The organism is Paenibacillus sp. sgz302164, from assembly GCF_056120505.1.
This window is the reverse complement of the sequence record NZ_JBVYOL010000001.1, coordinates 612,018-669,688: the sequence shown is the minus strand read 5'-3', so window position 1 is coordinate 669,688 and position 57,671 is coordinate 612,018. Positions and strand designations below refer to the sequence as shown.

Sequence of the window (57,671 nt, the reverse complement as noted above, 5' to 3'; positions counted from 1 at the left end):
CGGCAAAGCGTGACGATACCGCAAAACGTTGCGGCGAGCGGAGCCAGCCACAAAGTGATTTTGACATGGAATCCGGCTACCGGTGTCGATTCTTACAATGTATACCGGAGCACGGTTTCCGGAGGTCCTTACAGCTTTATCGCCAATACCGCTTCTCCGGCTTATACGGATACGGGGCTTGAGAACGAAACGAATTACTATTATGTGATTACAGGTGTAAAAGCCGGCGGGGAGAGCGAAGCTTCACGTGCTGCCGTGGGATATCCGAACGATGTGCCGCCTCCGGCCGCACCGACGGCGCTGACGGCTGTCGCGAGAGACAGCGAGTTTACCTTAAATTGGAAGGCGTCCGAGGGGGCCGATTTTTATACGCTTCAAAGAAGCACGACACCGAACGGCCCGTTCCTTTCTTTATCGAATAAAACTACCGGCACGACTTATCACGACACAGGCTTGATAAACGGCATCACTTATTATTATCAGGTTGCCGCGGGCAATGTGGGCGGGACGAGCGCAGGCTCCGAGCTTGCGGCCGCGGTTTCCGGCCGTCCTTTGCAAATGCCGGCGATGCTGGGCGCCGTACCGGGCGATCAGAGGGTGGATCTCAGTTGGACGCCGGTGACACAGGCTGTTTATTATAATGTGAAAAGAAGTACGGCGAACGGCGGACCTTATACGACGATTGCCGAACATCTCAGCCAAACGACTTACAGCGATACGACTGCCGCCAACGGAATTACGTATTATTATGTGGCAACGGCGGCGAACGACAATGCGGAAAGCATGATTTCAAACCAGGTGAAAGTCTCGCCTTATGCGGCCGCGACCGGAGCTCCTGCAGTGCCCAACGGTTTGACGGCTATTGCCGGCGACGGAAGCGTTAGTTTATCCTGGAACGCCGTTCCCGATGCGGCTTCTTATGAGGTGAAGCGAAAAACAGCGGGTGGAGGCACTTATACTGTCATAGGGACGATCTCAGGCACATCGTATACGGACAACACCGCAGCGAATGTGATTAATGACAACAATTATTTTTATACTGTTGCGGCGGTGAATGCCAAAGGCAGCAGTCCCGATTCGGAGGAAATCGTCGCAGCCTCTTCGAAAGTGATAATGGTGGCGCAGGACGGCAGCGGCGATTATACGACCGTTCAGGGAGCCGTGAATGCCATTCCCGCATCCAATACGGCGCGAACGGTCATTTACGTCGGCCCTGGGACATATGTGGAAAAAGTATACATGGACCGCCCTTTCGTAAGCCTGATCGGCGCGGGGATCGATGTGACGACGATCGTATACGACGATTACGGCGGCACGAACGGCAATTCGGGCAGGCCGGGAGGCACGGCGCAAAGCTACACGTTCGGCGTTTTTGCGAACTATTTTACGGCTTCCCATTTGACGATCAGGAACAGCGCCGCACCCCGGTCGGAAAAAGGGACGGCTGTAGCTTTGCTTGTTCAAAGCGACCAATCCGTGTTTGACCATGTAAAATTGACCAGTTTCCAGGACACTTTGTACAACTATAAATCGGGGCGTCAATATTTCCGCGACAGTATCATCGAAGGCGATGTCGATTACATTTTCGGAGAGGCTCCGGCAATTGTATTTGACCGAGCGAAGCTTGTGCTTGTGAGCAATGCGGCGAGCGCAGGAACGGGCGGGGGCCATATTACGGCGGCAGGACAAAGCAATCCGGCGGATCCGGGTTACGTATTCATCAACTCGCAAATCATCGACGGCGCTTCGGCGCTGGGCACTTACGATCTTGGTCGCGCCTGGAAGGACTACGCTAACGTACGCTTCATCAATACGTTCATTAATTCCAAAAACTTCCTGGCCTCAGGCTGGGCCACTTCCTGCGCAGGCAGCTGTAAAGTGAGAAACTTCAGCGAATACAACAGCTACGGCATCGGCGCCAACCCGGCGTCCCGGGCGATTTCCACGCAAATGACGGGGACGGAAGCCAGCGTGACGATTCCGCAAATTTTTTCCGGCTGGGACCCGACGATTCCCGTTATCAGGCCGAAAATGACTTTGGAGCCATCGATATCGGTTGCGTCTGCGAATTTTGACAAAAATCCGCTCTATCAATCCGATATTCATGTGATAGCGCAAGCGGGCGGACACGCTTTGACGAAGCTTACGAATGGCGACAAGGTATTGGCTGAAGGGGATTATACGGCAGCAGGTAATGTAATTTCAATCAACAAAACGTATCTCGCTGGGCTGCCGTCAGGAACTGCAACGCTTTACGTTCATTTCGGCACCTATGCCGTGCCGTTAACCGTAAACGTGACGGATACGTCCGCTTCGGACATTGGCAGACAGGTGCTGGCCGCGAATGACGGTTGGGGAGCATTCCCGGCAGGCACCATTACAGGCGGATCGGCGGCCGCAGCCGGTACGGTAGTTACAAAACGGAGCGAGCTGATTCAGGCGCTGGGCGGCAGCAACAGCAGCAATGCAACAAATGCGACGCCGAAAATCATATATATTAGCGGGATGATCGATATGAACGTCGATGATCAGGACAATCCGTTGGGATTTGACGATTACAAGGACGAGGGCTACGATTTCCATGCATATTTGCGAGCCTACGATCCGGCAACCTGGGGCAAAACGTCTGTGCCTTCCGGCGCATTGGAGACGGCCCGGGCCAATTCGGAGAAAAAGCAAGGGGCGCAAATTCAAATCAATGTCGGTTCGAACACGACCATCGTCGGCTTGCCGGGCACCAATGCCACAATTGTGGGGGGCAATCTGCTGATCCAGAACGTAGACAACGTCATTATCCGGAATATCGAATTCCGGGATGCATTTGACTATTTCCCGCAATGGGACCCGACGGACGGCGACTCGGGCAACTGGAATTCCGCCTTTGACAGCATTACAGTCAAAGGGGCGACGCATGTCTGGATCGACCATAATACGTTCAGCGACGGCGACAATAAAGACGATTACAGCAAGCAATATTTTGGCCGCCAATACCAGCAGCATGACGGGTTGGTCGATATTACGAACGGCTCCGACCTTATAACGGTGTCTTACAACTATTTCCATGATCATGACAAAACGACGCTGATCGGCGGAAGCGACAGCTACACCGGGGACATCGGCAAAGAAAGAATTACGTTCCACCACAATTACTACAAAAATATCGTTCAGCGCGCGCCGCGCGTGCGGTATGGCCAAGTGCACATGTACAATAACTACTATGAAGGCACTTTGAATGATGCCAGTTATCCGTTCCTGTATACGATGGGAGTCGGGTATGCATCGCAAATTTACGCGCAAAACAATTACTTCAAGCAAGACACGGGCACGCAAGCGCCCGATTTAATCGGCGTATTTGCGGGAGGCACCGCATTTACGGATACAGGCTCGGTGCTGAACGGCGTCGATATGAATATTGCGCAGAGCAAAAGTTTAAGCCCTGTAAGCTGGACGCCGCTCCTGCACAACACGATCGATCCGACGCGCTCCGTGCCGGCCATTGTCTCGACAAGCGCCGGGGCTGAACGTACGACTATGGCTGCTCCGCCTGCGGCGCCGCAAGGGTTGACGGCCGCGGCAGGAGACGGGCAAGTCAGCCTGCAATGGAGCAGCGCGGCGGGAGCGGTCTCTTATCAGGTGAAACGCAGCACGGCGAACGGCGGACCTTATACGACGATCGCGGCGAACGTCGTGACCGCTTCGTATACGGATACCGGAGTCACGAACGGTACGACTTATTATTACGTCGTAACAGCGGTAAATGCCGACGGGGAAAGCGCCCTGTCCGGCGAGGCGTCGGCGGCTCCGAAGCAAGCATCCGGTTCGGGTTCCTCCGGCGGAAACGATAGTGGCAGTGGAAGCGGTAGCGGTAGTGGCAATGGCAGCGGCGGTGACACGGCGGCAGCAGGTCAGACCGTGGAAGCCAATTCGGCTGGAGCGCGAATCACGAATGTTGCTAGTGCGCTTGACACAACGGCGGATGGACGCAAGGTTGCGAGCGTAACCATTGAAGCTGCGGCTTTAACGAAAGCTGCGGCGGCTTTGCAGGGTTCGAGCCGAACGATCGCCGTGGAAGTGGCGGGCGGCGAGGCGGGAGCGAAGGTGCTGCTGCCGGCAGCGGCAGTGCAAGAAGCGCAGCGCATAGCGCCGAATGCGGTGTTTAGCGTGAAGCGGGACGGCTTGACGCTCAGCTTTCCGCTGCATTCGTTCGATATTGCGAAGCTGTCCGGCGAAATGAACGCTGATCCCGGCGGCGTCATGCTTCAGATTACGGTCGGGGATGTATCCGACGCGGCAGCGGACGCAATCGCCCGGCGTACCGGGCAAGCGGGCTTGAAGCTTCAGGCCGGCGCAACGGAAATCGCGATCGGCGCGGAAGCGGGAGGCCGGCAAGCAGCCGTAAGCAACTTTAACGGCGCTTACGCAGCGGCCGTACTCGATGTGCCGGGTAATCCCGACCCCGCCCGATTAACGGCGGTTTCGTACGATCCCGATTCCGGCGAACTGCGCTTCGTTCCGGCCGTGATCGACGTATCCGGCGGCGCGGCGCACATTACCGTCAAAATGCGTACGACGGGCATCATCACGCTTGTGGAATCAGTCAAATCTTTCCATGATATGAACGGTCATTGGGCGAAAGCGGATGTGGAGCTTCTGGCTTCGAAGCTCGTGATTCAAGGCGTGTCCGCGCAGGACTTTGCGCCGCAAGCGCCGGTCAGCCGCGCTGAATTTGCCGCCCTGCTGGCCCGGGCTCTCGGCTTGCCGCAGGAGCGTAAGGGGGTGGGGTACTCCGATGTAAAAGCAAGCGACTGGTATGCGGGCGCGGTAGCCGCCGCAGCCAAAGCGGGCATTGTAGAAGGCTTCGCAGACGGCAGCTTCCTGCCGAACGCCGGCATCACGCGGGAGCAAGCCGCGGTGATGATCGCCCGCGCCCTGGAAGCCGCAGGCAAAAAGCCGGCGGCGGAAGGCCAAGGAGCCGCGGCCTTTGCGGATGCGCAGGAGATCGCCGGCTATGCCAGGAACGCCGTCGCGGCGGCAGTGCGCGCAGGCATCGTGGACGGCGTAGCGGACCGCATGTTCATGCCTGGAGCAGGCACAACGCGCGCGGAAGCGGCCGTTATGCTGAGGCGCCTGCTTCAGTACGCAGAGCTGCTGAATTAAAGGTGCCCCCGCAGTACCGGCAGGCTATCCCCGCGGAGCGCATGTGGTCAAACCGCCCGCGTCTTGCAGCGAACCGCCGCGTGTTGGGTGCAGCGCGCGGTGCTGCAGGCTGCCAGAGAAAGGCCGGGTTCTCGGCTGACTTGCCGGAAGGTGCCGCCCTGCCCGGTCGCGCCGAGGACCGGCTCATCCGCGGTGAGGCGTCGCTGCGCACCCGCTGCGCACCCGCTGCGCACCCGCTGCGCACCCGCTGCGCACCCGCTGCGCACCCGCTGCGCACCCGCTGCGCACCCGCTGCGCACCCGCTGCGCACCCGCTGCGCACCCGCTGCGCACCCGCTGCGCACCCGCTGCGCACCCGCTGCGCACCCGCTGCGCACCCGCTGCGCACCCGCTGCGCACCCGCTGCGCACCCGCTGCGCACCCGCTGCGCACCCGCTGCGCACCCGCTGCGCACCCGCTGCGCACCCGCTGCGCACCCGCTGCGCACCCGCTGCGCACCCGCTGCGCACCCGCTGCGCACCCGCTGCGCACCCGCTGCGCACCCGCTGCGCACCCGCTGCGCACCCGCTGCGCACCCGCTGCGCACCCGCTGCGCACCCGCTGCGCACCCGCTGCGCACCCGCTGCGCACCCGCTGCGCACCCGCTGCGCACCCGCTGCGCACCCGCTGCGCACCCGCTGCGCACCCGCTGCGCACCCGCTGCGCACCCGCTGCGCACCCGCTGCGCACCCGCTGCGCACCCGCTGCGCACCCGCTGCGCACCCGCTGCGCACCCGCTGCGCACCCGCTGCGCACCCGCTGCGCACCCGCTGCGCACCCGCTGCGCACCCGCTGCGCACCCGCTGCGCACCCGCTGCGCACCCGCTGCGCACCCGCTGCGCACCCGCTGCGCACCCGCTGCGCACCCGCTGCGCACCCGCTGCGCACCCGCTGCGCACCCGCTGCGCACCCGCTGCGCACCCGCTGCGCACCCGCTGCGCACCCGCTGCGCACCCGCCGCGCACCCGCTGCGCACCCGCTGCGCACCCGCTGCGCACCCGCCTGCGCACTCGCTCGCGTACCCGCTAGCGCACTCGCTAGCGCACCCGCCTGCGCACTCGCTCGCGTACCCGCCTGCGCACTCGCTAGCGCACCCGCCTGCGCACTCGCTCGCGTACCCGCTAGCGCACTCGCTAGCGCACCCGCCTGCGCACTCGCTCGCGTACCCGCTAGCGCACTCGCTAGCGCACCCGCCTGCGCACTCGCTCGCGTACCCGCCTGCGCACTCGCTAGCGCACCCGCCTGCGCACTCGCTCGCGTACCCGCCTGCGCACCCGCTGCGCACCCGCTGCGCACCCGCTGCGCACCCGCTGCGCACCCGCCTGCGCACTCGCCTGCGCACTCGCTCGCGCACCCGCTGCGCACCCGCCTGCGCACCCGCCTGAGCACTCGCTCGCGTACCCGCCTGAGCACTCGCTCGCGCACTCGTTCGCGTACCCGCTAGCGCACTCGCATGCGCCCCCACATGCGTGGGTTACGTCGCTGTATGACGGAAGGTCATGCGACAGCTTGGCTTGGCAGGTCGGCCGATGGGAAAACCTGCAAAAGTGCAGGAATTTTCCGTGGAAATGGCTCATTTTGGCGAAAAGCCTGCAAAAGTGCAGCAATTTTTGACAACAATGAATGTTGAGCCCATATGTCGGGAAAAAGCCTGCACAATTGCAGGAATTGCGCGAAGTAAGCGCATGAAGGAGCAAAAACCTGTACTTTTGCAGGCATTTTCGCGAAAAGCTAAACAGTTTGCGTGGCCGGCTCTGGTGGAGGCTTTTCAACAGCTTGCGCTTGCATGACGGCGGTCGGCCGCCACCTAAGGGCCCTCACGCGGCACCCACTTGTGAAAATATCGTGAACTTGAGCGTGTACAGAGGCCAAAACGCAGGAACGCTTCCTTGTCCGTATCGTTTGAATTCGGTTATACTAAAGAAAACCATTTCAAAACGATGTGGAGGCGTCAAATGTTCAGCGTAATGATTTTTTTACACGTGATTAGTGCTTTGCTGTTGGGGGTTTATGTCGTGTTTCCTTTTGTAGCGGGACGCGCGGCGTCGTTGTCGGGAGCAGGACAGGAGAGCTTTGTCGGCTTGCTTTCTTTTTTTAACCGCATGGGCCAGTTTGCCTTGATCGTATCGTTTATTACCGGCGGTGCGATGATCCATTCGGCCGGCGTATCGGTGCCTTGGATGATCATTTCGGTCGTGCTTTTGCTGATCATCGGAGCCGTAACCGGCATGCTCGGTTCGAGAATGAAAAAGCTGGTCGCTGCAGCTAAGGCAGGAACCAGCGTAGTATCGGATGCGGCAAAAATCAGAGCATACAGCTGGATTGCGGCCATTGCCGTCATCGTTGCCGTATTTTTCATGCTCAACCGCAGCATCCTGTAGTTATTCGGATAGTTCGTCCAGCGTTTTTTCCAGGCTAGGGGCCATATACTGCAAAAAGTAATCGACTTCGGGCATGTCCATTCGTTGAATGGCTTGCTCGATTTGTTTTTTGGCGGTGCCGAATTCGCGGTTGCCGGCCGACAGCTCGGTGACGCATTTGAGGTAAGCGTCGAGCAAATCGGCGGCTTTGACGTAGCGGCTTAGCTCGGTGTTCTCGCCTTTCCCCGTTATAAGCGGCTTATACGCGGTTTTCAGCGCGTCGGGGATCGTCTGGAGCAGCTTGTCGGCGGCCAGCGCTTCGATTTGGCGGAAATTGCTCAGAATATCCGAGTTATGATGCTTGACCGGAGTCGGAATGTCGCCTGTGATCACTTCCGTCGCATCGTGGAACAAGGCGAGGGAAATAGCCTGACCGACCGGAATGTCCCGGCCGAACACTTCATTGGCGATAGTGCACAGCATATGGGTAAGAATGGAAACGTGATAAGAATGCTCCGCTACGTTTTCTTTGAGCGTATTGCGCATTAGACTCCATCGCTCGATATATCGCAGGCGGTATAAATAAGCAAAAAAATCGCTATTTGTCGTCATGCTTGCATGCTCCTCATTCTTGTTGTTTGACGCTCGGCGTCACCCGTTCGGCCACCTTGCCGGTGACGGGGGTGTAGACGAGCGGCAGCCCGATCAGCGCTTGCAGGTCGTCAAGCGCTATCGTGACCCGCCCGTGCTCGCGCAGCACGGGCTGGCGCAGCGGGACGCGCTCCTCGCCGCGCGCCGCTTCCGCGGCATTCACCCGCAGGGTGAATGCCTGATCGCGCAGGCGGAGCTGAAGCGCTCCGCCGTCAAGGACCGCGCTGCCGCCGAGCTGCTCGGCGGCGGCAGCCGCGTCCACGCGCAGCGGGGCTGTGCCCGGCTGCGCGACGATGCGCCGCTGGATCGAGCGGTGAAGCAGCTCCGGCGTAATGCCGGGGCTGCCCGCGTTGATCCGCGGGATGCGCAGCAGATCGGCGCTGCGCGTCGCCATATCGGGCGTAATCGTGAAGGCGTAGCGGATGCCCGCCTGCTGAACGAGCTGCACCGCCTGGTCGCTGTTGATGCCGAACGGATACGCCATCGTGTCGATCGGGGTATCGCTCAGCGCATCCAGCTTGCCCTTGCAGGCGGTCGTATCTTTGAGAATCCGCTGCTTGTAGGCTTCGTCGGATTCGGGCTGCCCGTCCGTATTCGTCCTTCCGACGAGTGCGGCTTGTCCGCTCGGCAGCTTGTTGTGAAGGTTGTCCGTATGACAGCCGACATTGATGAAATTCGTATCATGGACCATCTCGCGGATCTGATCCTTCGACATGGAAGGAATGTAGGAACCGAGCGGATTGGCCAAATCTGTCGTAATGACGAAGTTCACGGCGGGAATGCGCAAGCTTTTTAATAGAGGCAGAGCTGACGTGTAAAAGCTTTGGTAGCCGTCGTCGAAGGTGACGAGCACAGCGTTGGAAGGGACGCTGGCGCCTCCCATGTAAGCTTTGAATTCGCTTAGCGAAATAAAATGATACCCTTTGCTCAGCAAATATTGCAGCTGTTTCTGAAACAGCGCGGACGTAATCGTGCTGGAGCTTGTGTCCGTATCGTGAATATGATGATACATGAGTACGGCGACTTGGTCTTCATAATAGATTTGTCCGGCTCTGTCGGCGTGAAGCGGGCCAAGCAGCAGGCTGATGCCTATGATGCCTAGCAGAAAGGTAATTCCGATTTTTTTGAACATGCGGTGAATTCTCCTGTTTTCTCGGATTGAACGTCGAACTGTCCTATCGCGGTATGCTATAATAAATGATAATGATTATAATTTTGTTTTCAGAGAGGAGCCTTTCTTGTTATGCAGCATTTTTACCAGAGTGTCTATGATTTGATTGTCGAAACTTCCACGAACCTTCCAGGCGACGTGCGGCGTGCTGTTCAAGCGGCTCAGCAGCGCGAAGACGGCGGAACCCGTTCCGCGCTTTCATTGTCACGGATTGCGGATAACATTCATATGGCGGAATGCAACGTGTCCCCGATTTGCCAGGATACGGGCATGCCCACGTTTATTATACACTGTCCGGTTGGAGCAAACCAACTCGTCATGAAAAAGCACATTCTTGAAGCGGTGGCGCAGGCGACGAAAGACAGCAAGCTTCGCACGAACTCGGTGGATTCGCTTACGGGTGCGAATACGGGGGACAACCTCGGGCCCGGAACGCCGGTTATTCATTTTGAGCAATGGGAAAAAGACGACATTGAAGTGAAGCTCATCCTGAAAGGCGGCGGCTGCGAAAACAAAAACATTCAGTACAGCCTGCCCGCCGAGCTTGAAGGAGTGGGCAAAGCGGGACGCGACCTCGACGGTATCCGCAAATGCATTATGCACGCGGTCTACCAGGCGCAAGGCCAGGGCTGCAGCGCAGGCTTCATCGGCGTCGGCATCGGCGGCGACCGCACAAGCGGCTACGAATTGGCGAAGCATCAATTGTTCCGCCATGTGGATGACGTGAACCCGCATCCGGACCTGCGCAAGCTGGAAGAATACGTGATGGACAACGCCAACACGCTCGGCATCGGCACGATGGGCTTTGGCGGTCAAGTGACGCTGCTTGGCTGTAAGGTCGGAGTGGCGAACCGTCTGCCGGCGAGCTTCTTCGTATCCGTCGCGTACAACTGCTGGGCATTTCGCCGTCAAGGCGTCGTGCTTGATGCGGGCAGCGGCGAAATCAAAGGCTGGTCGTATCCGCGTGGAACGGAAGTATCCTTCAAGGAAGCGTTCGAAGCTGGTGCCAAGGAAGAGGACGACAGCGAGTCCGAGCGCCGCGAAATTGTGCTGACGACGCCGATTTCCGAAGAGCAGATCCGCTCGCTGAAAGTCGGCGACGTGGTCGTGATCAACGGCACGATGCATACGGGACGCGACGCCCTGCACAAATATTTGATGGATCACGACGCTCCGGTCGATTTGAACGGCGCCGCTATCTATCACTGCGGACCGGTGATGAGCAAGGATCAGGCAGGCGAGTGGCATGTGAGAGCGGCCGGACCGACGACGAGCATCCGCGAGGAGCCTTACCAGGGCGATATTATTAAAAAGTTCGGCATCCGCGCTGTAATCGGAAAAGGCGGCATGGGAGCCAAGACGCTGGCCGCACTTAAAGAGCACGGCGGCGTGTATTTGAATGCGATCGGTGGTGCCGCGCAGTACTACGCACGTTGTTTTAAGAAAGTCGAAGGCGTGGACTTCATGGAGTTCGGCATTCCGGAAGCGATGTGGCATCTGCAAACCCAAGGGTTCGCCGCCATCGTCACGATGGATTCGCACGGCAACAGCTTGCATGCCGATGTGGAAAAAAGCTCGCTGGAGAAGCTGTCGCTTTTGAAAGAGCCAGTATTCAAATAACCGCCGGTTTACAAAAAAAATACTGGATTTGGCACGGGGAAAAGGGATACTATGTAGAGTAGCCCTTTTTCTTTTTACCCAACATTGAACAGGCAGTCGAATGGAGGACCGGCGGATGACGAAATTCCGTGCCAAACTGACTTTGATTTTGATCTTACTAATCGGATTTTCGATGCTGATTGCAGGTCTGTTTATGGCCAAAGTGCTCGAAGATTCGCATATTGAAGCGCTGCAGGACAACATGAAGCGGGAACTGCAGGTGATTTTGGCTACGGGCGATTGGAGGCACAGCGGCAGCGAAAGCGAGCTGATAGCTTACTATACGGACCAAGCGCTGAAAATCAAGCAGAGCACGGATGCGAGACTGACCTTTGTGCGTGCCGACGGGCTCGTTCTGGGCGATTCCGATCAAGATCCGAAGCAGATGGACAACCATTTGAGCAGACCTGAAATTGCCGAGGCCGGCGGGCCGAACGAAGTCGGCTACATTACCCGATACAGCGGTACGCTCAAGGAAAAGATGCTGTACGCGGCTATCCCCGTCAAAAACGGCAAAGAGATAACCGGATATTTGCGCATCGCGATGAGCCTGGAGCAGGTCGATGCGTCGATCCGCAACCTTTGGTATTTCCTAATCGCCGGATTGGGCATCCTGTTTGTTATAGTAGGCATCATCAGCTACCGGATCGCTCGGGACATCACCCGGCCGATTGAAAATATGACCAAAGTCGCGATGCAAATTACGAATATGAACTATCAGGCGCGCGTCTCATCCTTAAGCAAAGACGAGGTCGGCCAGCTCGGGCAAGCGATCAACCGGATGTCCGAAAGCTTGCAGGAACAGATGGAGCGCATTCAGGAGAACGAGCGGCGGCTGCAGGGCGTTTTGGAAAACATGGTGAGCGGCATCGTGATGGTTGACCGGAACGAGCGGATCGTGCTGCTGAATCCTTCCGCCGAGTACATTCTCGGCTTTTCCGCGCAGGAGCTTCTGGGCAAAAGGTATAGCGAGGCGAAGCAGCAGTATGAGTTCGCCAAGCTGATTCAAGAGTGCATCGAAACGAAGGAACCTATCCGCGACGAGATGATTTTTTATTATCCGTCCGAACGCATCCTTGAATTGAACTTGAACCCGATTTCTCACGATGACGAGGAATGGGCAGGCGTCCTGATCGTCCTTCACGACATCACCGCAGTGCGCCGGCTGGAGCGGATGCGCAGCGAGTTCGTAGCCAACGTGTCCCACGAGCTGAAGACGCCGATTGCCGCAGTAAAAGGTTTTGCCGAAACGCTGCTCGCGGGAGCGCTGAACGATAAGGAGACGGCGGAATCGTTTTTGCGAATTATTTTCGATGAGAGCGAGCGGCTGAACCGTCTGATCGGAGACATTCTGGAATTGTCCAAAATCGAATCCAAGCGCATTCCGATGCATTTTTCGCCCGTGCATGTCGTTGAATTTATGGAAAAGACAATAAACGTGATGCGCACGGAAGCGGAGAAAAAGAACATCGAGCTGTGCCTGCAGGTTCAGGACGATATTTATTTGGAAGCGGACGAGGACCGGCTGCGGCAAATATTTATTAATTTGCTCTCCAACGGGATCAATTACACGCAGGATGGCGGCAAGGTGAAAGTGCGGGTCGAACCGCTGGACATGAATGCCCTCGGCGACTATGAGCGGCTGCGGGTCATCGTATCGGATACCGGGATGGGTATTCCGAAAAAGGATTTGCCGCGCATATTCGAGCGGTTTTACCGGGTGGATAAAGCGCGCTCCAGAAGTTCAGGCGGAACCGGGCTCGGGCTGTCCATCGTCAAGCATTTGGTGGAGCTGCACAAAGGAACGATCCGGGTCGAGAGCGAAGTCGGCATCGGCACCAAATTTACAATTGAACTGCCTGTCATCCACTAATTTACACGGGATTAATAAAATGTTTACATTCTCTTTACAAAACGGTGCTACGATGAGATTATTGCAAAGTGTTAAAATACTGTAAATTCGGGGGATCCCATGGCTCAAAAAATTTTAGTTATAGAAGATGAACCTACCTTAGCCAGACTGCTCTCATACAATTTATCGCAGGAAGGTTATGATACGAAGGTTGTCGATCATGGTGGCGACGGACTACAAGAGGCTTTGCAGCAAAATTACGATCTCGTTATTCTCGATATTATGCTTCCGGGCCTGAACGGGTTTGAAGTTTTGACCAAATTGAGACAAAAGGGCAACAGCACGCCGGTCGTTATTTTAACGGCCCGCAATGCGGAGGACGAAGTCGTCCAAGGTTTGAAGCACGGGGCTGACGACTATATTACGAAGCCTTTCGGCGTAGCCGAGCTTCTCGCTCGCGTATCCGCCGTGCTGCGCAGAACGCAGCCGGACGAGCTGCTGTCGGACAAACAAAAGTCGGCCGATAAAGTGATACAAGCCGGAGATTTGTTCATTTATCCGGAAAAATACGAAGTTATTTTGAACGGGGAATCGATTCCGCTGCGTCCCAAAGAGTTCGAGGTGCTGCTGTATCTCGTTCAGCGGCCAGGCGTTGTCGTGACGCGGGACGATTTGATGAATATCGTCTGGGGCTTCGACTACATCGGCGGTCAGCGGACGGTTGACGTTCACGTCAGCTCGCTGCGTAAAAAGCTCGAAATGAACCAGCAATCGGTGCAAATCGATTCGATTCGCGGCGTCGGCTACAAGCTGATCGCAGGTACGGTAAAAAAATAATGAGCCTGGGGCATGCTGATTGGCAGCCGCCCAGGCTCATTTTTGCACATACAGCACGTATACGCCTTCTCCCGCGGGCTCGCTCGCAACGCGGCATCCGCGTTCGCGAAACCAGCTCGCGGCTGAGGAGAGCACCGGATACAGCTCGACCTGGCTGTGCATCATCGGCAGCTTGCCGGCCCCTGAATCGATCAGCTTGCGGAGAAACTGCTGCTGTTCGGACGGCTCTTTGAGCATATAGTCGCAAATGCATATTTTTCCGCCCGGCCGCACGACCCGCAGCATCTCTTCCCAGGCCAGCGGCCTTTGCTGCTCGGTAAAGTGGTGCATGGCGAAGCTGCTGACGGCAAAATCAAACAGGCCGTCCATATAAGGAATCGCGAGCGCGTTGCCGAGCTTGACTTCGATCTCGGGGTGCTTGAGCCCGCACACCTTGAGCATCTGCTTTGACTGGTCGATGGCCGACATTTGGGCGCCGAGGCGCTGCAGCTTCGCGGCTAGGTTGCCCGTGCCTGTGCCGATGTCCAGCCCTTTGTCGCCCGGCGCCGGCGCGATGAACGCTGCGATGGCCTGCAGCGCGGTTTCGTACGCCGCTCCTGCCTTTCGGCCGCCGCCGCGCCGTCCGGGACCGGGATGAGCGGCTGTCCCGTCGGCCAGAAGCTGGTCGAATTTCACGGCTTTGGCGTCGAAGTCCCAATGGTCCCGCCAGCTTTTGCGCAAATCCCGCACCGCTTTGCTTTGCCGGGCAAGTTCGTACAGCTGCTCCGTCGGCAGCTGTTGATTGTGTTTGGCGGCCTCGATCATTTGGTCCATCGTGGCGATGACCTGCTTCATTTCCGTCCACTGCTGGAAAAGCAAGGACCGCTGCAGCTGCAGCGCTTGCAGCACTTCTTCCTGGCCGCTAGGCACCGCGGTTTCCAGCGTCCGGCGAATATCTTGCAGCGGCATGCCGACCTCGCGCAGCGAAATGATCGTCTGGAGCCGCCAAGCGTCCTGCTCGGTATAGGTGCGGTAACCGTTTTCCTTCAGCTTGGACGGCGAGAGCAGCCCTTTTTGCTCATAAAAGCGTATCGCCCTGGCCGTAATGCCGAGCTTTCGGGAAATTTCATGAATGAGCACCCTTTTTGCGCCTCCTTTTTTCCCCGTATGACAAAATCGCATACAAGTTGCACCAGATCCGAAATTTTCTTTTTTTGCCTGTTTGTTATACTTTCATTGTACAAGGTGAATGCTCATTAGAAAAGAATGTACAGTTCTGTTGGGGCACAAGGAGGAAAAAGTTAATGTCCAAAACGTATCGAATTGCGATTATCGGCTGCGGAGGAATAGCGAACGGCAAGCATCTGCCGAGCTTAAGCAAATTAGGCAATGTGGAAATGGTCGCTTTTTGCGATATTGTCACGGAAAGAGCGCATGACGCGGCAAACAAATACGGCAAAGGCGAAGCCCGCGTCTATGCGGATTACCGCGAACTGCTGCAGGACGGCTCGATCGACATCGTGCACGTCTGCACGCCTAACGATTCCCATGCGGACATCACGATCGCCGCGCTGGAATCCGGCAAGCATGTTATGTGCGAGAAGCCGATGGCGAAGACGGCGGCCGACGCCCGCCGCATGGTCGAAGCCGCGAAGCGGACAGGCCGCAAGCTGACGATCGGCTACAACAACCGCTTCCGCAGCGACAGTCAGCATCTTCATGGGCTGTGCGCCGACGGCGAGCTGGGCGAAATTTATTTTGCCAAGGCGCACGCCATTCGCCGCCGCGCCGTTCCGACATGGGGCGTATTCCTCGATGAGGAGAAGCAGGGCGGAGGTCCGCTGATCGATATCGGGACCCATGCGCTGGATTTGACGCTGTGGATGATGAACAACTACAAGCCGAAGGTTGTGCTTGGTACGTCCTACCATAAGCTGTCCCAGCGTGAAAACGCGGCCAATGCCTGGGGACCATGGGACCCGTCCACGTTCACGGTGGAGGATTCGGCTTTTGGCATGATTACGATGCAAAACGGTGCAACAATCATGCTCGAATCCAGCTGGGCATTGAACTCTCTTGAAGTCGACGAAGCGAAGTGCACGCTGTGCGGCACAGAGGGCGGCGCCGACATGAAGGACGGCCTGCGCATTAATGGCGAGAAGAACAGCCGCCTGTTCACGACGAACGTCGAGCTGAACGCCGGCGGCGTAGCTTTCTACGACGGCGCCGTGGATAATGCGCAGGATCTGGAGATGCGCCTGTGGATCGAAGCGATCGATAAAGATATCGAGCCTGTCGTCACACCGGAGCAAGCTTGCGTCGTCTCCGAAATTTTGGAGGCGATCTACGAATCCGCGAGAACGGGTAAGGCGGTTTATTTCGACTAAGCCCGACATTTCCTGGGAAATAAATATGTAGGGCTTTGCCAGATAAAGCATCGGCTAGTAAAGCCGGTCCCTGACAAAAAAGACGCCTCCAGCACCGCTGTACAAGTGGATGGGGCGTCTTTTTGCGCCCTGATTGTTGCTGCCGTTGATTCTTTTTAATTTGCAGCCATGACACGATTGGTTTCCAAATCATCGAGAATAAGAATATTCCTGTAGCAGCGAATCGTTTTTCTCGCATGATTTACAAAGCTGATTAATGCAGACGGATTCATGTTGTATCGTAAATGAACGATATCCAATAACAATTGCGTAAAATGATACAGTGTCATAAGGAGAGCAACTTTGTTGATTCGATGTCTGGCATACGTGTCTAGTAAATACCAGGATAAAATGAATGCGCCGCCGAGCGGCATAACTGATTTGAGGCTCCAGTCGGCAATAAGCTGCAGGGCGGCAAAACCTAAAAACATGACAGTGACAAGACTGCATGCCGCTTCTCCGTCACGTCCGGGTTCGGTACCGGCAATGTACGCTCTGATGCGGAAGATGGTGTTTAATAAATTCTGCATAAGTGTTCTCTCCTTTTTACGAAAAAAAGCACCTCGCTTAACCCTTTAGTAAGGGCTTAGCGAGGTGCTTCCTTCGCGTAGTTTATTCTTTGTCTAAAGTTTAACATGTCCGGCTTCAAAATACAATCTTCACTTGCTGCACCATACGAATAAGGCGGCTAGAGCCGTTTCGTAGGCGTAAAAAGAAGTAGGAGTAAGAGTCGGTTTACGCTATTCGGTATCCTTTTTATAGAAGTCCACATATTTCATAAGCTCAGCTATCGCCAAAAACTGCTTCATTAATTGACTGTTCAATTTTTGCAGGGCAAGCTGGAAGGACCGTTCCACTTGTTCATAGTGCTGTATTTCCAAGTCGTTCAAAAGCTGTTTCATATTATCAATAAAATATACGGTTTTCCTTAAACTGCTAATGAGAATAATTTTTCTTAGTTCCGTAAGAGTAAAGACTCTGTACCCGTTATGTTTATTTCTCTCCGAAATAATTAACCCCTCTTGTTCCCAATGCCGAATGGCTGATGGTCTGACACCGGCGATTTGGGCAACTTCTCCAATTGTCATTGAATCCGTTACATTCAAATGACTGAATTTCGAAAAATCGGCATTTCGAAGCATGCGCAAAACTTCCTCTACCCTAAGTTTTTCCGCTTGAATATTATGCTGCTGCTGATTGATAAGCCAAAGCGCATATTCGATATCCCGGTTCTTCATCCTTCTCATCACATCATACGCAACCGGAATCTCAAATCCTCGCAGCAACGCCCGAATTGTAACAAAAGCTTGTACATGGACGGATGTATAGCATCTGCGGTTGCTGACCGTCCTCGGCACATCCGGAATCAAGTCTTGATCTTCATATCTCCGTAAAGTAGTCGTACTCACATTCAGTTTCTTGGCAATTTGTTTAGGTGTATAAATCGTGTTCATTATCGATATCGCTCCAAATATTAAAGTAAAACCTTCAAGTGCTTCAGTAATATTGAATCGAATTTTAGAGGGGAAATCAAGGCAGACGAAGCGCTAAACCGAAAGATTGCATGAATGTTATATGATTGTTATATAAACATTGAAGGAGTGAGTACATTGAAAAAAATGATACGGTTAAACAATCATTCCGAAATAGAAGCGGGTTTAACGGGAATTCCTGACCGTCCAATCATCATGCTGCCCATTGCTAAAAAATCTGTTTACAATCAGGAAGCGGAAAACTTAAAGCTGTGGGGAGTAGACCCTGAATTAGGGAAACATTTTGTCGAGGGACTTGCTGACGAGTTTCAGGTTTTATATTTCGATTATGAAGGATATCTATTTGAACATCCGAACCCGGAAAATCTCACACCGGAACATATTGTAAATGATTTTCTCCAAATAGCCGATGAAATGAATGTTGAGTATTTTAGCTACTACGGTTATTCTTGGCTTGCATTGGCGGGATTGCAGTTGGCCATAAGGTCAAATCGGCTGGAAAGCTTGGTCATGGGCGGTTTTCCGCCTTATGAAGGGCCTTATCAAGAAATGATGGTTGTGACTGCCAAAACACACACACAAGCTTTGAGTAATCAAGGTGCAGCAGTTACACAGCCTGAAGGATCAGAGAATCCGAATGAAACCGATTGGGAAAACATGACGGTCACAATAGATCCCCATATAACGAAGCAATTTGTTACACTGTATCAGTGCCTTGCCGCTTTTGATGATCGCAGCATTCAACACAAGCTGGATTTTCCGAAATTGGCTTTTGCAGGAGAGAAAGATACGATCGTTTACGGTGAGAATTTTGGAAATGTTACTGTTGACATCGTGGGCTTGTTGAAGAAGAATATGAAAGAACTGACCGATCTGGGTTGGGATGTAGAAGTTCTTGAAGGAATTGATATGGACCATACAAAGGCCATGCAGCCGGATACTGTTTTACCACTCATTAAGCCATGGTTTATGCAACACTTCATATTAGGAGATCGAAAAAATTAGAGAACAGGAGGGAGTCATGACCAAAAGAAAACCCATTTACGTAGAAATTCTTATGAAAGTACCGATGGAAACACTGTGGACATATACCCAGACTCCAGATTTGCATCAACAATGGGATTTAAGGTTCTCAGAGATTACATATATTCCAAAATCCTATGAAGAAGAGCCTCAGCGCTTTTTATATAAAACCAATATCGGCTTTGGAATTAGTATTGCGGGAGAAGGCGAATCGGTAGGCAACAAAGAGAAAGACGGCATTATGACCTCCAGCTTGAAATTCAGCTCATCGAATCCGGTTTCGCTAATAATTGAAGGAGCCGGATTTTGGCGTTATGTGCCTACAGCCGATGGTATTCGCTTCTTAACCAGATATGATTACAGGACTCGTTTTGGCGCATTCGGTACATGGATCGATCGACTCTTATTCCGACCGGTAATGGGTTGGGCGACGGCATGGAGTTTTGACTGTTTGCGGCTATGGCTGGAGCAGGGGACTCCCCCGTTAGTATTGATCAGGCGTTCAATTACGGAGGTTATTTTGACCGTAAGCTTGTTTATCATCTGGGTGTATCAAGGACTTGTGCCAAAACTGTTGGTACCGGATTCGGGGGAAATGGATATCTTGCGGAGCACCATAGGTAATGCTGATTATGGAAGACTTTTCTTGACGCTGATGGGATTAGGAGAAATCGGATTCGGTCTCTTGTTCCTTATTTTGAGTGGAAAGAAGCGAAGGGGGTTGCATAAGGCCAATATATTAGTCTTGATTCTTCTGGGATTAAGTGCGGCAGCGCATCCGGCGACCTATGCAGCGCCTTTCAATCCAATTTCTCTGAATGTGGCAATGATAGCTTTATCTATAATCAGTTTTCTAAATGCAACAGGTATTCCAAATACTGGAAGGTGTCTTCGAAGTTCACGTGAAGGGGACAGACAAGCATGACATCGATCTACGAAAAAGTCCTCGGTGATGACTTCGCCAAGCTCCACCCTCAGATCCAAAAGCGATTCGGCTTCGGAAGCGAGAATCAAATAGCGTCTATCGGCAAAGGGATAATGGAACATGTTTGGTATGGCAAATGGTTTACACTGCCGTTTCTGGCTCTTGGTGCGTGGCGAAATATCCTTTTTCCGCAGGGCGGGAAGCAAATTCCCTTCTCAATCGAGAACTATGCATACAAGGATACCTTTGGGCGAGAGACTGTTTCTTGGATTCGAACGTACCATTTTCCGAATCGGATCAGACGTTTTGATGCCACAATGATTTACAGTGAGAAACGGCGTAAAATTGTAGATTATCTGGGCACTCACCAGCATTTGGCTGTGGAGATTGATATGTTTGTTGCGGAGAATGGCGGTATGGGGTTACGGTCGGGGAAGCAAATTTTTTATGAAGGTATTCTAGGCTTTCGGTTTCCTATGACCTTTTCCGGTTATGCGGATGTCTGCGAGTGGTACGATGATGAGACCGGGAAGTTCCGAATTGATGTGCAGGTGAACAACAAATTTTTTGGACCGCTTTTCGGATACCGCGGATCTTTTGATGTTGAGTACGTCCCCATAACTAATCGTGGTATTCCTCAGCACGTCAAGCCAGTGCGGGAGGAGAGACGAGAGTAACTTTAGCAACTGCTCCCGAGCTACATGAACTCGGGAGCAGTTTTTCATATGAAGGGAACAATTCTTCAAAACTAGTGCGAAAACGACAACGGCAATCGACGGACTCTCTATGAAAATCGTGCTATTCTTTGAAAATGAAGCACTTGACACAAGTGACTATGCAGTTGGGAGATGATTTTTTTGGCAAAGATGAATATCTTGTTTAACATGAAAGCTATCTCAGTGTACTTCATAGGAACAGACCAAAAACTCATTCCTGCGCTCATCCACGCGCTGCGTAATAACAAGCTTACGATGATGAACTTTATTAACTCGCTGGAAAGAATCGATTTGTTCAATTCCGAGGCGATTTTGTATTCAAGCGACGGCAATAAAGCGAGAATTCCGATCTTTTAGCAGCATTTTGCAATTACCCATGTCCTCATTCGGAAATCCGATCAAACCGATGTCGGTTTTGTGTCGTTACCTATGATAGGAGGCAGATCAATTCGACTCCAAAAAAAATAAAGGTGGAATGAATGATGATGAAATGGGTAAGAGAGAACAAGTATGCGGCCGTATTGCTGATGTTTGTTCGAGTGTATGTCGGGTGGAAGTGGTTGGCGGCAGGTTGGGGCAAGCTCACCGCCGATCAGGCGTTTGACGCCAGCGGGTTTATACAGGGTGCTATAGCAAAGCCGATAGTCGATTCCGCAACAAAGGGGATGATTTACCCCAATTATGTGTCGTTCCTAAAAGATTTTGCCCTGCCAAATATCAAACTGTTCAACATCATCGTTCCTTGGGGAGAATTTCTGGTCGGGGCGGGATTAATCCTCGGTTGTTTGACTGCAGCAGCGGCCTTTTTCGGTCTATTGATGAACTTCATGTACATATTTGCCGGCGTCGTCAGCTTAAACCCGTGGATGATACTGGTTAGCTTTATTATCTTGTCGGCTGGCGCCAACGCCGGGAAAATCGGTGTCGATTACGTGACGCTTCCTCATTTGAACCGTTTATTTAAGCAGCGGTTCGCGAAAATAATGGGAAATTGACGGCCTCTAGAGGGTGCGGAAGCTAGCCGCAATTTAACAATCTTTTAACAAGACTTGATATTCCTCTTAATCTGTATAATAATAAGTAGTCTAGATAATGAAACAGGGAGATTAAGAGAGAAATGGCAACTTCAACAACAGAGCAACAGACGCAAGACCTCGAGCAGATCGAAATTTGGAAATGCAAGCAAGCGGACTGCAAAGCATGGGTGCGCAAAGAGTTCGTGACGGAAGAGCTTCCGGCTTGCCCGTTATGCAAAACGCAGATGGTGCGCAGCTACAAACACGTGCCTGTGACGACCAAGAAGGCAAACAAGAAATTTATTATGGGGAAAAGGCGTTTCTAATACATAACCCAGCCGAAATAAGCTTTGCCGGACTGCCATACGGTCGTCGCGGCGAAGCTTATTTTTGTTGCCGGCGGCAGGCGCACAAGTCAAAATATGCATATTCTCAAAAGCGATGAGCAAAAAAGAACAAGATTTTTGGGCATGAGTCCGATACAATAAATAGCGTAGCAGTCAGGTTCAGAAAGGTGGAAGCCAGATTCATGAAAACATTTTTGGATGACAATTTCTTGCTTAACACGGAAACGTCAGTACGTCTGTTTCACGATTTCGCCAAGGATTTGCCGATCATCGACTACCACTGTCATCTCAGTCCGAAAGAAATCTATGAAAACAAGCAGTTCAATAATATTACGGAAGCATGGTTATACGGGGATCACTACAAATGGCGGCTCATGCGGGCAGCCGGCGTAGAGGAAGCGAAAATTACAGGCGGAGCCAGCGACTACGACCGTTTCTTGGCCTGGGCTTCGACGGTGCCGATGGCGATCGGCAATCCGCTGTACCACTGGTCGCATATGGAGCTGCGGCGTTATTTTGATGTGCATGAAATTCTTAACGCGCAAAATGCCCCCGCTATTTGGGAGAAAGCAAACGCCAAGCTGCAGGAAGGCAAGCTTAGAGCGAGAGATTTGATCACCAAGTCCAAAGTGACGGTTATTTGCACGACTGACGATCCCGTCGATTCTTTGGAATACCACATTAAAATCAAAGAGATTCAAGATTTCGAAACGCAGGTGCTGCCTTCTTTCCGTCCCGACAAAGGATTCGAAATCAACAGACCGACCTTCGTCCCTTGGGTCCGCCAATTGGAGCAGGCGTCCGGCATTGCGATCGGCAGCTATGACGATTTCCTCGCGGCGCTTGAGAACAGAGCCCGTTTCTTTGATTCGGTAGGCTGCAAAGTGTCCGACCACGCACTCGATTACGTGCCATACGCGCCGGTTACGCGGGAGGAAGCTGCGGTTATTTTCCAGAATGCGATGAAAGGGCTTCCTGTCAGCCTGCATGAGGAAAAACAATTCAAAACGTATACCCTTGTTTTCCTGGGCGGTATTTATCATAAATTGGATTGGGCGATGCAGTATCACATCAATGCGTCGAGAAACAACAACGGGCATATGTTCAAGGTGCTCGGTCCGGATACCGGCTACGATTCGATCAACGATAGCCCTGTGGCCGGTGCATTGACCGGCCTGCTGTCCGAGCTGGCGCTGAACGAGACGCTGCCGAGAACGATTTTGTATTCCCTGAATCAAAAGGATAACGACATTCTGGCTTCGCTCATGGGCAGCTTCCAGGGCGGCGGCATCGCCGGCAAAATCCAGCTGGGCTCGGCCTGGTGGTTCAACGATACGAAGGACGGCATGCTGCTTCAGATGAAAACGCTGGCGAATCACGGGCTCCTCGGCCGTTTCGTTGGCATGCTGACGGATTCCAGAAGCTTCTTATCGTATACGAGACACGAGTATTTCCGGAGAATTTTGTGCAATATGATCGGGGAATGGGTGGAAGACGGCGAGTTCCCGAACGATGCGGAGCAGTTGAAACAGCTGGTGCAGGATATTTCCTACAACAATGCCAAGCAATATTTTGGATTTTAAAAAGCGAAAGACCTGGGCGCGCAGTGCTGCGAATCCGGGTCTTTTTTTTGGTTTGGGGGCGGCTGCCCGGGTGCGTGAAGAAAACCTGCAAAAGTACAGTTTTTGCCCGGAAGATACGCTGGCTGCGACAAATTCCTGCAATTGTGCAGGCTTTTCGCCGCGCATATGGGTTTAGACTCATTTTCGCGGAAAATTCCTGCACAATTGCAGGCTTTTTGCTAAAATGAGCCGCTTCCGGCTGAAAAACCTGCACTTTCGCAGGTTTTTCCTTGCCAACCGTGAAAAGGCTGGTTGGCGGGTTTGGATAGTCCCGCGGCGCCCGGTACGGCTGGGGAAAGCCGCACGCATGGCGGCAGGCTGTTGCGTCGCCTCTCATTTTGCCGTGCGCATCAGTTTGCGGCATTCCAGCGGCGTCTGCTGGGTGACTTGCTTAAAGACGCGGCCGAAATGCGCGATGCTCTCGAACCCCGATTGCTCGGCGATATCGATCACCTTGAGCTTGGTTTCCCGCAGCAGCCGCTGCGCTTCGCGTACCCGGATATTGTTCAAGTATTCGATGAACGAGAAGCCGCTCGTCTCTTTAAAAGTGCGGCAGAAGTAGCTCGGGCTGATGAAAAACGTTTCCGAAATGAGCGACAGGGACAGCTTTGTTTTGAAATTTTGGTTGATGTAGCCGATGATTTCGATGATTTTGTCGTTGGGCGCATGGGACGGTTCGGCCGCCGCCACGGCTTCGCTCGCCAGCCTGGAGCAAAAAACGAGCAGCTGCGTCAGCAGCGCATTGCCGTTAAGCTCCCAACCCGGCAGCATTTGCTGCTGCTCCTTCAGCAGGCTGAACAGCACCGTTTCCGCAAAAGTACGGTTTGCGCCGTGCAGGGGGATGACCGGCTGTTTGCCGCGAAACGGCGCCAGCAGCAGCTCGACGGCCGCAGCCTGATTGGCGGAGGCGGCGTCGATCCACGGATCGCCGAAGTTGAGCAAAATCCGCTCATGATGGGCCGCGTCGACGTCGTGGGTTTTGTGCAGCACATTTTTGTCGATAAAGACGAGATGGCCCTCTTCGATCAAGTAAGAGCGGTCGCGTATGAAGTAATATCTTTTGCCTGACAGCAAGTAGTAGATTTCGTAATTGTCGTGAAAATGGTTCACCGGCATGGAGAACCGCTTGTCTCTGCGCAGTCGTTCGATCTCAAAACCGTACAAGGGAAGTCACCTCTCGAAGGGTTGCCGCTAATCATGTTCCCGGATACAAATAGTATAGCAAAATATGCAAAGAAAATCAGTGTTTGGATAAGATCGGATTAGAAACAGAGCAAATATTGTATTACTCTTGAGTCATACGAAACCGAAAGGGGTAAGCTTAAGACATGAAGAAGCGCTATGTGTTGGTTGGAACAGGGGGACGCGCCGAGTTTTTCTACGGGGCTATCGTTAAAGATTTTCAGGAAACGTCCGAGCTTGTCGCTATTTGCGATATCAATCAAACGAGAATGGATTTCACCAACAAATTGTTAACCGAAAAATACGGGTACAACGCCGTACCGACATATAAAGCGGATCAATTCGAGAATATGATTCGCGAGCAGAAGCCGGATTTTGTCATCGTCACTTCTGTGGACCGGACGCACCATACGTACATTATTAAAGCGATGGAGCTGGGCTGCGATGTTATTTCCGAGAAGCCGATGACGGTCGATGAAGAGAAGTGTCAGGAAATTTTGGACGCGATCAAAAGGACGGGCCGCCAGCTTCGCGTTACGTTCAATTACCGCTATGCGCCTCATAATACCAAAATCCGCGAGCTGATTATGGACGGCGTCATCGGCGATGTTCATTCAGTTCATTTCGAGTGGCTGCTCAACACCCGCCATGGCGCCGACTATTTCCGCAGATGGCACCGCGACAAACGCAACAGCGGCGGGCTGCTCGTGCATAAATCGACGCATCATTTCGACCTCGTCAATTTTTGGCTGGGTACGAGCCCGCAAACCGTATTTGCCATGGGCGGGTTGATGTTCTACGGCAAAGAAAACGCGGAAAAACGCGGCGTTACGCAATTCTATCAACGCGCAACAGGCAATGAAATTGCGAAGGACGATCCATTTGCGCTTCATTTGGACAAGAATGAGCATTTGAAGGGCTTGTATCTGAACGCGGAGCATGAAGACGGCTACCAGCGCGACCAAAGCGTATTCGGCGACGGCATCAACATCGAGGATACGATGGGGGTCATGGTCCGTTACAAAAATAAAGCTATTTTGACGTACTCGCTGAACGCTTACTTGCCTTGGGAGGGATTCAACGTTCATTTCAACGGCAGCAAGGGTAGAATCGAAATGCGGGTCGTGGAGCAATCGTATGTCAACTCCGGCGGACGCAAAGAAGATGAAGGAGCGCTTAAGGAAAAATACATCAAGGTATTCCCGATGTTCGATGCGCCATACGAAGTTGAAATCGAACAAGGCGTAGGCGGCCATGGCGGCGGGGACCCGATTTTGCTGCGCGACATTTTCGACAAGCCGTCCGACGACCGCTTTAACCGTGCGGCTTCGCACGTCGATGGTGCGATGTCCATATTGACCGGCATCGCCGGCAACATCTCGCTGCGGACAGGGCAACCGGTTGCTGTCGACCAGCTTGTGAAATTTGAATAACGTATAGCAAGCACAGCTGTCCGAGAAGTGTTCGCAAAGTACGGGAACAGCCTGAAAATCGAGCAAAAGGACCTCAAGTTCCACTACCAAGTGGAGAATGAGGTTCTTTCTTTTGGTGAAACTTCAAGGCAGAGCGGGACATAAAAAGTACCAATTGACTTTTGGGGCGGCACCGTTTTGTTCGGTATTGGCGGCAGGCCTTATCTGTGCTAACCTGATACAGAGAACGTACAAGGGGTGTGTGCCGGATGAAGAGGGTGCTTATTACCGGATACAGGGCATCCGAATTGGGGATATTTTCCTTGAAACACCCGGGCATTGCAATTATTAAGAAAGCGATTGCAAAACGGATCCTGGGGCTCGTCGACGAAGGGCTGGAATGGGTAATTGTCAGCGGCGGCTGGGGTGTAGAGCTTTGGGCTGCAGAAGCGGTTATCGAATTGAAAGCGAGCTGCCCGAATTTGCAGCTGGCGGTGATTACGCCGTTCCTCGAGCAGGAAGAAAATTGGAGCGATGAGAAGAAAAGCGTATACAGCCGCGTTATAAGTCGTGCGGACTACGTTAACAGCGTCACCAAGAGCAAATATGAAGGACCATGGCAGTTTAAAGAGCGGGACAAGTTTTTGCTGCGGAATTCCGACGGCCTGCTTCTTGTTTACGATGAAGATACGGAAGGTTCCCCCAAATATATGAAGCAGCAAGCGCTGCGAATCGCCGAGAATCAATCGTATCCGCTCATCAGCATCACAGCTTTGGATTTGCAGAGTATTGCCGATGAGGAGCAGCAGGAGCGCGAATATGCCGAGTGAGAGGTTGACCAATTTTTGCGAAAATGGAGTGGTGTTTATGAAGCCGTATGTGTTTATCGCAAGATCGATTCCCGAAGAAGTGGAAACGTACATCGCCGAACACTGCGATTATAAAATATGGGATCAGCCGGAAGCGATTCCGCGGCAGCGGCTGCTGGAAGAGCTTGCGCAAGCGGACGGCTTGCTGACGTCGGGGAACCGTATTGACCGCGAGCTTTTGGATCGGGCGCCGCGCCTGCGGGTGGTAAGCAGCTCCAGCGTCGGCTACAATCATTTCGATTTGGCTGCGATGAAGGAGCGGAACGTGATGGGAACGCATACGCCGCACGTTTTGGACGATACGGTTGCGGATCTCGTACTGGCTCTCATGCTCGGGGCGGCGCGAAGAATTGCGGAGCTGGATCAGTATGTGAAGCGGGGGAACTGGAAGCGCGGCGACAACGAAAGCTTGTTCGGCATTGACGTGCACCACGCTTCGCTCGGAATTATCGGGATGGGCAGAATCGGCGAGGCCGTAGCCAAACGCGCCAAATTCGGTTTTGACATGGATGTCTCCTACTACAATCGCAGCCGGAAAAAAGAAGCCGAAGAGCGCCTCGGGGTACGCTATGCGCCCCTGGAAGAGCTGCTGAGAACAGCGGATTTTATCGTCATGCTGACTCCGCTGACCGATTCGACCGTCCGCATGATCGGCAAGGAGCAGTTCGGCTGGATGAAGGAGACCGCGATATTCATCAACGCTTCCCGGGGGCAAACCGTGGACGAAGAAGCGCTGCTTGAAGCGCTTCAGCAAGGACGCATCCGTGCCGCGGGGCTGGATGTTTTTGAACGCGAGCCGGTCGATGCCGATCATCCGCTGTTGAAGCTGCCGAATGTGATCACCTTGCCGCACATCGGTTCGGCCACGACCAAAACAAGATTCGACATGGCGCAGCTGGCCGCCCGAAATCTGGTCGCAGCTTTGCAGGGGCAAGTTCCTCCCAATTTGGTGCCGGAGCTGGTGAAATATATGTAGGCGGAGCTGCTGCCGGAGCTGGTGAAATAAATGTAGGCCAAGGCGCAGCCGGAAAACCAGTCTTTTTCCTCCATACGACGGGGAAGAAGGCTGGTTTTTTGCTGCCGCTAGCTTTCAGGGTAGTACCTCTTATTGCTCGTTGAGATGCCTGCAGTGAGGCATTCCGCCAATTGTGCAGCAATTTCAGCGAATATATGAACGTGGTCACATTTTTGCCGAAAATTTCTGTACAATCTCCACGCAATTGCAAGCTTTTCTTCCAAATGAACCGTTACCGCTAAAAAAGTCTCCCACTATCTAGGTTGCCCAGAAACCCACACGCCAGAGTCGGTCGTACAAACTACCCGGTTGCACCATTTACCCCGGTCGCGCGAAAAAGCCTGCAAAAGTACAGTTTTTGTTCGATGGATTCGCTGGCCACGACAAATTCCTGCAATTGTGCAGGCTTTTCGCCGTGAACATGGGTGTGGATTCATTTTCATCAAAAATTCCTGCACAATTGCAGGCTTTTCACGAAAATGAACCATTTCTACTGAAAAAGCCTGCACTTTCGCAGGTTTTTCCCTGTCAAGCCGCCTTGTCCCCTCCCACTTCAGCGACGCAACCGATGCGCGAGAAGCGAGGCCGACTTCAGTGCCAAAAGCTGAGCAAGAGAAGCGAGGTTCACTTCAACGCCACAACCCATGCAAGAGAAGTTAGGCCCACTTCAGCGCCAAAGCTGAGCAAGAGAAGCAAGGCCCACTTCAGCGCCGCAACCGATGCAGTAAACTCCGGCACCGCAAACGGTTGCAGGAGTAACGTGGCCCACTTCAGCAATCGCAACCCATGCAGTAGAGGCGCAAGGTTGGCGAAGAGCGGCTGCGGCCCCTTGACTGTCCAGGTTTTCGGCTTTCCAAGCCGATACGAGCCTTTGGCGCGATCCAGGAATCGTAATATGCGGGAGAGGAAGAAGCGCATACTATTGCGGGCTCAGTTTAAATGATGTCAACATCGTTCTTGACGAAAAGGGATTTTGATTAGATTGAACGTGTAAGCGCTATTGCATTACGATTAGATCACAATCACTTTGCCGAAAAAGAACGGTAAAGAATATGAATCATTTAAAGGAGGGATATCCCAGTGGATGCTACAGTTGCCAAACAACACGCATCTTCCGGCGGAATCCGGGTGGGCGTTCAGCGTTTCGGCCGTTTTCTGAGCGGCATGGTGATGCCGAATATCGGCGCATTTATCGCCTGGGGTTTAATCACGGCATTATTTATACCGACAGGCTGGATTCCAAACGAATATTTGGCCAAACTCGTTTCGCCAACGATTACTTATTTGCTGCCTCTGCTGATCGGGTATACGGGAGGAACGATGGTGCACGGGACGCGCGGCGGCGTTATCGGCGCAGTGACGACGATGGGGGTCGTAATCGGCACGGACATCCCGATGTTTTTGGGTGCGATGATTGTCGGTCCGTTTGCGGCTTGGGTGCTCAAGCAGTTCGACAAATCCATCGAAGGAAAAATCCGTTCCGGCTTTGAAATGCTCGTGAACAATTTCTCCTCCGGCATCATCGGCGGCATTTTGGCCGTACTGGCGTACTCGGTCGTGGGGCCGGCCGTTCAGGTCGTCAGCAAAGCGCTCGCCGCCGGCGTGCAGGTGCTCGTCAATGCAGGGCTGCTGCCGCTGGCGAACGTTTTGATCGAGCCGGGAAAAGTGCTGTTCCTGAATAATGCGATCAACCACGGCGTTCTTAGCCCGATCGCGTTGGAGCAGGCGTCCAAAACAGGAAAGTCGATTTTGTTCATGCTGGAGTCCAATCCGGGACCGGGGCTTGGCATTTTGCTCGCCTATTGGCTGGTCGGCCGGGGGGCGGCGAAGCTTTCCGCACCGGGCGCAGCGATTATTCATTTTTTCGGCGGCATTCATGAAATTTATTTCCCATATATTTTGATGAACCCGCGGCTGATCCTGGCTGCCATTGCAGGCGGCGTAACCGGAACGTTCACGTTCTCCCTGTTCTCCGCCGGTCTTGTGGCTCCGCCTTCGCCTGGAAGCATTTTCGCCTATATCGCCATGGCGCCGAAAGGCGGGCTGCTGCCGATTTTCACAGGGGTCATCACGGCAACGATCGTTTCTTTCCTGGTTGCGGCGCTGCTGCTCAAAACCAGCAAGCAATCCGAGCAGGAAGACGATCTGGATCAGGCTACCGCGAAAATGAAGCAGATGAAGCAGGCTCCGGTATCTTCGCCTGGCGCAGCAGCACCCGTATCGGCATCTGCCGTTAAGCCGGCGTCGGAAGTGCGCAAAATCGTATTTTCGTGCGATGCGGGCATGGGATCGAGCGCGATGGGAGCATCCATTTTGCGCAAAAAAATGAAGGAAGCCGGTGTCGACGTCACTGTCATCAACACGGCGATCAGCGAAATACCGGGCGATGCGGACATCGTCGTTACCCACAAATCCTTGACGGACCGGGCGATCAGCCGATCTCCGCAGGCCGAGCATATTTCCATCGATAATTTTATGAAAAGCCCGGAATACGATGAGCTGGTAAAAAGATTATCGAAATAATTTGTCTGACGCTGGCTCATTTGCCGGCGTTATCTCCATTTTGTAAATAAGGAGAATTCACATGAGGAGCCTGTCGCACAGGCATCGTCAAATTCTTGAATTGCTGCTGGATCGGCAAGGGGACATAACGGCAGGCGAAATCGCCGCGGAAATCCGGGTCAGCACGAGAACCGTGCACAGGGAGCTGTCCGAGCTGGAGGGGATCGTGGCGGAGCATGGATTGACGCTGCAAAAAAAATCCGGCAAAGGCATTCAGCTGCAAGCCGAGGCCGGGCAGTTGGAATCGTTCCGGCGCTTGCTTCATGGCGGGACGGCGGTTGAATATTCGGCGCAGGACCGGAAAATTTTGATTTTGTGCATGCTGCTGCAAGAGGATGAACCTGTGAAGCTGTTCGCTCTCGCTCACGGCTTAAGCGTAACGATTCCGACGATTACGCACGACCTGGACGAATTGGACGGCTGGATTGCCAAGTCCAACCTCACGCTTGTCAGACGCAGAGGCTACGGCGTCGAGCTGAGCGGCTCTGAAATCGACAAACGCCGGCTGATCGGCATGCTGGCCCGCAATTATTTGGACGACGCGGAATTGTTCGGGACTGCGGAGAGCGTTCGTTCGCCTATCGCACAGAAGCTTTTGGAGCTTATCGGCAAGGACGGTTTCATCCATGTCGAGTCCGCTCTCTGGCAGGCGGAAGATAAGGGCCTAAGCGCTCTGTCGGAAAACGAATATACCGATTTGCTGATGAATGTCTCGATCGGCATCGCCCGCATCCGGCAGGGCAAGCTGATCGAGGCGGCGGCCGCGCCCAATCCGGTTCATCCGAACGGGCTGCAGCAGTACGTCATGAACAGGCTCTCGGAGCTTATTCCCGTCACGTTTACCGCTTCAGAGGCCCGCTATCTTGCTACGCTCCTGGAGCCACGGGAAGCGGGCCATCCCGACGATCTGCTGCCGGCCAAAGAGCTCAGCTTGATGGAGACGGTGTGGAAGCTCATACGAAGTATGGAGCGCCGAACCGAAATCGGCTTCAGTGAGGATAAGTCGTTAAAGGACGGCCTTCTGAGCCATCTGGAATCGGCGCTGCGCAGACTGCGCGAAGGCGCAATTATCCGCAATCCGCTGCTGGCGCAAATCAAGCGGGATTACGAAGCTCTTTTTGCGACGATTCGCCTGGCCGTGGACGAAACGATAACCGGCATTGCCGTCCCGGATGAGGAAATCGGCTTTCTGGTCATGCATTTCGGAGCCTCGGCCGAGAGGCTGAAGCAGTTCAAACGCGATGTAAGAGCGATTTTGGTTTGCACGAGCGGGATCGGCACCTCCAAAATGCTTGCGGTCCGTCTGACGAAAGAATTACCGCAAATCGAAATTATCGGGCATGCTTCCTGGTTTGAGGCGGCGCGCATCCCCGAAACGGAGTACGACTTAATTATATCGACCGTAGACCTGCCTTTGGATGAGGAACAATATATTAAGCTGAGCCCGCTGCTTACGCAGGAAGAGGAGGATCGGCTCCGGTCGTTCATTCAAAACGTGACACTGCAAAAACATGAGCCGGCCGCGCCGGATCTTACCAATGAGGCCGGTTCTCCGGAACGGCTGCACCGCATCCAGCAATATTTGAATGAAATCGTCGGGATCATCGATCAATTCGACGTTCATGTGATCGACCGGTCGTCCGGGAGCTTGCAGGAAACGCTGCAGGTTGTATGCGGCTATGCACGGCAAGCAGGGGTTATCGACGAAACGGATACGATTGTCCGGCTGCTGCTGGACAGGGAGAAGCAGAGCAGCCAAGTGATCCCCGATACGGGCATCGCTCTGTTTCATATCCGCAGCGAGCACGTATATAGACCTTCATTAACGTTGTTTCGCTTGCACGAGGAACTGGTCGTCGGTCAGGGAACTTCGTCCGGAGTCAGGCAATTGCTGCTGATGCTCGGTCCGAGGGAGCTGTCGAAAGAAAGTTTGGAAGTGCTGAGCGAGATCAGCTCTTATCTGTTGATGCCGGAGATGCTTCAGCTTCTGAAAGAGGGAACGAAGCGGGAACTGAAACATTTTTTATCGCAGGAATTAGCCGTTTTCTTAGAACATAAAAAATAACCGGATGGAGAAGGAGAACTGTACGATGAGTATTTTATCCGTGAACAAAGTCAAATTAAACGCGAAAGCAAGCGATAAATGGGAAGCGATTCGGATGGCCGGACAGCTGCTGGTGGATGCGGGGCACGCTTCCAGCGGCTATATCGACAAAATGCTGGAGCGGGAACAAACGCTATCGACCTACATGGGCAACGGTTTGGCGATCCCTCACGGCACACAGGATTCCAAATCGCTGATCGCCTCGACGGGATTGTCCATCGTACAGCTGCCGGAGGGCGTTGATTTCGGCGAAGGCGAGCGGGCAACTTTAGTGATCGGCATCGCTGCTCCCGGCAACGAGCATTTGGAAATATTGACGAACATCGCGATGATCTGTTCCGAGGATGAGAACGTCGAACGGATTATGCGGGCCAAGACGCCGGAAGAAATGATCGAAATATTCGAGAGCGGGTTGGAATCATGAGGGCGCTGCATTTTGGGGCCGGAAATATCGGCCGCGGTTTTATCGGGCTGCTTTTGTCACAATCGGGCTATGAAGTCCGTTTTTCGGATGTCAATGAGACGGTGGTTGATTTTCTGCACAAGAGAAAGTCGTACACGGTCCGCCTGGCTAACGAATCACAGGACCGCTTCACCGTCAATAACGTGGACGCCATCAACGGCAGAAACATAGAAGAAGTCGCCGAATCTGTGGCTGAAGCCGATCTGGTCACGACAGCGGTTGGGGTTAACATTTTGAAGCACATCGCGGAGGGCATCGCCAAAGGTATTGAAAAGCGCCTGGAGCGCGGCGCGGCGCCGCTTGCGGTAATCGCGTGCGAGAATGCGATTGGCGGCAGCACGCAGCTGAAGGAGCACGTCTACGCCCATTTGAGCGGGGAGGCGCGTGAAAAAGCGGGCCGAAGCATCGCGTTTCCGGATGCCGCGGTCGACCGGATCGTTCCTCTCCAGCATAACGAAGATCCGCTGGAAGTGACGGTTGAGCCGTTCTACGAATGGGTAGTCGACGAATCCCAATTGTTTGAAGGCTTCCGCCGTATAGACGGCGTTCATTACGCAGCGCATTTGGAGCCTTATATCGAGCGCAAATTGTTCACCGTCAATACAGGCCACTGCTGCGCCGCATATCTCGGCTGCGTTCACGGATATGCGACGATTCAGGATGCCATGGCGGACGGCAAAATCGCCGCTCAGGTGCTGCAGGTGATGGAAGAGACCGGCTCCCTGCTAGTTCAAAAGTACGGCTTCGACAGCAGCGAGCACGAGCGGTACATCCAGCAAATTTTGGCGCGTTTCACTAATCCTTATTTGACCGATGAGGTTATCCGGGTCGGGAGATCGCCGATCCGCAAGCTGTCGGCCAACGACCGCCTGGTTCGCCCCGCATTGCAAGCGTTCGAGCGCGGGTTGACGCCGGTGTATTTGACCAAGGCGATGGCGGCCGCTCTGCTGTTCGACGATGCGGCCGATCCGGAAGCCGCGGCGATTCAAGCGGACTTGAAGGAGCTAGGCATCGCCGCAACCGTCGCGAAATATACTTCAATACCCGAGGATCATCCGCTTCACGGCATGATCGTGGCGCAATACGAATCCTTGAAACAATCCGTACATTCCTGAGAAAGGGGAGTTTGCCATGGCTAACCTAAAAGCACAATCAATCGCGGGCATCGCGGCATCCCCCGGTATCGCCATAGCGAAGGCTTACCGCCTGCATCGCTCGCATTACGTTCCCGCCCCGGGCAAAGCCGAGGATATTGCGTTAGAAAAGGCGCGTTTCCAGAAAGCCGTTGAAGAAGCGGCGCAGGAGCTGGAGCAGATCAGGGCGCTGGCCGAGCAGCGCATGGGCGCGGCCAAAGCGGAAATTTTCGAAGCGCATCTGCTGCTGCTGGAAGACCCTGATTTGATCGATGCGATCTTGAACAAAATCGAGAGCTACGGCGACAACGCGGAATTCGCGCTGCATGAAGTTGCGGGCAGCTTTATCGAAGTGCTCAGCTCTATGGACAACGAGCTCTTGAGAGAGCGCGCCGCCGACGTGCGGGACGTTGCCGGCCGAATCATGAGCCATCTCCGGGGAGAAGCATACGCGGCCGTGTCAGGGATTCATGAGCCGTGCATCGTGATTGCCGAGGATTTGACGCCGTCGGATACCGCGCAGCTGAATCTGGACTTCGTCCTTGGCTTCGTTACCGAAATCGGCAGCCGGACGTCGCATTCCGCGATCATGGCACGCTCGCTGGAAGTGCCGGCCATCGTAGGGGCGGGAGCTGCCGCCGCCGATATTGAAACCGGAACGACGGTCATTATGGATGCGCTGGAAGGCACGCTCATCGTCGATCCGGGCGATCGGGAGCTGGATGCGTATCGGGCGCGGAAAGAGGCTTACGACCGCCGCAGGCAGGAGCTGCGCAAGCTGCTGGAGCAGCCGTCGGTTTCCAGTGACGGTCATCGTGTCGAGCTGGCCGCCAACATCGGAAGCGTCGAGGATCTGGAAAAGGTGCTGGGCAACGGAGCCGAAGGAATCGGGCTGTTCCGCACCGAATTTTTGTATATGGGACGCAGCGCTCTTCCGACGGAAGAGGAGCAGTTCCAGGTATATAAGCATGTTCTTGAAAAAATGAACAACAAGCCTGTCGTCATCCGCACGCTCGACATTGGCGGCGACAAGGAGCTTCCATACATGAAGCTTCCCGCAGAGAGCAATCCTTTTCTCGGGCTGCGGGCCGTGCGCCTGTGCCTCGACCGGCCGGATTTGTTCCGCACCCAGCTCAGGGCGCTGCTGCGGGCCAGCTCTTTCGGCCAGCTGAAGATCATGTTTCCGATGATCGCGGTCGTGGAGGAGCTGCAGGCAGCGAAAAAACTGCTGAACGAAGAGCGGGAGAAGCTCGTTCAGGAAGGTGTCGAGGTATCCGATAGCATTGAGGTTGGAATTATGATCGAAGTGCCGGCGGCGGCGCTTGCCGCGGATGTTTTGGCGAAAGAGGCGGATTTTTTCAGCATCGGAACGAACGATCTCATTCAATATACGATGGCTGCGGATCGGATGAACGAGACGGTCTCCTATTTGTATCAACCCTGCCATCCGGCCATTTTGCGCCTAGTGAACATGGTGATCCGCGCGGCCGAAAAAGAAGGCAAATGGGTCGGCATGTGCGGAGAAATGGCCGGCGACGAAACGGCTATTCCGATTTTGCTCGGACTTGGACTGCATGAATTCAGCATGAGCGCGGGCTCGATTTTGCCGGCCAGAGCGCTGATCCGCGCTTCGTCTTACCATGAATGGGCGGACTATGCGGAGCAAATTTTAAGCATGGGCAGCCAGGCGCAAATACAAGCTTTTGTAAACGAGAAAACAAGGAGTGGCTTGCAATGATTGCTCAAACTTATACCGTATTAAACCCATCCGGATTTCACGCGCGGCCGACGAAAGTATTCGTGCAAAAAGCGAGTGCTTTCCCCTGCAAAGTCAATGTGACGAAAAACGGCCGGAAAGTGAACGGAAAAAGCTCGCTCAGCATGCTGACGCTGGGCATCGAGCAAAACGACGAGGTGACGCTGGAAACGGACGGCGAGCAGGAAGCGCAGGCGCTGGAGGAATTGGGGCAGCTGCTGGGCACGATTTTCGAGGAATGAACAAAGGGGCTGCCTCAACGGTTGCCCCTTTTACTTTGTACGGGAAATTTATCTGGCGTACCACTCGCCGGACATCCATTCGCTCGCTTTCCAGCGGAGAACGTCAGGCGAAGCCAGATGGATGATCTCTTTGAAAAACTCAAGCCTCTCCGTGTCGGACATGGGCGTGAAGCTTTTGGCGATCGCCAGGTTTTGCTCCAGCTGCTCCATGGATTCCATGCCCACGATCGCCGTCGCGATCGGCAGCGAGAACGTGTAGCGGAGCGCCTGCTCGTACCAAGGCGCCAGCTTGCCGAGCGCCATCACCTTCATGCCGATGACGGCGACTCCTTTGTCCGCGGCTTTCGGGAGAAACTCGTGCGCATAGCTGTACACGAAATGATCTGCGGCGGAGAGGGGCACCAGCGCGCTGTCGAACGGGAACCGCTCGATCGCTTCCGCCTGCACGGCAGGGTTCGTATGTCCGCTGATGCTAATCGAACGGATGATTCCCTGCTCCCTCGCTTCGATCAGCGCTTCGAGCGCGCCCCCTTTGGCAAAGCATCGCTCCAGCTCTTCCATCGTCATGATGTTGTGCAGCCGCCATTCCTCGACCTTGTCCGTCTGCAGGCGCTTCAGGCTCGCCTCCAGCAGCCTCCACGAGCCGTCTCTCGTGCGGTCATGGGTTTTGGTCGTGATCCACACTCCATGCCTGCGTCCTTGCAGTGCCTTGCCGAGCCGCTCTTCGGACTGTCCGTCGGAATAGCTCGGCGCCGTGTCAAAATAAGTGATCCCCTCATCGATGGCCCGGTTTACGATTCGGATTGCATCCTCCTCCGAGCAGTTGTGTTCGTCGACGATTCTTTGGGCGCCAAAGCTGAGAATCGGGAATTGTTTGTCTGATTTGCCATAATTTCTGTGCTCCAAATGGCTCACTCCTCTCGTCTATATCGAATTGAGCAGGGATTTGCATGATCTAAGTATAAAAGAAGTATAAGGGCTTTGTGAATGTATTCTTCCATATTCGTGGTTACCTTACACTATTCGACAAAAAAAGTATTGTGTTTTATATTGATTGTTTTTATCATAAGTTTATATACATATTTTGTCGAATTTTTAGAAGCTTTACAAATGACGATGCATGGAGGAGGTTGCTCTGGAGGGGGAAATCGGGCCCGGCTCGTGCAGTACATAGTGGAAAGTTGTTACAAAGAAAACGTAGAAAACATGGAGAGGTGCACCAAAGATGGAGAAATCATCGTTAATCGGTATCGTTCTTGCGTTTCTTGCGGTCGGAGTGGGCATGGTGTTAAAAGGGGCCAGTCTGTCGGCGCTTTTGAATCCCGCCGCTGCGTTAATTATTTTCGGAGGAACGGCAGCTACGCTTTTTATATCGTTTCCAATGGAAGATATGAAAAAATTTCCGAAATTATTGAAAATTATTTTTACCGAACAACCGTTAATGCCGAAAAAAGAGCTTATTGAAACGTTTATCAACTGGGTTTCCATTACGCGCCGTGAAGGCTTGCTTTCCCTGGAAAAACAAGCTGAGGAGCTTTCCGATCCTTTTATGAAAACGGGTATGCGTCTGATCATCGACGGGAACGATCCCGATTTTGTCCGCGACGTGCTGCTTGAAGATATTGCCGAGATGGAAGCGAGACACAAAAGATTTGCGGGCATTTTTACACAGGCGGGTGCGGCAGCGCCTACGCTTGGCGTTCTTGGCGCAGTTGTAGGCTTGATCGCGGCGCTTAGCAACCTGAGCGAGGTAGAGAAGTTGGGCCACTTGATTTCCGCGGCTTTCGTCGCAACTTTGTTCGGTATCTTCCTCGGATACGTCGTTTGTCACCCGTTCGCGAACAAGCTGAAAAGTAAATCGAAAAAAGAAGTCGAGATCAAGCTGATGATCGTGGAAGGTTTGCTGTCGATTCAATCCGGCGTATCTGCGAACTCCGTGAAGCAAAAAATGATGATTTTTGTGACGAACACGGAGCGCGCGCAGTATGAAGAGGGGGCGAAGGAGGCCACTCCACAGTGAGCAAAAAGAAAAAGCACGAAGAACACGAAGAGCATATTGACGAAACCTGGCTCATTCCCTATGCGGATTTGCTTACGCTGCTCTTGGCGCTGTTCATTATTTTGTTCGCCTCCAGCCAAGTGGACAGCAAAAAATACGATTCGATCATGAGAGCTTTGAACAACGCGTTTACTGGCGGAACAGCACCAATGAATATGTCCAACCTGATCCCGATCGATAACGCTGCGAACTCTACCCAGAATAACAACAACAACCAGAATCCGCCGACGAAGCCCGAAGACAAGCAGGCCGGGAAGCTGGCGGAGCGCCTCAAGAAGGAAGAAGAGGATCTGGAGAAGCTTAAGAAGAGCGTGGACGCTTTTATTAAGGACAACAATTTGGCCGACCAGCTGCAGACGAAACTGGACAGCGAGAAGCTGACGATTACGATCAGCGACCGGGCGCTTTTCGATTCCGGTTCCGCTACTGTGAAGCCTGAGGCAAGAACGCTTGCCGTCTCCATGTCCGAGATGCTGAGCGGCTACACGGACTACCAGGTCGAAGTCGCAGGACATACCGATAATGTGCCGATACATAAACCGGAGTTCGAAACGAACTGGGATTTGAGCGCCAAGCGCGCGGTCAATTTTATGAAAGTGCTGCTGAATAACGGCAATTTGAACCCTGTCATGTACCGTTCCGTCGGATTCGGCGAATATCATCCTGTGGAATCCAATGATACGCCGGAAGGCAAAGCGAAGAACCGGCGAGTTGAAGTCAGCATTCTCCGTAATCTCAAAACGACAGAAAATACGGTCAAGCAATAAAAGAAAAGGCCAAAGACGCCTCCGAACCACTGTGATAGTGGAACGGAGGCGTCTTTGTTGGTGTACTCTCGTTGGCGCAGCAGTAGTACTACGTCGCGCCACGTCGCGCCGCGATCGGGCGGGCCTGAGCTACACGGTAACGAGCAATTTTTTCTCCGCTTCGCTCACCTCGCCAAGCTTCTCTTGCTTTTCATGTTGCTCTTGTTTTTGCTGCTGCTCTTGCTGTTCCAGTTCCCCGTTCGGTGTCCGGGACTGTTCCTGCTCATCAAGCTGCTGTTCCGCCGGAGCTGCAGCATCAGGCTCCTCTTCGGCCGATTCCGCTTCTTCAAGGAACTTCGCTTGTCCAGCCTCATTCCCGGGTTCGGATTCGGGTTGCCCTTCCTGAGCCAGTTCCACGTCCTCGGTTCCGATTTGAAATTTGCTGATTTCCGTGAACAGCTGTGCGGCCAAAGTGTGAATGTCATCCGCTTGGTCGGCGATTTGACGGATCGAGGCGTCCTGCTGAATCGAGGTCGAATGAACTTCCTCCACCCCTGCCGCGGTTTCCTGCGCTACGGCGGCGACGAATTGAACGGACTCTACGAGCGTATCGTTTTTCAGGCGGACCTGCTCGATTTTGTCATGAATTTGTTCGATCTGACCCGTAATATGGCTCATCGATTGTTCGATGCCGACAAAAGAGTCGAGCGTATCCGACACGCGGCTGTTTTGCGCCTCCGTCTGCTCCTTGGCTTCGTTCAAGCTGCTTTGCAGCTCGCGGATTTGCTGCTGCAGCGTCTGGATCATGCCGCTGATCGTTTTGGAGGAGTCGTTCGTTTGCTGGGACAGCTGGCGCACCTCTTCGGCGATAACGGAAAAACCACGGCCGTGAACGCCGGCTCTGGCCGCTTCAATGGCAGCGTTCAGCGACAGCACGTTCGTCTGCGTCGAAATTTCCGTAATCGACTGCGTGATCGCGCCGATCTGTCTGGAGCTCGCCGCGAGAGTCCGCATGGCTGCGTCAACTTTGCTCAGCACCTCCTGGGATCGGTCCGAGGAGGCTTTCAACGCCCGAACGGACGCCGTTCCGTTCAGCGTGCCGGCCGAAGCCTCTTCGCTGGAACGCTTCATATCGTCCGTATACGACGTGATCGCGCGGATTTCCGCGTCCAGCTCGGCAATGATTTGCGAGCTTTGCTCCGTTTTGTAGGCTTGCTCGTTAGCGCCTGCCGAAATGTCTTGGATCGATTTTAAAATATCGATATTCGCCGATGCGGTCAGTTCCGAAAAATGACGGGACGATTGCGAATGCTCTGTCAAGGAGGAGGCAATTTTGCTCGCGGCGCTCAGCATTTGACGAACTTGGACGATCATATGGTCGAAGCTGCGGCTCAATTGGCCAAGCTCATCCCGAGACTCGGAGTTGATCGTATGGCTCAAGTCTCCCTCGGCGATTAAGGCCACCGCTTTTTGCAAGCGGGTGATAGGATTCATGAAAGAGCGGATGATGATGAACGCAATGAACAAAGTCAAAACGAACACGAGGGACGCTACGATAAGCATCACTTTACCCGTTTGATCCAGCAGCAAAGTGGATTCGCTCACCGCATTATCGGCGGATTCCGCGTATGTCGTGTAAAAATTGTCGACCAGACCGAAAATTTTATCCTTCAAATCTTGCGATTCATTATAGAGATACAGCAGATTGATTTGCAGATCTACCGGATTCGTGCCGTTTCCCTGAACCATTTGGGCCGCCGAATCGAAATTGTTGATGTAGTCGACGGAAGCCTGGATCAGCTGGCTTCGCCATTTTAGCTGTTCCGGCGTGGAGGCGGTGTCGCCGATCATTTTGACCATATCGGTAAAAGGCTGCCGCTTTGCGTTGTATTTTAAAATATATTCGGGTTTCTTGGAAATCTCCAGACCGGAAGCGATAATATTGAGCTCCTGCACCATTTCTTTAAGCTCCAGCGCCATCACTTTGAGCTGTACTTTATCGTTTTGATCGTTCATGTGCTGTTTGATTTGACCGACCTGATAGAGATTGAAGAAAGCGACCGTAAGAAAAATCAGAAGCATACTGCTAAAGCTGACGATCAATTTGCTGCGCATGGTCATATTGAACGTTAACTTCCTCATTTTCGTTCCCTCCATTTTTAATTGACAATTTTCGACTAATTTCTATGTATTGCTTCTACTTTAATAATCATCTATTAAGCGAAAAGCCGAACTGTGTTAAAGAAGTGTTAAATAAAAGTTTTACATTACGTTTACGTTTCGCGAGTTTTTAATTTACAATCTGTTGTTACGATGTGTAAGAAGGTTAGATCGACGGACAGAGAACAGACATCGAATCTAACTGCAATTACGCTTTATAAAAATAAAGGAGGACATGCTGACTATGTTTAAGCTCATGTCGAAAAAAGGAATTACATTTTCACTCTCTACGATTTTAGTAATGGGGGCTTTGGCTGGTTGCGGCGCCAACACAAACACAACACAAAACGCTGCATCTCCTTCACCAAGTGCAAGCGCATCTACCAAACCAAGCGATTCTCCGGCTCCAGCAAAAACTGAGCTTTCCGGCACAATTACGGCATCCGGCTCCAGCGCCCTGCTTCCTCTTGTGAAACAAGCGGCTACCGAGTTCATGGAGAAAAACCCGAAAGTAACGATCAACGTAACAGCAGGCGGTTCCGGTACAGGTATCAAAAACGTAGCGGACGGCACTTCCGATATCGGTAACTCCGACGTGGCTCCTGGAGATGAATACAAAGACAAAGGCTTGAAAGAGAACTTTGTTGCAGTTGCTCCTTTCGCTTTCATCGTTAATAAAGATGTAACTGTCGATAACTTGACTAAGCAACAAGCTGCCGACATCTATATGGGCAAAATCACAAACTGGAAAGATGTAGGCGGTAAAGACGCGAAAATCGTTCTTGTTCACCGTCCTGACAGCTCCGGTTCCCGTAAACTGGTTCAACAAATCATTCTTGACGGCAAAGAATTCACTAAAGACGGTATTACGCAAGAAAACAGCGGTGCTATGAAAACAGCGGTAGCCGGCCAATCCGCTTCCATCGGCTACGTTGATACTCCTTACATCGACGATACGGTTAAAGCGTTGAAAATCGACGGAGTTGCTTTCTCCGAAGACAACATCAAAAACGGCACTTACAAACTGTTCGGTGTTGAGCGTATGTACACAAAAGGCGAAGCTAAAGAACCTGCTAAATCTTTCATCGACTATATCAAAAGCAAAGACTTCCAAAGCAAGCAAGTTCGCGATCTGAAATTCTTGCCTGCCGATCTGCTTGGAAACAAATAATAACGTTTAAAAACCATCAGGGCGCTGCAGCTATTGCAGCGCTCTTTTTGCTCGAGAAGAGACGATAATTTTTACATTGTCTTTACAATTCATTGATGATGCATTGACACTCATCACCTATGATGAGTGTAATGTGAATCAGGAGAAGGGGGATTATCCATTGAACACGGTGGCAGACAAGCTGGCAAACACGGCGGAAGAGAGGAACCGCCCGATGACGAGCAAATGGACGAAGGGACAATATAGACAAGACAGCGTGATGCGGTGGGTATTCGTCGGGAGCGCTGCGCTCGTAGCGGCCATTATTTTTTCCATCATTATTTTCGTAGGGATGCAGGGGCTCAAAACATTTCAAGGGGTCAGTCCTTTGGAGTACTTCTTTTCGACCGATTGGACGCCTGGGCAAAATAAATTCGGAGCGCTGCCTTTTCTGTACAGCACGCTGCTGCTGACGCTCGTTTCCGTCGTATTGTCGGTGCCGCTGGCGCTGTCCGGGGCTCTGTTTATGGCGAAAATCGCGCCGAAATGGATGCGTGAAATTTTGCGGCCTGCCACGGACTTGTTCGTCGGCATTCCGTCTGTCGTATACGGTCTGATCGGTATGACAGTTATCGTGCCCGCACTCGGGAAATTGACCGGCGGAGTCGGGTACGGCATTTTGCCGGCGGCTATCATTTTGGCGATTATGATTATGCCTACGATTCTTTCCATCTCCGAGGATGCGATCCGCTCGCTGCCCGGACGGTTGGAAGAAGCGTCTCTGGCTCTCGGAGCGACACGCTGGCAAACGATGTGGCGCGTGCTGCTGCCGGCGGCAAGACCCGGTATTTTGACAGGCATCATTCTCGGCATGGGCCGCGCAATCGGCGAAACGATGGCGGTGTTCATGGTGATCGGGAACTCGCCGCAAATGCCCAAGTCATTGCTTGATTCGACGACGGTGCTGACAACCGCGATCGTCAAGGACATGGGTAACACGAACTACGGAACGACCTGGAATAACGCGCTCTATATGATGGCGCTGGTTCTGCTTATTATTTCCTTATTGTTAATTCTTATTATCCGGATCGTGGCTAAAAGGAGCGAAGTTAAATGAACAGCAGAAATACGGATCGTTTGGCCACTATCTACTTCTGGGCTTCGGGCATTGTCATTATCCTCATTCTGGCCTGGTTTCTGATACGGATACTTGGCGACGGCATTCCTCATTTATCTTGGCAATTCATTTTCGGCAAGCCGGAGGAAATTAAAGCCGGCGGCGGCGTTGGGCCGCAGTTGTTCAACTCCTTCTACATTTTGATCCTTTCCCTGATCATTTCGGTTCCAATCGGAGTTTTCTCGGGGATTTATCTGGCTGTTTATGCGCAAAAAAATAGTTTTACCGACATCGTACGCATTTCGGTCGAAGCTTTGGCTTCCGTCCCTTCGATCGTTTTCGGATTGTTCGGTTTCCTGTTGTTCGCCAATTTGCTCGGGCTGAAATTTTCGATTATCGGCGGCGCGGCGACCGTCGCTCTGCTGAATTTGCCGGTCATGGTACGTGTGACAGAAGAAGCGATCCGTACAGTGCCGGATTCGTACTGGGAAGCAAGCCTTGCGCTCGGTTCGACCAAATGGCAGGCGATCCGCAAGGTGCTCATTCCTGCGGCAATGCCGAATCTGATTACGGGCATTACGCTCATTTCCGGCCGCGCGCTTGGGGAATCGGCCATTCTGATTTACACTGCAGGCTTGTCGGTGTCGCGGTTTTTCCCGGATTTCAATCCGCTGAAAATGGGCGAGACTTTATCCGTTCATCTCTGGTATGTCGGTGCGGAAGCGTTGGTGCCTGATGCGAAAGATATCGCCAAAGGCAGTGCGGCGCTGCTTCTCATCGTCGTGCTGGTCTTCAACTTGCTTGTAGGTATTCCAAGTCGGATTTTACAAAAAAGACTTTCCGGAGGGAAATAAATGGTAACGACAATGACAAAGCCCAAAATCAAAGCGGACAAATTAAACTTGTTTTACGGGGACAACCATGCGCTGCATGATATAGAGCTAAGTATTGAGGCCGGTACGATCGCCGCTTTGATCGGCCCTTCCGGCTGCGGCAAGTCGACTTTCCTGCGTACGCTGAACCGGATGAACGACTTGATCGAAAGCGTCAGAATTACAGGCAACGTTGCGGTAGACGGATTGAACATCTATGGCTCGGATTCGGATGTCGTTTCGCTCCGCAAGCGGGTCGGCATGGTGTTCCAGCGCCCGAATCCGTTCCCGATGAGCATCTACGACAACATCGCCTACGGCCCGCGCATTCACGGCACGAAGAAAAAATCGGTGCTGGATGAAATCGTCGAGCGCAGCTTGATACAAGCGGCGCTTTGGGACGAAGTCAAGGACCGGTTGAACAAATCGGCGCTCGGCTTGTCCGGCGGTCAGCAGCAGCGTCTTTGCATCGCCCGTCTGCTGGCGGTCGAGCCTGATGTGCTGCTGATGGATGAGCCGACTTCAGCGCTGGACCCGATCTCCACGCTTAAGGTCGAAGAGCTGACCCAGATGCTGAAAGACAAGTACACAATCATCATTGTAACGCACAACATGCAGCAAGCCGCCAGGATTTCCGACATGACGTCGTTCTTCCTGAACGGATATTTGATCGAAACGGACAAAACGGACAAAATTTTCACAAGTCCTAACGACCAGCGCACGGAAGATTACATTACCGGAAGATTCGGTTAACAGAAGGGAAAGGGAGTGTACAAATGGATACGAGACCGGGTTTCCATCAGTCGGTGGAACTGCTTCAGCATGAACTGCTTCAAATGGGGAGCAGTGTGGAACATTTGATCCGCTCGGCGGTGGATTCACTGGCCAGATTGGATGAACAACTGGCGGGGCAAATCATCAAGAGGGACGATGTTATCGACGACTTCTTGACAAGAATCGACGAGCTGTGCCTCCGGTTGACCGCATTGCAGCAGCCGATGGCCAGCGATTTGAGAATTATCGGCACGGCGATTAAAATCGCGACCGATCTGGAGCGGATTGCCGATCATGCCGTCGACATCGCGAAGATTACGATTCGCTTTGCCGGTGAAGAGCTGGTCAAACCGCTCGAAGTCATTCCGCAGATGGCCGATATCGCCATCGAAATGCTGCAGGAGAGCATGATCGCCTACACGGAGCGCAATGTGCACAGGGCGGCGGCTCTTGCGGAGAAGGACGACCAGGTCGACAAGCTGTACAGCACGGTTATGCAAGAGCTGATCAGCATGATGAATGCGGACCTGAACCGCAACCGTCAGTTGGCTCATCTGATCATGGTGGCGCACTATCTGGAACGAGTTGCCGACCATGTGACCAACATCGGAGAAGGTGTCATCTACATGGTGACCGGGAAGCGCAAAGATTTGAACGTCTGATGGTGTGGAAAAAAGGGGAAGTTAACGGCTTTGGGCCGCTAGCTTCCCCTTTTTGTATGATTGCCTGGTGTCTGAGCGAAGAAATCCTGCGAAAGTGCAGGCTTTTTCTGGGTTAACGGTTCATTTTGGCGAAAAGCCTGCGAAATTGCAGGAATTTTCGTAGAAAATGAATCTAAGCTCTTGTGCTTGGCGAAAAGCCTGCACATTTGCAGGAATTTTTCGTTTCCAGCGTATCAGCAGGCAAAAACCTGCACTTTTGCAGGCTTTCTGCCCGCAGTCAGGTTCCCTTCACAGCCCAGCCAGTCGAGTTACCTCATGCCCTCGCCGTGCATCACTGCAATGCACAACGCGCGCCGGGAACTGCAGTGCTGCACCCACGCCGGGAACCACTGAACGGCCGATCAAAGGGTTACTGCGCCAAGACGGCGGAAGGGATCGCGAAGCGGATGAAAAACGTCGTGCCCAGGCTGCTCGATTGCACTTCGATAGGCGCCTGATGCCGGGCGGCGATGCTGTAGCAGACGGCCAGCCCCAATCCGGTGCCGTGGTCTTTGGTCGTGAAAAACGGCCTGCCGAGCTTTTCCAAATTTTCTTCCCTGATGCCGCTTCCTTGATCGGATATTTTCAAAACGACACTTTGCGCTTCGGCATACGTTTCGACAGACAGCATCCCGCCCGCGTCCATCGCTTCCAGCCCGTTGATGCACATGTTCAGGATCAGCTGGCGGATTTCCTGATCGTCCAATTGCAGCTCGGGGCAATCGCCGTATTCGATCTGAAGATGCTTGCCGGTCATGACCGCTTCGGCCTGGATCAACGGATAGAGCGTTTCCAAAATGCGGTTCAACTGTGCGGTATGCTGGTGCGTTTGTTTATTTTTGGCCAGCGATAAATATTCGGTAATGATTTTGTTAGCCCGATCGAGCTCTTCCAGCATGATATGTATGTATTCTTTTTCCATCGTGCCTTTGCTGTCCCGGAACAGCTGCAGAAAGCCGCGGATGGTCGTCATCGGATTCCGGATTTCGTGCGCGATCCCGGCGGCCATCTCCCCGACGAGGTTCAACTGGGCCAGACGGGCCATTTCGGTCTCGTATCGGAGGTTTTCCGTGATGTCGATCGCTACCTGCAGCAGACACTTTTCGTCGTCCATGTCGATAATTTCCGTGGACAGCACGGCGCTGCGGATTTCTTTGTTTTTCGTCTCGTACTTGACTTTGGCATTGTGGCCGACCTGCTCCGCACAGGTGTCTTCGCTTTCGGCGGAATCGCCCCTCATCCCGAACAAGTTCAAGGACGTGCCGATGATTTCTTCCCCGTAGCCCGTGTACTGCTTCCAGGTATCGTTGACATCGATATATTCGTAATTGGACAGACGCCTGATCGCCATCAAGCAGGGCGAGGCTTTGAACATTTTTTGAAAATGCTCTTGCGATTTCAGCAATTTTTGATGCGCGTCCACGAGTTCGCGGGTTCTTTCTTCCACGCGTTTTTCCAGCAGCTCGTTTTGCTGCTTGAGCAGCATTTCCGCTCTGGCGAGCTTGTGGTTCGTCTCCTCCAGTTCAAGCGCCCGCTGGTTCAACAGCTCGCTTTGGGATTTTATTTTTTGATGATAGCGGTGAAGCTTGACAAAAGCGTCCACTTTCATTTTAAGCAGATCAGGATGCACGGGTTTAAAAACGTAGTCGATGGAGCCTGCATGATAACCTCTTAATACGTGTTCAATCGAAGTGCTGATCGCTGTCAAAAATATGATGGGCACATCTTCACAGGACTTTTTCTGCTTGATCAACTCGGCTGTTTCAAAACCGCTCAGGCCGGGCATTTGCACGTCCAGCAGGATTACGGCCACATTGTGGGCCGGCTCCTTGAGCAAGTATTTGAGAACCTCTTCGCCGGATTGCAGCGTAATCAGAGCATAGTCAGAAGAGGCAAGTATGCCGGTCAAAGCCAGCAAATTTTCGTAGCGGTCATCCACCGCCAAGATTTTTACTTGATCATCCATTTCAGTTCCTTCTTTCGGTTATACAATCCAAAAGGTATGAACACAGCTTTGCAAAATCTCCTGCTTTCTTTTTTCGGGGAAAAGGGTAGATTCCCTCTTTTTGGCTGTGAGAAAATATGTTGAAACAGATTATTAAACCTATTTACAATGATTTTACACAAGCTTAACATGTCTGGACGTTTGGTTTGTTACACTTGGGGTAAAAGTTGAGTCGGTAAGGGATGATGTTGATGCAAGTTCAGTCAGACATGTTCACGCATTTTCGCGAAATCATTGAGCGGCAGTCCATTTTTTCGGTGTACCAGCCGATTGTCTCGCTGCAGAGCGGAGAAGTTACCGGGTACGAGGCGTTGACGCGGGGGCCGCGGGAAAGTGCGTTTCAATCGCCGCTGGACCTGTTTGAATTTGCCGAACAACAAGGCGAGCTCTATGTTTTGGAAAAACTGGCCAGAGAAAAGGCGATTCAGGGATCTTTTTTGCGGCCGGAGCAGTTTTTATTTATTAACATTTCGTCTCAGGTGCTGCACGACCCGCAATTTATTCCGGGTAAAACGATGGAGATTTTGCATGCCCACGGCTTGCGGCCGAACAATGTCGTTTTTGAAATTACGGAGAGAAGCTCGATCGAGGATTTTACTTTGGCCAAAAAGATTTTGGAGCATTACCGCAAACAGGGATACCGGATTGCGATCGACGATGCCGGGGCCGGATACTCGTCCCTTCAGGCGATTGCGGAGCTGCAGCCGGATTTTATTAAAATTGACCGTTCTTTGATCGAGAACATTCATTTAAATAAAGTCAAGGAGTATATCGTAGAAACGTTCGTCACCTTCGCCCAGAAAATGAACATTTCGCTTATTGCCGAAGGCATCGAGCATATGGACGAGCTGATCAAGCTAACCCGGATGGGCATTCATTACGGTCAAGGCTATTTGCTCGGAAGGCCCGGCACCGATCCCGTTACCGTCGAGGAAAGCCACCAGATGCTGATCTGGCAGCACCGAAAGCTGCAAGGCGGCGCAGCGGTCTGGTCGATCGGCGATTTGGCCGCGCCGGTGAAGGTGTTCGACAAGCGTGCGCTTATTTCCGAAGTCGCCGACTATTTGAAAAAAAACCAGGACGCCGTAGGCGCCGTTATCGTAAGCGAAGCCGTTCCGGTCGGGCTGATGATGAGGGACAGGCTGTTTCAGCAGCTGGCGGGGCAGTACGGATTCTCGTTGTTCTGGAACCGGAGCATCGATCAGATCATGGACGATTCTCCGCTCATCGTGGACGAGTTCATGCCCGTAGAGCAAGTCTCGCAAATGGCGACCTCGCGTTCCATACATAACCTGTACGATCTCGTCATTATTACGAGCAGCGGAAAAATGGCGGGCACGGCTTCCATCCGCTCCATTCTGGAAAGCATTACGAGCGTCCGCATGGAATCCGCGCGGATTGCCAATCCGTTGACCGGACTGCCGGGAAATTTGCAGATCAACCGGGAGCTGAACAAGCGGATTATGGAAAAGAAGCCGTTCCATGTCGTCTACGCGGATTTGGACTATTTCAAATGGTTCAACGACCGCTTCGGCTTTCAAAGAGGGGATCAGTTGATTCAATATACGGCGGACATCATGCAGCAGGCGATTGCGGTATGCGGCACGCCGCTCGACTTTGTCGGGCATGTGGGCGGGGACGATTTTATAGCTATTTCCTCTACGATGCTACCGGAGACGCTGTGCCAGGAAATGATTCGCCGGTTCGAGCAGGGCGTACAGATGTTCTACGAGGGAGAGACGTGGGAATACGTGTGGGACCGCAGCGGCGCCCAGGTTCCGAGCAATGGGGTGACGCTTTCGCTTTCACTCGTCGTATGCAGCAGTGAATCCGCGATGACCCTCGAGCAGATTTCACAAGCTGCGGCTGCTTTGAAGAAGAAAGCGAAGGCGCATCAAGGGAGCGTTTATTGCATGCACTGCATAAATTGAGCGCTCTGTATGCCGGTCACCGTATCGGCTCCGAGAACGTATGCTGAAGCTGTTTAAAAGAGCGGATAATGATAACCTTTTGCTTGCCGACCCGGCGTTCCGATATTTTTTTCACGCTGCCTGGATGAATCCAGACGGCGTCCATGCCGCAGGAGGTTGCCCCCACCACGTCGTTGCGCCACGAATTACCGACCATGACGCTTTGATTGGGCGTCGTGCCCACCGTTTTCATAGCCGCTTCGAAAATCGCGGGATGAGGCTTGCGCGGCCCATCCTTCTCCGAACTGAACAGACGGTCCGGCCCGATCCACTGAGTAAGCTTCAGTTTGTGCAAATTGGTTTGCAGACGCCGCAAATTGCCGTTGCTAATAATGGCCAGCTCGAAATTTTTGGTCAAAACGCCGAGCGTTTCTTCGACGCCGGGAAATAAAGCGACAAAGGTATCCTCCTGCTGTTCGACCTGATCGAAAAAAGCGCGTGTAAAAGCGGGGTTTACGGCAACCGGAAAAGGCTGGAGCGCCTTTTTCAGGCACAATAGCCGGAGCTCCTCGGCGGAAATCTGGCTTTTTACGGGCGCCTTCCGATGCTTGCTCCATTCCAGCTTATAGCTTTGCAGCGCGTCCTGGCCGGACCATGTGTGGCCTTCCGGTTCCCATCTTGCCGTATACTCGTTCATCACTTGCAAAAACGCGGAGTCGAAGCACTGCCTGCGATCCAGAATCGTATTGTTCATATCGAAAAAAATGACTTTTTTGCGGGTTGGAGAAAAAAAAGGACTCATGCGGAGAACCTCCTTTTGAAGACCTTGCGACCCGTTTACTCGCTTCTATTACATGTTTATGTGCATAACTGTTTTTTTATTTTTATTTCCTATGCTATGATGAAGAGAGTATGTCTGAAATCGGGGAGGCTACTATGGACAAGTTGATCATTATCGATGGCAACAGCATTGCCAACAGGGCTTTTTACGCCCTTCCGCTGCTCAGCAACTCAAGCGGATTGCACACGAATGCCGTGTACGGCTTCACCACCATGCTGCTGAAGCTGATTGAAGAAGAAAAGCCGACCCACTTTCTCGTAGCGTTTGACGCGGGGAAGGTGACGTTTCGCCATAAAGAATATACCGAGTACAAAGGCGGTAGGGCCAAAACCCCGTCTGAGCTTTCCGAGCAGTTTCCGCTCATTAAAGAGCTGCTGCGGGCTTTTCAAATCCCCCAGTTTGAACTGGAGGGCTACGAGGCCGATGACATTATCGGCACGCTGACGCGGATTGCCGACGAGCACGGCGAGAAGGTGCTGCTCGTGTCGGGAGACAAGGATATGCTGCAGCTTGCCTCCGAGCATGTCACGGTCGCGATTACGCGCAAGGGCATCAGCGAGGTCGAGCGCTACAATCCGCAAGAAATTATGGAAAAGTACGGCTTGACGCCGAATCAGATCATCGACCTGAAAGGGCTGATGGGCGACGCCTCGGACAACATTCCCGGCATTCCGGGGGTTGGCGAGAAGACGGCGCTGAAGCTGCTTCACGAATACGGCTCCGTTGAGGAAGTGCTGGCCCATAGCGCCGATATGAAGGGCAAGATGAAGGAAAAGATCGAGGAGCATTCGAAGGATGCGATCATGAGCAAGGAGCTTGCGACGATTTTCCGCGAAGTGCCGATGGCTACGGAATGGGCGGGCTTCCGTTATGAAGGCTACGACGGACAAGCTCTGGCGGGCATGTTCCGCAAGCTGGAATTCAAATCACTGCTGGAAAAAATGGATTTCTCGGCAAATGCCGGCGAGGCGGAGCAAGCCGAAGAAAGCTTGGAGACGGAAATCGTTACGGCTGACGGACTTGCGGGTCTCATAGCCGCGCTCGGCGATTCGGCCGTCATTCATATAGAAGTGATTGGCGAGAACCCACATCAATCGGATGTGGCCGGGATGGCGGTTTATATGGAACAAAGCGGCAAGCTGGCGTATATGCCTTTCAGCCTGCTGATGAGCGAGGAAGCGGGGCCGGTCAGAGACTGGCTGTCCGACGAGACGAAGAAGAAGCAGTTGTTCGACCAGCACCGTGCGGAGCTGGCGCTGGCCTGGCAGGGAGTCCGCCTCCGCGGGGTGGACTTCGACGTGCTGCTGGCCGCATATTTGCTCGATCCTACGGAGTCGACGCTCACCTTGAGCGGCCTTGCGGGCAAATACGGCCTGCCTGGCATCAAGGCCGATGAAGAGGTGTTCGGCAAAGGCGTGAAGTTTCGCCTGCCGGAGCTTCCTGCGCTTGGCGCGCACCTGTGCCGCAAAGCGGACACGATCCGCCGCGCGGTGCCCGCGCTGCGGGAAGAGCTGGAGAAGAGCGAGATGCACAGCCTCTTCTACGAACTGGAGCTGCCGCTCGCGGGCGTGCTCGCGGAGATGGAGCTGCGCGGCATCGAGGTCGACGCCGACGGCCTAAAGCAGCTCGGCGAGGAACTGGCCGGGCAGCTCGAAGGCATCATGGCCCGCATCTACGAGCTGGCGGCCTGCGAATTCAACATCAATTCGCCGAAGCAGCTTGGCGAGATTTTGTTCGAGAAGCTGGGGCTGCCAGCTTGGAAGAAGACCAAAACCGGCTACTCGACGGACGCCGAGGTGCTGGAAAAGCTTGCGCCCTACCATGAGATCGTAGAGCATATTTTGCACTACCGCTCGCTGGCGAAGCTGCAGTCGACGTACGTCGAAGGGCTGCTTAAAGAGGTGCGGCCGGAGACCGGCAAAGTGCATACGTATTACCGGCAGACGATTGCCGCTACGGGGCGGCTCAGCAGCCAGTACCCGAACCTCCAGAACATTCCGATTCGTATGGAGGAAGGCCGCAAAATCCGCAAAGTATTCGTCCCCTCCGAACCGGGATGGTACATTTTGGCTGCGGATTACTCGCAGATCGAGCTGCGGGTGCTTGCGCACATCTCGCAGGATGAGAAGCTGAAGGAAGCGTTCCTTCAGAACATGGACATTCATACGAAGACGGCGATGGACGTATTCGGCGTGCAGGAGAACGAAGTCGACGCGAACATGCGCCGCCAGGCCAAGGCGGTCAACTTCGGCATCGTCTACGGCATCAGCGATTATGGCCTGTCCCAGAACCTGGACATTACCCGGAAGGAAGCGGCCAGCTTTATCGAGCAATATTTTGCCGTATTCCAGGGGGTTCGCAAATATATGGACGATATCGTGGCAGATGCCCGCAGAGACGGGTATGTCACGACTTTGCTGCAGCGCCGCCGCTATTTGCCGGAAATTACGGCATCGAACTTCAACCTGCGCTCGTTTGCGGAGCGCACGGCGATGAACTCGCCGATTCAAGGCTCGGCCGCGGACATCATCAAGCTCGCCATGGTGCAGATGGCGGAACGCCTGAAGCACGAGCGGCTGCGCAGCCGCATGCTCCTTCAGGTGCATGACGAACTTGTCTTCGAGGTTCCGGAAGAAGAGCTGGAGACGATGCGCCGGATCGTGCCGGAAGTGATGGCTTCCGCGCTCAAGCTGGACGTGCCGCTTCAGGCGGACGTCGATTTCGGCCTCACCTGGTACGAGGCGAAGTAATTTCGGCAGCCGACCGCTTTGGGCGGGCTGCCCGTGATGGTGGCGCCGGCCGGTGCGGGCGGCCCTGCGGCAAGGCGGCCGGAGACCTCCGTGCCGCCGGCCGCACAGTCATCTGCGAGGCTGCTGCGCGCCAGGCTCATGGGCCCGACAAGGCCCGCCAGAAGGCGGAGCTGCCCGAGACGGTGGCGTCGTTCGGAGCGGGCATCCCTGCGGCAAGACGGCGCCGGTGACCTCTGTTCCGCCGGCCGCACAGTCATCTGCGAGGATGCCGCACGCCAGGTTCACGGGCTCCACAAGGCCCTCTAGGCCGAAAAAACTGCGAAAGTGCAGGCTTTTTCAGTGAAAGTGGGCCGTTTTGGTGAAAAGCCTGCAATTGTGCAGGAATTTTGAATGAAAATGAGTCTGGGCCTATATTTTCGATGAAAAGCCTGCACTTTTGCAGGAATTTTTCGTTGCCAGCGTATCAACGGGTAAAAAGCTGCACTTTTGCAGGTTTTTTCGCGCTGACAGGCAGAGGTGCTGCTGGCCCGCGGTCCCACCACCGCGCGAGCCGGGCCCTGCCATTGGCTAGCGCCTCTGGCCCGCGCCCGCGGCCCTGCCTTTGGCCTGCGCCGCCGGCTCTCGCCCGCGGCTCTGCCTTTGGCCTGTACCGCCGGCCCGCGCCGGTGGCCCTGCCTTTGGCTTTCGCCGCCGGCCCGCGCCCGCGGCCCTGCCTTTGGCTTTCGCCGCCGGCTCTCGCCCACGGCCCTGCCTTTGGCCTGCGCCGCCGGCTCTCGCCTGCGGCTCTGCCTTTGGCCCGCACCGCCGGCCCTCGCCCACGGCCCTGCCTTTGGCCTGCGCCGCCGGCTCTCGCCTGCGGCTCTGCCTTTGGCCCGCACCGCCGGCCCTCGCCCACGGCCCTGCCTTTGGCCTGCGCCGTCGGCCCCCGCCGGTGGCTCTGCCTTTGGCCCGCACCGCCGGCCCTCGCCCGCGGCCCTGCCTTTGGCCCGCGCCTGCGGCCCTGCCTTTGGCTTTCGCCTCTGGCCCGCGCCTGCGGCCCTGCCTTTGGCTTTCGCCGCCGGCCCGCGCCCGCGGCCCTGCCTTTGGCCTGTGCCGCCGGCCTGTGCCCGCGGCCCATACACCCCGCTCTTGCTTCTGCACGGGCCTATTCTTGTTTTTTTACCATTGGTACAAAAAAATTATTTTATAGAGGTGAGACCTGGTGCCTGAGCTGCCCGAAGTCGAAACAGTCAAAAGAACGCTGAATATGCTTGTTGCCGGAAAAACGATCGAGCATGTTCAGGTCAGGCTGCCGCGGATTATACAGAAGCCGCAGGACATTCAGATGTTTGAGACGCTGCTGCAAGGTCAAACGATTCAAATTATCGAAAGGCGCGGCAAGTTTTTGCGCTTTGTCTTGGATGAATATGTGCTCGTCTCGCACTTGCGCATGGAAGGCCGCTATGGCTTGTACGCAGGTGATGATCCGCTGGAGCTGCATACTCATGTGCTGTTCCGTTTTACGGACGGCAGCGAGCTGCGGTATAAGGATGTGCGGCAGTTTGGAACGATGCATTTGTTTCCGAAAGGGGAGGAGTTTTCGCAGCCTCCGCTGCAGAAGCTGGGCCTGGAGCCTTTGGAGGAATCGTTCACGCCGGAGGCGTTCAGCGAACGTATTTCCAAGCGCTCCACCAAGATTAAGCCGCTGCTGCTCAATCAGGAATGTGTCGTCGGAATCGGGAATATATATGTAGACGAGTCTCTCTTTTTGTCGGGCATTCATCCCGAGCGCGAAGCTTCGTCGCTTTCCCGCAAGGAGCTGCTGCTGCTGCATGAGGCCATCGTGCGGACGCTGCGGGATGCGGTCGAAGCAGGTGGTTCGTCGATCAAATCCTTTGTGAACGGCCAGGGTGAAATCGGACTGTTCCAGCATCAATTGAACATTTACGGACGGCAGTCCGAACCTTGCAAGGCGTGCGGAAGCGAGATTTACAAAACGGTTGTCGGCGGCAGAGGGACGCATATTTGTCCGACATGCCAGCCCCTGAAGCAGAAGAGAGTCCCAAAGAAATCCGGTAAATAGGCACGAGTCGCCACCCCCTCCCATATGATAAGAAGAATGTAACCTGGGAAAGAAGTTAATCCTATGGAAAACTCTTAGGAGGGGTATTATGCTTCCTGTGATTTCTTTGCTTATTCTTGCTTTTGCGGTCAGCTTGGACGGTTTTGGCGTCGGTGCGATGTACGGTTTGCGTAAAATTCGGATTCCGCTTCTTTCCATCGGCATTATTTCGCTTTGGTCGGGCATTATTATTTTCAGCTCGATGCAAATCGGCGTGCTCCTGTCTTCGTTTTTGAGTCCGGAGGCAGCGAAGCGGATCGGCGCCGCCATCCTGATCGGTATCGGCATCTGGGCGTTTGCGCAGGTGCTGCAAAATAAGTCTCAGGAAGCGCAAGAGCCGGAGATTTCTTTGAGGCAGCTCCCGGCCGAACCGCAGGGCGGGGATACGCTGCAAAAGACAAAAGAGATTTTAAACCTCGAATTGAAACGGTTTGGACTTGTTATTCAAATTTTACGGACGCCTTCCATCGCGGATGTAGATAAATCGGGCAATATTTCCGCGTCCGAAGCGACGCTGCTCGGGCTGGCGCTATCGCTCGACGCATTCGGAGCAGGGATCGGGGCGGCTCTTATCGGGTTTGCGCCATTACTTACGGCGGCTGTCATCGCTTTGGCGAGCGGAATATTTATTGCGACCGGACTTCGCATCGGGTTTCGCTATGCGGAGATCAACTGGATGAGGAAGCTGTCGATTCTTCCGGCATGCGTGCTTGTATTGATGGGAATCATGAAAATGTTCTAATGGCAAGGAGTTTTTCGGATGAATATCGGGTTAACAGGAGGAATCGCTTGCGGCAAAAGTACGGTTAGCGCCATGCTCGTCCGCCGCGGCGCCATATTGATTGATGCGGACAAAATCGCCCGCGATGTTGTGGAGCCCGGCAGCCCGGTTCTTGCCAGGGTTGCGGAGCAGTTCGGACAAGCCGTTATTCAGCCGGACGGATCTTTGAACCGCAAAAAGCTGGGCGAGATCGTTTTCGCGGACAAAGATGCGCGCAAGCTGTTGGAGAGCTTGCTGCATCCCGCGATTCGCGCGCAGTTGCTCGAGCAAAGAGAGACGGCCGAGCGGGAGCATCCGGACAAGTTGGTCGTTGTCGATGTGCCGCTGCTGTATGAATCCGGTTATGAACATATGTATCAAGAGATTATGGTCGTCTATGTGCCCCACGAAGTGCAGCGGGAACGGCTGATCCGGCGCGACGGGCTCTCGGAAGCCGAGGCCGACAGGAGGCTTGATGCGCAAATGCCGATCGAAATCAAGCGCGAGCGCGCCGATATCCTCGTTGACAACAGCGGATCTTTGGAGGAAACGGAGCGGCAGATTCGCGAATTTTGGTTAAGAAAGGGGCTTACATGACATTTTTTCGGAAAAAGCGCGCTTTCGCTCTTCTGCTGATTTGTTTTGTTATGCTCCTCTTTATGAACAGTTCTTTTATCGGCCGCAAGCTGTACCCGATTTATTACGAGAAGGAAATTCGACAAAGCGCGGCGAATCATCATACAGATCCTTTTCTCATTGCGGCGATCATTCGGGTCGAGACGAACTACAAGCATCATCTGGAATCGAGCAAAGGGGCGATCGGCCTCATGCAGCTTATGCCGGACACGGCGGCTTGGATCGTCGAGTCCGCGAATATGGGCTCTTTTTCACAAGAAGATTTGCTGCAGGCGGACATTAACATCAATCTCGGAGCTTGGTACATCAGTTGGCTGATGAAGCATTATGACGGCAATTTGCCGTACGCCATAGCCGCATACAATGCAGGCCAGGGCAATGTCAACCAATGGAAAAGAAACGAGGTTTGGGACGGCACGGAAGCGAATATCAGCCGGATACCTTTTGGGGAAACGCGTCATTATGTGCAGCGGGTGCTGTATTACTATGAGAAGTACAAAAAACTTTACACCGAGCAGTGGATCGAAAATGCTTTATCCGCTTTAGCGGCGGGCAATCCGGGCTCTCTCAAAGATTTTTGATGAAAAAAGAAAGAAGCATTGAACCCGCTCCATCGAAGGAGCAATGATTCAATACTTCTCGCGGGACGTTAGCCTTTATTCAAGGGTTACTTGAATTGTCCGGCTAATTGCTGCTCTGCGATTTGTACCAGGCGACGAGTAATGTGACCCCCGATGGCACCAGTATCACGAGTCGCCATGTTGCCGTAGTAGCCATCTTGCGGGATGGCGATACCCAGCTCTTGAGCAACTTCGTATTTCAACTGATCCAGCGCGGCATTTGCTTGAGGAACGACTAGAACATTGCTGCTGCGAGATTGTCCTGCACCCATGTTGTTCACCTCCTTGTCGTTGGTAATCCTATTATGTGCGTTTCGCTCCTGTTCATGACAAGTAACATATGGTAATTGACGTTCAAAAGAAAGGAGAGTTAAGAGGCCAGTGAGATGCCCATTCTGTGACTACAACGGTACGAAAGTGCTCGACTCCAGATCCGCCAACGAAAATAAATCGATCCGC

49 protein-coding genes and 2 pseudogenes (2 of these 51 cut by a window edge) are annotated in these 57,671 nt (G+C 53.5%); 40 read left to right on the top strand and 11 right to left on the bottom strand.

Annotation, left to right across the window (positions count from 1 at the left end; all coding sequences use genetic code 11):
• The 5 genes and pseudogenes from AC0LWT_RS02950 to AC0LWT_RS02930 form a co-directional block, all read left to right on the top strand.
• Nucleotides 1-2,256, top strand: a pseudogene (locus AC0LWT_RS02950) (pectinesterase family protein); its annotated part reaches 1,974 nt to the left of the window's first position; the annotation flags it as partial.
• A pseudogene (locus tag AC0LWT_RS02945) lies at nucleotides 2,230-3,531 on the top strand (pectate lyase family protein); the annotation flags it as partial. The pseudogenes AC0LWT_RS02950 and AC0LWT_RS02945, both read left to right, overlap by 27 nt.
• A complete protein-coding gene (locus AC0LWT_RS02940) occupies nucleotides 3,532-5,157 on the top strand; it encodes an S-layer homology domain-containing protein (protein ID WP_474679853.1) in 1,626 nt (541 codons plus the stop codon). It abuts the pseudogene before it with no gap.
• 1,567 nt (nucleotides 5,158-6,724) lie between these two features.
• A complete protein-coding gene (locus tag AC0LWT_RS02935; RefSeq protein WP_474679704.1) occupies nucleotides 6,725-6,985 on the top strand; it encodes a hypothetical protein in 261 nt (86 codons plus the stop codon).
• A gap of 165 nt (nucleotides 6,986-7,150) precedes the next feature.
• Nucleotides 7,151-7,576, top strand: coding sequence for a hypothetical protein (locus tag AC0LWT_RS02930; RefSeq protein ID WP_474679703.1), 426 nt, complete (start codon nucleotides 7,151-7,153; stop codon nucleotides 7,574-7,576).
• Here AC0LWT_RS02930 and yfbR read toward each other — a convergent pair whose 3' ends face one another.
• Both yfbR and AC0LWT_RS02920 read right to left on the bottom strand, forming a co-directional pair.
• Nucleotides 7,577-8,167: a 5'-deoxynucleotidase gene (gene yfbR, locus AC0LWT_RS02925; protein ID WP_474679702.1), complete on the bottom strand. Its 591-nt coding sequence runs from the start codon at nucleotides 8,165-8,167 to the stop codon at nucleotides 7,577-7,579.
• Between the two features lie 13 nt (nucleotides 8,168-8,180).
• Nucleotides 8,181-9,338 (bottom strand): polysaccharide deacetylase family protein, encoded by a 1,158-nt coding sequence (locus tag AC0LWT_RS02920; protein WP_474679701.1) that lies wholly within the window; start codon nucleotides 9,336-9,338, stop codon nucleotides 8,181-8,183.
• Nucleotides 9,339-9,449: 111 nt separating this feature from the next.
• On the opposite strand from AC0LWT_RS02920, the gene AC0LWT_RS02915 reads away from it, so the two are divergent.
• The 3 genes from AC0LWT_RS02915 to AC0LWT_RS02905 all read left to right on the top strand — a co-directional run bounded on the left by AC0LWT_RS02915 (nucleotide 9,450) and on the right by AC0LWT_RS02905 (nucleotide 13,725).
• Nucleotides 9,450-10,997, top strand: a complete 1,548-nt coding sequence (locus tag AC0LWT_RS02915) for a fumarate hydratase (protein ID WP_474679700.1) — start codon at nucleotides 9,450-9,452, stop codon at nucleotides 10,995-10,997.
• Nucleotides 10,998-11,112: 115 nt separating this feature from the next.
• Nucleotides 11,113-12,909 carry a two-component system histidine kinase PnpS gene (pnpS, locus tag AC0LWT_RS02910; RefSeq protein WP_474679699.1) on the top strand — a complete coding sequence of 599 codons (1,797 nt, stop codon included), beginning with the start codon at nucleotides 11,113-11,115 and terminating at the stop codon, nucleotides 12,907-12,909.
• A gap of 99 nt (nucleotides 12,910-13,008) precedes the next feature.
• Nucleotides 13,009-13,725: a response regulator transcription factor gene (locus tag AC0LWT_RS02905; RefSeq protein ID WP_474679698.1), complete on the top strand. Its 717-nt coding sequence runs from the start codon at nucleotides 13,009-13,011 to the stop codon at nucleotides 13,723-13,725.
• A gap of 36 nt (nucleotides 13,726-13,761) precedes the next feature.
• Here the strand turns inward: AC0LWT_RS02905 and AC0LWT_RS02900 are convergent, their stop codons facing one another.
• Nucleotides 13,762-14,844 carry a MerR family transcriptional regulator gene (locus tag AC0LWT_RS02900; protein WP_474679697.1) on the bottom strand — a complete coding sequence of 361 codons (1,083 nt, stop codon included), beginning with the start codon at nucleotides 14,842-14,844 and terminating at the stop codon, nucleotides 13,762-13,764.
• Between the two features lie 164 nt (nucleotides 14,845-15,008).
• Between AC0LWT_RS02900 and AC0LWT_RS02895 the strand changes: the two genes are divergently transcribed.
• Nucleotides 15,009-16,091, top strand: a complete 1,083-nt coding sequence (locus AC0LWT_RS02895; RefSeq protein WP_474679696.1) for a Gfo/Idh/MocA family protein — start codon at nucleotides 15,009-15,011, stop codon at nucleotides 16,089-16,091.
• Between the two features lie 155 nt (nucleotides 16,092-16,246).
• Here the strand turns inward: AC0LWT_RS02895 and AC0LWT_RS02890 are convergent, their stop codons facing one another.
• A complete protein-coding gene (locus tag AC0LWT_RS02890) occupies nucleotides 16,247-16,660 on the bottom strand; it encodes a hypothetical protein (RefSeq protein WP_474679695.1) in 414 nt (137 codons plus the stop codon).
• Between the two features lie 210 nt (nucleotides 16,661-16,870).
• Complete coding sequence (locus tag AC0LWT_RS02885) at nucleotides 16,871-17,584, bottom strand: MerR family DNA-binding transcriptional regulator (RefSeq protein ID WP_474679694.1); 714 nt, start codon at nucleotides 17,582-17,584, stop codon at nucleotides 16,871-16,873.
• Nucleotides 17,585-17,740: 156 nt separating this feature from the next.
• Here AC0LWT_RS02885 and AC0LWT_RS02880 point away from each other — a divergent pair, with 156 nt between their 5' ends.
• The 8 genes from AC0LWT_RS02880 to AC0LWT_RS02845 all read left to right on the top strand — a co-directional run bounded on the left by AC0LWT_RS02880 (nucleotide 17,741) and on the right by AC0LWT_RS02845 (nucleotide 23,408).
• Entirely contained in the window at nucleotides 17,741-18,628 is an 888-nt protein-coding gene (locus AC0LWT_RS02880; protein ID WP_474679693.1) for an alpha/beta fold hydrolase, read from the top strand.
• Between the two features lie 16 nt (nucleotides 18,629-18,644).
• Nucleotides 18,645-19,571, top strand: coding sequence for a DoxX-like family protein (locus AC0LWT_RS02875; protein WP_474679692.1), 927 nt, complete (start codon nucleotides 18,645-18,647; stop codon nucleotides 19,569-19,571).
• Complete coding sequence (locus AC0LWT_RS02870) at nucleotides 19,568-20,248, top strand: DUF4166 domain-containing protein (RefSeq protein ID WP_474679691.1); 681 nt, start codon at nucleotides 19,568-19,570, stop codon at nucleotides 20,246-20,248. Before AC0LWT_RS02875 ends, AC0LWT_RS02870 begins: the two co-directional genes overlap by 4 nt.
• 180 nt (nucleotides 20,249-20,428) lie before the next feature.
• Nucleotides 20,429-20,644 (top strand): hypothetical protein, encoded by a 216-nt coding sequence (locus tag AC0LWT_RS02865; RefSeq protein WP_474679690.1) that lies wholly within the window; start codon nucleotides 20,429-20,431, stop codon nucleotides 20,642-20,644.
• A 122-nt stretch (nucleotides 20,645-20,766) separates the two neighbouring features.
• Nucleotides 20,767-21,282 (top strand): DoxX family membrane protein, encoded by a 516-nt coding sequence (locus AC0LWT_RS02860; protein WP_474679689.1) that lies wholly within the window; start codon nucleotides 20,767-20,769, stop codon nucleotides 21,280-21,282.
• 122 nt (nucleotides 21,283-21,404) lie between these two features.
• Nucleotides 21,405-21,629: a cold-inducible protein YdjO-related protein gene (locus AC0LWT_RS02855; RefSeq protein ID WP_474679688.1), complete on the top strand. Its 225-nt coding sequence runs from the start codon at nucleotides 21,405-21,407 to the stop codon at nucleotides 21,627-21,629.
• 203 nt (nucleotides 21,630-21,832) lie between these two features.
• Nucleotides 21,833-23,233: a glucuronate isomerase gene (uxaC, locus tag AC0LWT_RS02850; RefSeq protein WP_474679687.1), complete on the top strand. Its 1,401-nt coding sequence runs from the start codon at nucleotides 21,833-21,835 to the stop codon at nucleotides 23,231-23,233.
• A complete protein-coding gene (locus AC0LWT_RS02845) occupies nucleotides 23,208-23,408 on the top strand; it encodes a hypothetical protein (protein ID WP_474679686.1) in 201 nt (66 codons plus the stop codon). The genes uxaC and AC0LWT_RS02845 overlap by 26 nt, the downstream gene beginning before the upstream one ends.
• Before the next feature lie 197 nt (nucleotides 23,409-23,605).
• On the opposite strand, the gene AC0LWT_RS02840 is transcribed toward AC0LWT_RS02845, so the two are convergent.
• Complete coding sequence (locus AC0LWT_RS02840; RefSeq protein WP_474679685.1) at nucleotides 23,606-24,436, bottom strand: helix-turn-helix domain-containing protein; 831 nt, start codon at nucleotides 24,434-24,436, stop codon at nucleotides 23,606-23,608.
• Nucleotides 24,437-24,600: 164 nt separating this feature from the next.
• On the opposite strand from AC0LWT_RS02840, the gene AC0LWT_RS02835 reads away from it, so the two are divergent.
• The 9 genes from AC0LWT_RS02835 to AC0LWT_RS02795 all read left to right on the top strand — a co-directional run bounded on the left by AC0LWT_RS02835 (nucleotide 24,601) and on the right by AC0LWT_RS02795 (nucleotide 36,010).
• Nucleotides 24,601-25,887 (top strand): Gfo/Idh/MocA family protein, encoded by a 1,287-nt coding sequence (locus tag AC0LWT_RS02835; RefSeq protein WP_474679684.1) that lies wholly within the window; start codon nucleotides 24,601-24,603, stop codon nucleotides 25,885-25,887.
• A gap of 248 nt (nucleotides 25,888-26,135) precedes the next feature.
• Entirely contained in the window at nucleotides 26,136-26,696 is a 561-nt protein-coding gene (locus tag AC0LWT_RS02830; RefSeq protein ID WP_474679683.1) for an SLOG family protein, read from the top strand.
• A 37-nt stretch (nucleotides 26,697-26,733) separates the two neighbouring features.
• A complete protein-coding gene (locus AC0LWT_RS02825; protein ID WP_474679682.1) occupies nucleotides 26,734-27,711 on the top strand; it encodes a 2-hydroxyacid dehydrogenase in 978 nt (325 codons plus the stop codon).
• Between the two features lie 1,119 nt (nucleotides 27,712-28,830).
• Nucleotides 28,831-30,273, top strand: a complete 1,443-nt coding sequence (locus tag AC0LWT_RS02820) for a PTS mannitol transporter subunit IIBC (RefSeq protein ID WP_474679681.1) — start codon at nucleotides 28,831-28,833, stop codon at nucleotides 30,271-30,273.
• Nucleotides 30,274-30,334: 61 nt separating this feature from the next.
• Nucleotides 30,335-32,377, top strand: a complete 2,043-nt coding sequence (locus AC0LWT_RS02815) for a BglG family transcription antiterminator (RefSeq protein WP_474679680.1) — start codon at nucleotides 30,335-30,337, stop codon at nucleotides 32,375-32,377.
• 25 nt (nucleotides 32,378-32,402) lie between these two features.
• A complete protein-coding gene (locus AC0LWT_RS02810) occupies nucleotides 32,403-32,840 on the top strand; it encodes a PTS mannitol transporter subunit IIA (RefSeq protein ID WP_474679679.1) in 438 nt (145 codons plus the stop codon).
• Complete coding sequence (locus AC0LWT_RS02805) at nucleotides 32,837-33,994, top strand: mannitol-1-phosphate 5-dehydrogenase (RefSeq protein WP_474679678.1); 1,158 nt, start codon at nucleotides 32,837-32,839, stop codon at nucleotides 33,992-33,994. Before AC0LWT_RS02810 ends, AC0LWT_RS02805 begins: the two co-directional genes overlap by 4 nt.
• Before the next feature lie 16 nt (nucleotides 33,995-34,010).
• Complete coding sequence (ptsP, locus tag AC0LWT_RS02800) at nucleotides 34,011-35,750, top strand: phosphoenolpyruvate--protein phosphotransferase (protein ID WP_474679677.1); 1,740 nt, start codon at nucleotides 34,011-34,013, stop codon at nucleotides 35,748-35,750.
• Nucleotides 35,747-36,010: an HPr family phosphocarrier protein gene (locus AC0LWT_RS02795; RefSeq protein WP_474679676.1), complete on the top strand. Its 264-nt coding sequence runs from the start codon at nucleotides 35,747-35,749 to the stop codon at nucleotides 36,008-36,010. Before ptsP ends, AC0LWT_RS02795 begins: the two co-directional genes overlap by 4 nt.
• 48 nt (nucleotides 36,011-36,058) lie before the next feature.
• Here AC0LWT_RS02795 and AC0LWT_RS02790 read toward each other — a convergent pair whose 3' ends face one another.
• Nucleotides 36,059-36,916 carry an aldo/keto reductase gene (locus tag AC0LWT_RS02790; RefSeq protein WP_474679675.1) on the bottom strand — a complete coding sequence of 286 codons (858 nt, stop codon included), beginning with the start codon at nucleotides 36,914-36,916 and terminating at the stop codon, nucleotides 36,059-36,061.
• A 319-nt stretch (nucleotides 36,917-37,235) separates the two neighbouring features.
• Between AC0LWT_RS02790 and motA the strand changes: the two genes are divergently transcribed.
• Both motA and motB read left to right on the top strand, forming a co-directional pair.
• A complete protein-coding gene (motA, locus tag AC0LWT_RS02785; protein ID WP_474679674.1) occupies nucleotides 37,236-38,030 on the top strand; it encodes a flagellar motor stator protein MotA in 795 nt (264 codons plus the stop codon).
• On the top strand, nucleotides 38,027-38,836 hold the full coding sequence (motB, locus tag AC0LWT_RS02780) for a flagellar motor protein MotB (protein WP_474679673.1): 810 nt from the start codon (nucleotides 38,027-38,029) through the stop codon (nucleotides 38,834-38,836). The genes motA and motB overlap by 4 nt, the downstream gene beginning before the upstream one ends.
• 129 nt (nucleotides 38,837-38,965) lie before the next feature.
• Here the strand turns inward: motB and AC0LWT_RS02775 are convergent, their stop codons facing one another.
• Nucleotides 38,966-40,957 carry a methyl-accepting chemotaxis protein gene (locus AC0LWT_RS02775; RefSeq protein WP_474679672.1) on the bottom strand — a complete coding sequence of 664 codons (1,992 nt, stop codon included), beginning with the start codon at nucleotides 40,955-40,957 and terminating at the stop codon, nucleotides 38,966-38,968.
• A gap of 262 nt (nucleotides 40,958-41,219) precedes the next feature.
• On the opposite strand from AC0LWT_RS02775, the gene AC0LWT_RS02770 reads away from it, so the two are divergent.
• From AC0LWT_RS02770 to phoU, 5 genes are all read left to right on the top strand, one after another.
• Complete coding sequence (locus AC0LWT_RS02770) at nucleotides 41,220-42,146, top strand: phosphate ABC transporter substrate-binding protein (RefSeq protein ID WP_474679671.1); 927 nt, start codon at nucleotides 41,220-41,222, stop codon at nucleotides 42,144-42,146.
• Nucleotides 42,147-42,306: 160 nt separating this feature from the next.
• On the top strand, nucleotides 42,307-43,242 hold the full coding sequence (gene pstC / locus AC0LWT_RS02765) for a phosphate ABC transporter permease subunit PstC (protein WP_474679670.1): 936 nt from the start codon (nucleotides 42,307-42,309) through the stop codon (nucleotides 43,240-43,242).
• Nucleotides 43,239-44,096, top strand: a complete 858-nt coding sequence (pstA, locus tag AC0LWT_RS02760; protein ID WP_474679669.1) for a phosphate ABC transporter permease PstA — start codon at nucleotides 43,239-43,241, stop codon at nucleotides 44,094-44,096. Before pstC ends, pstA begins: the two co-directional genes overlap by 4 nt.
• Entirely contained in the window at nucleotides 44,097-44,867 is a 771-nt protein-coding gene (gene pstB, locus AC0LWT_RS02755) for a phosphate ABC transporter ATP-binding protein PstB (RefSeq protein ID WP_474679668.1), read from the top strand.
• A gap of 23 nt (nucleotides 44,868-44,890) precedes the next feature.
• Nucleotides 44,891-45,550 carry a phosphate signaling complex protein PhoU gene (gene phoU, locus AC0LWT_RS02750; protein WP_474679667.1) on the top strand — a complete coding sequence of 220 codons (660 nt, stop codon included), beginning with the start codon at nucleotides 44,891-44,893 and terminating at the stop codon, nucleotides 45,548-45,550.
• Between the two features lie 409 nt (nucleotides 45,551-45,959).
• Here the strand turns inward: phoU and AC0LWT_RS02745 are convergent, their stop codons facing one another.
• Nucleotides 45,960-47,555 carry a response regulator gene (locus AC0LWT_RS02745; RefSeq protein ID WP_474679666.1) on the bottom strand — a complete coding sequence of 532 codons (1,596 nt, stop codon included), beginning with the start codon at nucleotides 47,553-47,555 and terminating at the stop codon, nucleotides 45,960-45,962.
• A 230-nt stretch (nucleotides 47,556-47,785) separates the two neighbouring features.
• On the opposite strand from AC0LWT_RS02745, the gene AC0LWT_RS02740 reads away from it, so the two are divergent.
• Nucleotides 47,786-49,525, top strand: coding sequence for a GGDEF domain-containing protein (locus AC0LWT_RS02740; protein WP_474679665.1), 1,740 nt, complete (start codon nucleotides 47,786-47,788; stop codon nucleotides 49,523-49,525).
• Nucleotides 49,526-49,541: 16 nt separating this feature from the next.
• Here the strand turns inward: AC0LWT_RS02740 and AC0LWT_RS02735 are convergent, their stop codons facing one another.
• Entirely contained in the window at nucleotides 49,542-50,306 is a 765-nt protein-coding gene (locus AC0LWT_RS02735; protein ID WP_474679664.1) for an HAD family hydrolase, read from the bottom strand.
• A gap of 134 nt (nucleotides 50,307-50,440) precedes the next feature.
• Here AC0LWT_RS02735 and polA point away from each other — a divergent pair, with 134 nt between their 5' ends.
• The 5 genes from polA to AC0LWT_RS02710 all read left to right on the top strand — a co-directional run bounded on the left by polA (nucleotide 50,441) and on the right by AC0LWT_RS02710 (nucleotide 57,173).
• Complete coding sequence (gene polA / locus AC0LWT_RS02730; RefSeq protein ID WP_474679663.1) at nucleotides 50,441-53,095, top strand: DNA polymerase I; 2,655 nt, start codon at nucleotides 50,441-50,443, stop codon at nucleotides 53,093-53,095.
• Nucleotides 53,096-54,296: 1,201 nt separating this feature from the next.
• Entirely contained in the window at nucleotides 54,297-55,157 is an 861-nt protein-coding gene (mutM, locus tag AC0LWT_RS02725) for a DNA-formamidopyrimidine glycosylase (protein WP_474679662.1), read from the top strand.
• An 88-nt stretch (nucleotides 55,158-55,245) separates the two neighbouring features.
• On the top strand, nucleotides 55,246-55,938 hold the full coding sequence (gene ytaF, locus AC0LWT_RS02720; protein ID WP_474679661.1) for a sporulation membrane protein YtaF: 693 nt from the start codon (nucleotides 55,246-55,248) through the stop codon (nucleotides 55,936-55,938).
• Between the two features lie 18 nt (nucleotides 55,939-55,956).
• Nucleotides 55,957-56,553 carry a dephospho-CoA kinase gene (coaE, locus tag AC0LWT_RS02715; RefSeq protein ID WP_474679660.1) on the top strand — a complete coding sequence of 199 codons (597 nt, stop codon included), beginning with the start codon at nucleotides 55,957-55,959 and terminating at the stop codon, nucleotides 56,551-56,553.
• Nucleotides 56,550-57,173 carry a lytic transglycosylase domain-containing protein gene (locus AC0LWT_RS02710; protein WP_474679659.1) on the top strand — a complete coding sequence of 208 codons (624 nt, stop codon included), beginning with the start codon at nucleotides 56,550-56,552 and terminating at the stop codon, nucleotides 57,171-57,173. Before coaE ends, AC0LWT_RS02710 begins: the two co-directional genes overlap by 4 nt.
• A gap of 86 nt (nucleotides 57,174-57,259) precedes the next feature.
• On the opposite strand, the gene AC0LWT_RS02705 is transcribed toward AC0LWT_RS02710, so the two are convergent.
• The gene (locus AC0LWT_RS02705) at nucleotides 57,260-57,484 is read right to left on the bottom strand and encodes an alpha/beta-type small acid-soluble spore protein (RefSeq protein WP_054797454.1); all 225 of its coding nucleotides are present in this window, start codon (nucleotides 57,482-57,484) and stop codon (nucleotides 57,260-57,262) included.
• A 109-nt stretch (nucleotides 57,485-57,593) separates the two neighbouring features.
• On the opposite strand from AC0LWT_RS02705, the gene nrdR reads away from it, so the two are divergent.
• Nucleotides 57,594-57,671 carry the 5' end (the start) of a transcriptional regulator NrdR gene (nrdR, locus tag AC0LWT_RS02700; protein ID WP_474679658.1) on the top strand. It continues 402 nt past the right edge of the window, so the window shows 78 of its 480 coding nt (coding positions 1-78); it begins with the start codon at nucleotides 57,594-57,596; its stop codon lies off the right edge, out of view.

Excerpts from the sequence above, each read along its gene's own strand:
- AC0LWT_RS02940 (WP_474679853.1), top strand. The coding sequence starts at position 3,532 with ATGGCTGCTCCGCCTGCGGCGCCGCAAGGGTTGACGGCCGCGGCAGGA.
- AC0LWT_RS02935 (WP_474679704.1), top strand. The coding sequence starts at position 6,725 with ATGGGAAAACCTGCAAAAGTGCAGGAATTTTCCGTGGAAATGGCTCAT.
- AC0LWT_RS02930 (WP_474679703.1), top strand. The coding sequence starts at position 7,151 with ATGTTCAGCGTAATGATTTTTTTACACGTGATTAGTGCTTTGCTGTTG.
- yfbR (WP_474679702.1), bottom strand. The coding sequence starts at position 8,167 with ATGACGACAAATAGCGATTTTTTTGCTTATTTATACCGCCTGCGATAT.
- AC0LWT_RS02920 (WP_474679701.1), bottom strand. The coding sequence starts at position 9,338 with ATGTTCAAAAAAATCGGAATTACCTTTCTGCTAGGCATCATAGGCATC.
- AC0LWT_RS02915 (WP_474679700.1), top strand. The coding sequence starts at position 9,450 with ATGCAGCATTTTTACCAGAGTGTCTATGATTTGATTGTCGAAACTTCC.
- pnpS (WP_474679699.1), top strand. The coding sequence starts at position 11,113 with ATGACGAAATTCCGTGCCAAACTGACTTTGATTTTGATCTTACTAATC.
- AC0LWT_RS02905 (WP_474679698.1), top strand. The coding sequence starts at position 13,009 with ATGGCTCAAAAAATTTTAGTTATAGAAGATGAACCTACCTTAGCCAGA.
- AC0LWT_RS02895 (WP_474679696.1), top strand. The coding sequence starts at position 15,009 with ATGTCCAAAACGTATCGAATTGCGATTATCGGCTGCGGAGGAATAGCG.
- AC0LWT_RS02890 (WP_474679695.1), bottom strand. The coding sequence starts at position 16,660 with ATGCAGAATTTATTAAACACCATCTTCCGCATCAGAGCGTACATTGCC.
- AC0LWT_RS02885 (WP_474679694.1), bottom strand. The coding sequence starts at position 17,584 with ATGAACACGATTTATACACCTAAACAAATTGCCAAGAAACTGAATGTG.
- AC0LWT_RS02875 (WP_474679692.1), top strand. The coding sequence starts at position 18,645 with ATGACCAAAAGAAAACCCATTTACGTAGAAATTCTTATGAAAGTACCG.
- AC0LWT_RS02870 (WP_474679691.1), top strand. The coding sequence starts at position 19,568 with ATGACATCGATCTACGAAAAAGTCCTCGGTGATGACTTCGCCAAGCTC.
- AC0LWT_RS02860 (WP_474679689.1), top strand. The coding sequence starts at position 20,767 with ATGATGATGAAATGGGTAAGAGAGAACAAGTATGCGGCCGTATTGCTG.
- AC0LWT_RS02855 (WP_474679688.1), top strand. The coding sequence starts at position 21,405 with ATGGCAACTTCAACAACAGAGCAACAGACGCAAGACCTCGAGCAGATC.
- uxaC (WP_474679687.1), top strand. The coding sequence starts at position 21,833 with ATGAAAACATTTTTGGATGACAATTTCTTGCTTAACACGGAAACGTCA.
- AC0LWT_RS02845 (WP_474679686.1), top strand. The coding sequence starts at position 23,208 with ATGCCAAGCAATATTTTGGATTTTAAAAAGCGAAAGACCTGGGCGCGC.
- AC0LWT_RS02835 (WP_474679684.1), top strand. The coding sequence starts at position 24,601 with ATGAAGAAGCGCTATGTGTTGGTTGGAACAGGGGGACGCGCCGAGTTT.
- AC0LWT_RS02830 (WP_474679683.1), top strand. The coding sequence starts at position 26,136 with ATGAAGAGGGTGCTTATTACCGGATACAGGGCATCCGAATTGGGGATA.
- AC0LWT_RS02825 (WP_474679682.1), top strand. The coding sequence starts at position 26,734 with ATGAAGCCGTATGTGTTTATCGCAAGATCGATTCCCGAAGAAGTGGAA.
- AC0LWT_RS02815 (WP_474679680.1), top strand. The coding sequence starts at position 30,335 with ATGAGGAGCCTGTCGCACAGGCATCGTCAAATTCTTGAATTGCTGCTG.
- AC0LWT_RS02810 (WP_474679679.1), top strand. The coding sequence starts at position 32,403 with ATGAGTATTTTATCCGTGAACAAAGTCAAATTAAACGCGAAAGCAAGC.
- AC0LWT_RS02805 (WP_474679678.1), top strand. The coding sequence starts at position 32,837 with ATGAGGGCGCTGCATTTTGGGGCCGGAAATATCGGCCGCGGTTTTATC.
- ptsP (WP_474679677.1), top strand. The coding sequence starts at position 34,011 with ATGGCTAACCTAAAAGCACAATCAATCGCGGGCATCGCGGCATCCCCC.
- AC0LWT_RS02795 (WP_474679676.1), top strand. The coding sequence starts at position 35,747 with ATGATTGCTCAAACTTATACCGTATTAAACCCATCCGGATTTCACGCG.
- motA (WP_474679674.1), top strand. The coding sequence starts at position 37,236 with ATGGAGAAATCATCGTTAATCGGTATCGTTCTTGCGTTTCTTGCGGTC.
- AC0LWT_RS02775 (WP_474679672.1), bottom strand. The coding sequence starts at position 40,957 with ATGAGGAAGTTAACGTTCAATATGACCATGCGCAGCAAATTGATCGTC.
- AC0LWT_RS02770 (WP_474679671.1), top strand. The coding sequence starts at position 41,220 with ATGTTTAAGCTCATGTCGAAAAAAGGAATTACATTTTCACTCTCTACG.
- pstA (WP_474679669.1), top strand. The coding sequence starts at position 43,239 with ATGAACAGCAGAAATACGGATCGTTTGGCCACTATCTACTTCTGGGCT.
- pstB (WP_474679668.1), top strand. The coding sequence starts at position 44,097 with ATGGTAACGACAATGACAAAGCCCAAAATCAAAGCGGACAAATTAAAC.
- phoU (WP_474679667.1), top strand. The coding sequence starts at position 44,891 with ATGGATACGAGACCGGGTTTCCATCAGTCGGTGGAACTGCTTCAGCAT.
- AC0LWT_RS02745 (WP_474679666.1), bottom strand. The coding sequence starts at position 47,555 with ATGGATGATCAAGTAAAAATCTTGGCGGTGGATGACCGCTACGAAAAT.
- AC0LWT_RS02740 (WP_474679665.1), top strand. The coding sequence starts at position 47,786 with ATGCAAGTTCAGTCAGACATGTTCACGCATTTTCGCGAAATCATTGAG.
- AC0LWT_RS02735 (WP_474679664.1), bottom strand. The coding sequence starts at position 50,306 with ATGAGTCCTTTTTTTTCTCCAACCCGCAAAAAAGTCATTTTTTTCGAT.
- polA (WP_474679663.1), top strand. The coding sequence starts at position 50,441 with ATGGACAAGTTGATCATTATCGATGGCAACAGCATTGCCAACAGGGCT.
- ytaF (WP_474679661.1), top strand. The coding sequence starts at position 55,246 with ATGCTTCCTGTGATTTCTTTGCTTATTCTTGCTTTTGCGGTCAGCTTG.
- coaE (WP_474679660.1), top strand. The coding sequence starts at position 55,957 with ATGAATATCGGGTTAACAGGAGGAATCGCTTGCGGCAAAAGTACGGTT.
- AC0LWT_RS02710 (WP_474679659.1), top strand. The coding sequence starts at position 56,550 with ATGACATTTTTTCGGAAAAAGCGCGCTTTCGCTCTTCTGCTGATTTGT.
- AC0LWT_RS02705 (WP_054797454.1), bottom strand. The coding sequence starts at position 57,484 with ATGGGTGCAGGACAATCTCGCAGCAGCAATGTTCTAGTCGTTCCTCAA.